This is a genomic window from Runella defluvii (assembly GCF_014195535.1).
Taxonomy (GTDB): domain Bacteria; phylum Bacteroidota; class Bacteroidia; order Cytophagales; family Spirosomataceae; genus Runella; species Runella defluvii.
The window spans coordinates 115,343-173,013 of sequence record NZ_JACIBY010000011.1 but is presented as its reverse complement, the minus strand read 5'-3'; the positions used below and the strand labels follow the sequence as shown (position 1 = coordinate 173,013).

Here is a 57,671-nt window from a genome sequence, read left to right as displayed (position 1 = left end):
ATCGCACCTACAAACAAGAGCGCCGTGATGGTTACAATCACTGTATCGTTGATGCCAAAACCGCCGTTGGCTGCTTTATTGAATACTTCGAGGTACTCAACTGAGCCGAAGTGTTGGATAATCATAAAAATCCCCAACAAAAAGCCCAAGTCCCCGATGCGGTTCATAATGAAGGCTTTGCGGGCGGCATTGTTGTAGTTGGTTACTTTGTTCCAAAAACCGATGAGCAAATAAGAACAAAGTCCTACGCCTTCCCATCCGATAAACATGATGACGTAATTAGAACCCATCACCAACAGCAACATGAAGAACAAGAAGAGATTAAGGAAGGCAAAAAACTTCCCGAAGCCTTCGTCGTGGTGCATGTAGCCAATCGAATAAATATGAATCAACGAACCTACGCCCGTCACGACCATCAGCATCAACAACGATAACTGGTCAATTTGGAACGAGAAAGGAATCGTAAGTTGCCCAATTGAAATCCAATCAAAAAGTTTTACCACTTGAGGCTGACCGTCGAAGCTGTTCCATGCCAAGATGGAAATGATAAAAGCTCCCAACGTAGCGGCCGAACCAATGACCCCCACTAGGCTCTTGGGAACGTGCCGAAAACCTATGCCATTGATGGTAAAACCAATCAGTGGCAACAAGGGTATAAGAATAAGTAAGGATGGAGACATATATTTTTGAAACGTTAGTGGTCAATTGTTAACTGTTTAGAAGCGGTGGCTGTTCAACGATTAACAATTAACGGATAACAAACAACAACTTTTAATTACCATTTCAATTTATTCAAGAAACCAATGTCGATGGTTCGGGTATTGCGATAGATCATCACAATAATCGCCAACCCTACTGCCACTTCAGCGGCAGCAACCGCCATGATAAAAAACACAAAAACCTGGCCAACGGGGTCAGATTTGTAGGTTGAAAAGGCGATAAGTAAGAGGTTAACGGCGTTGAGCATCAGTTCGACGCTCATAAAAATGATCAGCGCGTTGCGACGGGTCAATACCCCCAGAATGCCTATCACGAACAGTGTTGTCGCCAACAACACGTAGTTTTGGAGAGGGATAGACTGTATTACGCCAGGAATCGACGGTGTAGCTTGTGGAAACATATAGTAGTTAGGTCGAAAAGATGTCTGTTGGTGAAATAAGTCCCAAAAACGGGGGCAAATTTACTGAATAATCGTAGTTGCCCAAATTAGAAGTCTAAAAACTGTACTTATTAGAAAAAGTACCTCGGTAATTTTTGCGTTACCCTCCTGCTACGCAGGGCATTGGTGGGGAGAAGGAGCATAAAAAACGCCACCTCCGTAGAAGTGGCGTGGAGAAAGCATTTTTATGATACTTACTTTACTGCCTATTATAATTTGGTTACGCTCACAGAAAAATTGGCACTTCTGGCGGTGTTAGTACTATTTGTCTGGGTTAGTTCAAGATAGATACGATCTCCCCCAGTAAGTTTTGCTGTTCCTGTGAATCGCTGATAATTAGGGTCGTCAGCAGTGCGTCTTGCATAAAAAGATTCCACAAAAAGACCGCTTGAGAGCACTTTTATCATTATTTCACCAGCAAAAGTAGTTGGCCAGAAGGTATTTACGTCAATAAGGTAGGTTCCTGTTTCTTCTATTAGGATAGTATCGTCGGTTGCGTTTATGTTAGAAGTTGTATTATTTTTTTTCTCATGATAAACAAGATCAAGGTCCATTTTCGTAGGAATTCTCGAAAGGAAACTTTGCGGCCCACCTGGCGCAAAATAATTGTGTAAAACTATTACTTCTTGCTTGGTTTTGAAATTGGCTACTCCGTTGGCATTGGAGGTCAATCGGTCATTAAGGTCAGCCCCTTGCCCCTTGAAAGTCATTTGTCCAGGCTTGATTTCAATGCTTTGTTGCGCCGCAGCCATAAACGCGCAAAGGCAGAAAAGTAAAAGAAGGGATAGAAGTCTCATAGCGATAGAAAATAGTAAGGTGATTGATAATTGATTAAACAAAGGACGAGGGGAGTGATTTGAGGAGTTTTATTTTTCTTCGTGCCAATGGAATGACGCTGCCATCGCTAAGCAATAATTGACGACCTTGCCGACGACTCAAGTAATACAAATTGAGAAAGCATCCTTTATTGACGCGTACAAACGATTCGGGTAGTTCTGTTTGGTACGAGCCCAGATTTCGTGAAGTCATCAAGCGGCGACCGTCGTTGAGGATGATGTACGTGTAGTTTTTATCGGCTTCGAGACGCACAATACTAGATAGCGGTACCAGTATTTTATTGCGTAGAATGCTCAGCGTAGAAGGAGGACTGGGAAATGTATTCATACGTTTAAGGGGATAGTGTTCTCACGTTTTGTGCGAGGTAAAATTGGCAAATGTTTGGGTAGCTTAGCCCCCCCAATTTTGGTGGTTTTTCGAAGGCCGAGAAACCAAAAAGCCACTTCGGGAGAAGTGGCTTTGAACCATTATTGAGGTATAGGTCTTACCTTAAAATGTAGATAATAACGTGCACCACCTACACTAAGGGGAATCATTGTTGCCTGGGTCGTTCGTAAATTAATATCAGAATCATTGCTAAGAATATCATCAGGGTCCGTGTCTTTTTCTTTAAGTCTTGTCTCAATGCTAACAGATGGATTAGGGCTATTTAATGGCACTTTATAGGTTCTTGACCCATTAGTAGTAATACTACTACCTGAATTAAAGCTGACTGGATTATTTCTACTTTGCTTCCAGAATTTGTGCCAATTAGAAGGTGTTATGCGACTTCCACCCGAACGTCTTACCCTGATTGTCCCAAAAATGTCATCATTCCCAAAAAAATCTTCTTGTTCTTCACACTCTATACTCGTCAGTTTTAGTTCATAATTTTCAGCAATACGAGTACAATTTTGCACATTGAAAGAAGTATTGATAGCAAGAGTAGCAAATGTGTCATCTGTTAGAAAGCGGAGCGTATATGCCAATGGTGTACCAAGCCCTGTATTAATTGACCATTCTGGAAGGTTCGTTATGTAGTTTGCCAGCGCATTGCCCGTTCCAATATTAACGGTATTGGCGGGCCCGCCGATTACTGTGCCAGTAATTGTTGTTTCATTGGTATTGTAAACAGCGTTTAGCTCTGCGGTAAAACTCGTTCTTACGTTAGAGTCTTCAAAATTAGCTCCAGCATATCTGGAAAAAAGAGCCTCAATTCTTGCATCAGTTCTGGTGGTTTTGACCAAAATATACGCCATACTGCCATAAGTTACTGAGGCAACATACATAGCGTTGCAATCAATATTATTAGGATTATTGAAAAAATTCCTTGGATCGTCATTACGCGGATCTGCACTGATATCAAAATAAGTACGCAGCACTTTGATAAGCATGTAGCTGGTTTGACGATTATTTTGTGCATCAAGTCGAGTCTCTTGTTCTACATCTACTGCCAAAGGTACACCCGCAAGCAAACTCATTAGTTCGGGACCCAAATGAGCTGTAGTTCGTGAACCCAACTTTGCAGTAAACTCTTCTCTGTTTGATCCTTTAATAAATTCAAGAGAAAAAGTTTGAGGAACTATTGCATTCCGAACTAAATTATTAACTTTTCTGATTACTTCCGCTCTGTTGTACAAAGTATCAACGGTTTGTAGAGTAGAGTGACTGCCAGACGCTATTAATGCTGAGATTTGATAAGGCATCCTTCTTACGTTAGGGGGTAAACTGTAAACGCTAAGGCTTCCGTTAGGAACACTTGTACCATTGATTATTGCACCAGGATAAATCAAGTCGTTGTCAGGTAAAAATAACGCTTGTTCGTTAAACTGGGCATCAACGGTTACACGTCGGCTCGTACAAGCAAAATTGCCGTTTACAACGGTACCTACTACTTGTTCAGAGTTCTCATAAAATGACTGTCCTGCTCTGATAACCCTAATAGTGGTACTGCCCGAATTAGAACTGGGAAAGGACTGGTTGCAAGGAGTTACTCCCCCAAGGGTTGGCTGGTAACGGTGCGCTAACTCTATCTTCTTTTTAAAGGGAAGATTTTTTAGTGCTGGATTTCCCATAATGCTATCGCGTAGGGCAAACTTACTTTTTTGCAAAAACTGCTCAGGGTTACTAATCTTACCTCGTAAGTAGTTAAAGGTTTTTCGATATTTTACCTGAGAAATCAATTCATTCGGCAGTAATAAAAAATAAAAAAGAACTATCAGTACTACCCTTGATACATTAGATAATGCTTCCATTTTTTTTATTGATTTTAGGTGAAGAATTATTTGAACAACACAAAATTGGCGTATAATCCCCTCTAAAGCACCCGCCAATTTGGGTGGATATTGAAATTAGGATAAAATAAAAAAAGGCCGCTTATCGGCGGCCTTTGAAAAATATATTAGGAAAAATTTTCGACTGTATTAGTACATTTTAGGCAAGAAACGTAGGTATTTGACTTGCCAAACGCCTACTATGAGTAATGTAAAACCAATCATTTGGCTAGAATTGCGCACCAAGTATAGCTTGTAGAAACTTATCAAATCCGTTTGATAAAGCTTAGTAAAAACAAACTCCAAAAACAACTCGGCCAAAGCAGGCAGAATAAGCCCCAAACATATCCAAAAATAAGAGTTTTTTTGGAGGCTCAGGCTAACATTCGGTGCTCTATACAACTGATACAACAACAGGCCTGCGCCACCCAAAACAAAGAAGTTTTTGATAGTGGAAGAAAGAGAATCATATCCTTGATAACTCTTGAATACAAACACCTGAACGAACTCAAATATCACCAACACCCAAATAGCGTACTGAAAAACTTTTTTTGAAGTAGGGTTTTGGAGAGAATCTCTAAAAAATAGCCCTAAGAAAATGAAGCGAATCAGGTAATGAATAGGGTTAAAAAAAGAAAGTGTTACAATACCAAGAGTTTCCATGAGTGGCTTTAAATGAGAGGCGTAATAAGGGAATGATTTACTCAAAACAAATCTGCCTAAAACCCACTCGACTAAAGATATAAAAGCCAAAAAAACTATAAATTTAAGTATCCATTTATAGCTACTTAAATTCAATATTTTTCTATTGGCAATGGCTACGCCAACCATCACACCTTTGAGTGCAATAATCAATATCGCAGTATATTCAAGATAAGTTTCAAGTTCTGTTATCATACACTATTCGATTAATCTTCTCTTGGAACACGTACAGGCCAATCAGATTCATGATGAAAATTATCATCGGTCATTGGATGAATAAATACAATGTATTTCCCCTTTGAGCTTTTACCAATACTGAATCCTATCTTTGAGAAATTGTGTGTAGACCATTGATTTTCCCATATACGAATAGCTTGTTCCATACTTTCTTGAGTTATTATTAGTTTTTCGGCATCCGAATTTACCTCTAAATCTTGCTCTAAATCTTTTATGGAATAAGAATGGAGAGTAATTGATACTTTGTCTTTATCATCAACATCAATTAGTTCTAACCAAATGCCAATATTAGAGTTGTTGAGAATATCCTTAACCTCTTTAGATTCATATTTTATTTTCGAAATTCTATCATCTTTTCTCACTTTTGAAATGCTCCCCCAATATTCATCTCTTAAAGGTCTGTATTCTTCATTGAAAACCTTATCACTATCATAGGGAGCGAACATTTTAAGAAGTTTTCCGCTATCAATTGTTAAGGTGATTTTTGACAATTCATCTGACATCGTCGTAAATGTTTAAAAGGTTTATAAATCAGTTAAGTATCTATCACACCATCTTCCCCTCTATTGCCTTAGCCACGGCTTCGGGGGCGGAGTTGACGTGGAGTTTTTCGTAAATATTTTTCATGTGCCAATGCACCGTATGAAAACTCAGTGAACAGGCATCGGCAATCATCTTATAACTCATGCCTTTGACCATGCAGCCCAAAATCTCCCGCTCGCGGTCGGTAAGGGCTACGTAGGTGGGCTGGGTTTTGATGAACTGACTTTGAAACATTCGCAATACCTTGGCCGCAATACTGGGCGTCATCCATGCGCCGCCGTTGTGGACGTCAATGATGGCCTGAAGCATCACTTCGGGGTCGGGGTTTTTGAGGACGTAGCCGTTGGCGCCTGCACAAATGGCCGAAAACACGCGGTGGTCGTCGTCAAAGACGGTCTGCATCAGCACTTTCGTGTCGGGAAGCGTCGCTTTGATGGCCTGCAACGCCTCAATTCCCGACATGCCTGGCATCTGAATATCCATCAAAACAACGTCAGGTTTGTACCGTTGGATTTTGCTGACACAACCTTCTGCATCACCAAACGAAGCACACATAAAAATCTCGTCCGAACTGGCCAAGTACAGGGCCAAATTTTGGCGAAAACTTTTGTTGTCTTCAAACAAAACTACACGAATCATGCAGTAGAGTGTTTAGGGGCGGCATTAGGTTTTGGTACCGCCAAATTGATTATTTTATCTCAAAACTTCGATACAAAACAATCGAAATTTATCCTGCGGTCATCCCCCCAAATCGGGTAGGCGCAAAACCACCCTTAAACGGGCACTACGATGACTTCCAAACGAGTTCCTTCGCCAATCTTTGAGGTAAGTGTGGTCTCCATGAAGCTGTCCAACGCCCTCTTTTTGAAGTTTTTGAGGCCGTTTCCCTCGTAGCCTTGCGTTGCGTCAAAGCCACGGCCATTGTCCCCAATAAGCATTCTAAGTTCCCCTTCGTTGGTCATGCTTAAGTTTACTGATACTTTACTGGCTTCGGCGTGTTTGAGGATATTGTTGAGGGCTTCTTTAAAAATGAGATAGACATTTTGCCGCTGCTCCATGCTTATTTTGAGCTGATTGATTTGTTCTGGGGTGAGCTGAATAGCAAAATCTAGGGCAATTTCTTGGGGAGTAAGCAGTTGAAATGCCACGGAACGCATTTTTTCAAAAAGCTGATGGACAGAGTCGTTGTTGGGGTTGAGGGTCCAAACTGTATCACGAATACTCTGAATACTTTCTTCGGAGTCGGTTTTGATTTGTTGTAAAATGGGTAGCACGTCAGGGGTTTGCGCTCCCACCTTCTTTTCTACCAAGCGAGTAGCGATGGCGATGCTGCTCAAAGTCGCGCCTACTTCGTCGTGCAAATCGGCCGCGATGCGATTGCGAAGGCTGTGGAGTTTGAGTTTTTGGCGAAAGTTGTAGAGTAAAAAGAAATAAATGGCAGCACCAAGCAACAACAAAATATAGACCGCAACGGCAGGCCAAAACCACCATTCTTCGGTGATGCTTTTTTCTACTTGCAGGAGGAGGCGAGTGGGCTTCGACCAGACGTTGTTTTGCTGTGTTTGTACCCAAAAGGTGTAATCGCCTCCTTGGAGGTTGGTAAACATAGCGATGGGATAGGTCAACGAAACGGTATCGGCATTTAAGCCTTCCAAACGGTATCGGTACCGACAATCGCAGGGTTGCCATTCGATCATGAGCTCATCGTCGAGGGCGTTTAATTGTAAACTATTGGAAGGTGAAAGCGTCTTTTTTTCTCCATTCGCAGAAATGGAAGTAATGCAAGGGCCGACTTGTGCCACAGAAGCTTGCACCACAAGTAACAATACCCCCCAAGCCCACCTGCTCATTATCGTTTTACTCATAATTGTAGAAAGCGTAGTTTGGATAATAGCAACTCTCACGCAAAATAGAGGTTTTGGTGCTATTTCGTATGAGTGGCATCAATGTTTGAGGGGCATTGCTAGCACAAGCGTCCCCGCTCGTGCTAGCAAAAAATCGTTTATGAATATTTACGGGCAGGGCCGATGATCCATCGCTTCAAGGTTTTTTGCCAAGTACTGCCGAGCCAAGCATCAAATAATTTGTCGCGAAGGCCAAGCGGGGGGATTTGAGGGGCGTGTTGGGGCGCTGCCGATAATACCAAATGAAAGCTGCCGCTAGCCGCGCCGCTGTATTTGGTGCCGCCACGAACAAATTGGGTATTAAAAAAATCCACGAAAGCGGCTTGGTGGAACAACCCGAGCCCTTCAAATTTTTTAATCCACCACTCTTTGGGTTGGACGGTTTGGTGAAGATTGACGCCGTTGACAATATCGTCCACCGTGGCAACGCTCATAATCCACAAGCCGTGGGGGGCGAGGTGCTTCTTGATGTTGGAGGCCACGACCTCAATTTTTTCTTCGGCAATGTGCTCCATCAACTCCCACGAAGTCACTAATTCAAACTGAACGGGCGTTTGTTTGGTTTGGGTTTGGATTGAAATATCAAAATTTTCGGTGACATCGCAGGTAAACAAATTGTCGGGGATGGTAGCCCACTCTGCGCGTTTAAATTTTTTGGAATAATCACTTCCCTCCAGTCCGACGGCAAAACAACCATCGTTTAGACAATCGCGGACGAACCCACCGCCCGCACAACCCATGTCTAAAATTTTCCAAGGCCGAGGAAAAGAGGCAAATACTTGGTAAACTTTCTCATTGAAACGGTAATTGCGGCTATTGTCGTTGGCTGTGCCCCAAGGTATCAAGTGGTCAGGCGAATCAAAAGCGACGGGTTTGAGGGTATCAACAACAATGCGGGACGCGTCCGTAAATTCAAAAGAAGGAGGGGAGAAAAGCATAAAATCAATGTTGAAACAAATGAACGGCCAAAAATACAGTAAATTTTGATAGCGCGAGCGTCTTACGATTGCGCGAGCGTCCCCGCTCGTGCTGACTATTCCTAGGCTTCTAGCCTTGGTAGGGAAAACAGAAGGCTAGAAGCCTACTAATAAATGACACGAGCGGGGATGCTCGCGCCATCGGGGTATTTATTTTCTATACTTGTTTTTGTGTAATTAGTATTGAACTAATATATCCAAAGTAGTGTGGCAATAACAATACTTTTACAGATAACTATAAATTAGCTAAGTAATAAAAAAACTATCATTAAAATAGTATATAATTGCTAGTATGAAACAACTATTTTTATTTTTTGTGGCTTTGCTAATGAGCCAACAGTTGACAGCTCAAAACCGCCCTTTCATCACTCGCTGGAATTTGGCTACAGCGGGTTCGGGAACTACGCAGTTGAGTTTTGGAGTAGCGACCTCAGGCACAGTTAATTATACTTGGGAAACCGTTCCCTCAGGAACGAGCGGGTCGGGTACGTTTACGGGTGCTACGGCCACCATCACAGGTTTACCCGCTAATGCTACCATTGAATTACGCATTTTACCGACCAACTTCCAACGATTTATAATGAACAGAGGCTCTGATAAAAGCCGCCTGACCTCGATTGAGCAATGGGGCGATGTGGCTTGGACAAGCATGGGGAATGCTTTTTATGGTTGTAACAACATGGTACTCAATGCTACGGATGTACCCAATACTGCTTCTGTAATGGATATGAGTTGGATGTTTGCTGATTGTGCCTCCTTTAACCAGCCTTTACCCAACGGCTTTAACACATCAGCTGTAACGAATATGAGTTATATGTTTTTAAGTTGTAGTGTGTATAACCAACCCTTACCCAGTAGTTTTAATACGGAAAAGGTAACGAATATGAGCGGGATGTTTTCTACTTGTAGGGTCTATAATCATCCTTTACCCAACGGTTTTAATACGTCATCAGTAACGAATATGTTTGGGATGTTTTTGGGCTGTATTTTCTATAACCAACCCTTGCCCAGTAGCTTTAATACATCGTCCGTAATGAATATGAATTCTATGTTTTTGGGATGCATAGCCTTCAACCAACCCTTACCTAGTGGCTTTAATACATCTTCGGTAACAGATATGACCTGGATGTTTAGGGATTGTGAGTCCTATAACCAAATCTTACCCACTAGCTTTAATACTTCGTCAGTAACGAGTATGTTTGGAATGTTTTCTGGTTGTAGCGTCTATAACCAAGCTTTGTCCAGTAATTTTAACACAGAAAAAGTGACGAATATGTTTGGAATGTTTGCTGGATGTAGCTTCTATAACCAATCCTTACCGAGCAGTTTTAATACGGAAAAGGTAACAAATATGAGTAGGATGTTTGAAGGATGTCGTTCCTATAATAAAGCCTTGCCGACTAATTTCAATACGTCATTGGTAACGAATATGTTTGCAATGTTTGCTAGTTGTAGCTTCTTTAATCAATCCTTGCCTAGTGGCTTTAACACGTCATTGGTAACGAATATGCAAGCCATGTTTTATGGTTGTATTTCTTATAACCAATCCTTACCAAGTAGTTTTAATACGGAAAAGGTAACAGATATGAGTAGCATGTTTGAAGGATGCCTTTCCTATAATAAAGTCTTGCCGACTAATTTCAATACGTCATCGGTAGAGAATATGCAAGATATGTTTTATGGTTGTATTTCTTATAATCAACCCTTCCCGAGTCGCTTTACTACGGAAAAGGCAACAAATATGAGTTGGATGTTTCGAGGTGCCACAGCCTTCAATCAAAATATAGGAGATTGGAATGTTGGGGCTGTAACGAATATGAATATGATGTTTTCAGGGGCCACTGCCTTTAATCAAAGTTTGGCAGCTTGGGGTTCAAAACTTCATCCTAATGTAAACTTGACGAACTTTCTTGATAACTGCGGCATGAGTGTAGCCAACTACGATGCCACGCTAACGGGTTTTAACGCGGGTACTGTAACAGGAAGAAGTTTGGGGGCAGTGGGGCGTCAATATTGTGCCTCCTACGCCGACAGGGCCAATTTGGTAAAACCCATAGCCAATGGCGGTAAAGGTTGGACCATAACAGGCGATGTGCTTGTATGTTTATCCACCTCTGAAATAAACGTCAAAGGGAACAACGTATCCATTGCAGATGGTGACATAACCCCTTCTTCCAATGACCATACCGATTTTGGCACTCAATCGGTAGGAATAGGGGCGGTTATCCGAACATTTACCATTGAAAATACGGGCGCAGGAGTGTTGAACTTAACGGGTTCGCCCAACAAAGTGGTTATTTCGGGGACACATGCCGCAGATTTTACGGTGAATGTTCAACCTTCTTCGCCCGTAGCAGCTAGCAGTGGCAGCACTACTTTTCAGATTACCTTCACACCATCAGCAGGAGGATTACGGAGGGCTACTATCAGCATCGCCAATGATGATGCCGATGAAAATCCTTACAATTTCGATATTCAGGGAATCGGGTGCGGTGTGGCATCGCTTTCGATTGCCAACAACATCAGTTCAGGGACGGGTCTTTACGGAGCTACGGCCATTATGGCGACTAATCAAATCGTCTATGCCAACGTAGAGTACAGAGGAGAAAGCTCGGTGACATTACTGCCTGGATTTAAAGCCGAGCAAACGGTCTTTAAAGCACAAATTGGGGTCGGTTGTAACTAATTTCCGATAGCGCGAGCGTTCCCGCTCGTGCTGACTATTCCAAGGCTTCTAGCCTAGTTTGATAAAATAAGAGGCTACTAAAGTTTCGGGTCAAGCGTTGTGGATTTCTCCTGTCGTCGAAATGACAGAAAAAGGGTATTACTTGGAAATACGCTTGCCTATTTTTTCTCTAATAATCTGTAAGTCAGTTACTTTTAGTAAAAGGCAGATGCCGATGAAAACAAGGGTGGCTACGCCTGCAAGGCTGACCCCAATAAAAAAGCTGACTAGTTTGTTGTAGTGACTAATGGCTTGCCAATAGCCTTTGGCCACCCAACCTACCCCAACGCTGACTAGGAAAGCAAACGTGATTTTGAACACTTCGCCCCGTTCATAAAAACCAAAATAGGCTTTTTTCTTGGTCCACACCGTAAGAAGGGGAACAAGCGCCATGAATGTACTGTGGGTAAACAAATGAATCAAAACGCCCGTAAAACCGAAGGTCTGGATGATGAAGTAGCTAAACAAAGCCGAAAGTACGTGAACCACACTCCAGAAATAATACTGCAACTCAGGATTGGTGACCGAAACGGCCAATTTGCGGTAAATCATGTATGGCCCTGTGCAAATCATGGCGGCAAAAAATACGCACAAAAGCTGATAAACGCTTTCGACGTCTTGGGCGTTGAATTTTACGCCACCCCAAAGCGTCCAAATCAGATATTGTCCTCCCGCTACGAAAGGAATAAGCACCAAAAAGCCAATGAAATACGAAAAATTGAGGTTTTTGGCGACAAAAGCTTTGATCAACTGTCCGTTGTTTTGGTGAAGCAGGCGATTGATTTCGTTGAAAAAAACGGTGCTAACGGGGATTAAAAAGACGTTGGCTACTTTCCCATAAATGAGTTCGGCGTACCGAAACAGCGCATACGTACCCGCAGGCAAAAGCGAAAGTGCGGCGTTGAAAATAAACGTATAGACCTGTACGCCACCCATGTAGGTGGACGTCGCCATCAGCGTACTGGATAGTTCACGAAGGGGAAAGTGAGGGTTGCGGAAAAGCCACGTATGGCGATAATGAATGTGCCGTAAATAGTAGGCGACGGTGCCAAACTGAGCCAAAACACTGATAAAAAGGGCCGCAACCAAGCTCCATATATTGCCGTCTCTTCCCCAAATGCACAAAATTAGCACATGCACGAGCTGCGAAATGGTGCTGGTAAACTCGGTTTTTCCGTAAATATTTTCCGCGTTCAACATACCTTGAAACACGTTGGTGGCAATCTGAATGGGGAGTAAAAAACCCGTAAAACAGAAAATTTGCCACACTTGCTCTTTGGTCGTTAGTTTAAAGCCAGGAACAAGCAGGTTGACGACGTCGGTACCGCTGGCAATGAACAACAGCACCAAAACAAACGCGATGCCAACGATGTAATTGGCCAACGTTGCTACAATCGACATCGCGGCGGCGGTATTTACTTCAGATTTGATGCGGTGATAACGTGCTACAACTACTTCGACAAGCTGGCCTGCGTTGACAAAACGGGAGACGGTCGTCCCTAAAACGGAGGCTGCGAAAAATGCTTCTACTTCGGCAGAGGTACCAAAAAAATAGACCATGAGCGTTGAGTTGACAACATTCAGGATGACATTGATGGTGTTGAGACTGAGTAAAGTAGCTATGTTACGATAATCTAAATTCATTTAAAGCGTTGTAAAATCGTTTTGGCCAATTGCTTGACGAAAAAGCGAAATTTGTGGGAAAAAGTATATAAATGAGGATAATCTTCCTGGCGGTTTGATAAATATTTTTTTTCGATGACGTTGGTGCGGAGTCGTTCAAGGTGCTGGCGTACGTACCGAGGTGAGTTGGTGGAGGTCAATTCCACTTTTTCCATCCAAAGGTCTTTGTGCAAATCAATGGTTTTGTTTCTAAAAGCCGACATCGGAATGTGGTTACAGCGGATTGTTTGTAAAATTTCGGCATCCGAGTAGCCGCCGTGGGGAAACGTTCGGTATTTGCGCAAAATATGTTCTTTTTCATAACAATACGAATACTCAAAGACCAGCGTACGCTCCCATTCGGGCACGGCTCCGATGTAATCAGAACGAAGAAGCCCCATGCCCATGTCGCCCGTGGCTTGGGCGAGGCGTTGTACCGTCACGATAGGCGTAGCCCGAACGGCATTCCAAAGGTTGTCGTAGTCGTACCAAAATCGGCGACGCGGAATCTGAACCAAACCGTCGTTGGCAGCGGTGAGTTTGGTGGTTAAAAACGTAAAATTATCGGGAAAAGAATCAAAATCAATCACTTCATCGGCATCCGAAAGAAGTACCCAAACGTCGGGTTCGTGGCCGTATTTTTCAACGATGTACTTTTGGGCCAACGAACGCTGTCGGCGCTCCGAATCCATCCCTTGGGTATCAATGTCTTTGCGCGTATAATCAATAGGAGGGTGCTGCAACGAGGCCGAAATGAGGTGAATACGGTCGCAAAACGGGGCAAATCGCTCGTCGGAGTCAAGTACTTGTTGGGCAAAAACGCCCTTGTGCTCTCCTTGAAAGGTATATTCGTTTTCAACAATGACCCACTCCGTAATGGCTTCTCCGCCCAGAATAAATTTAATCAGTAGCGCTTCCTTTTCGTGGGGTTCACTGAATAGAAAAGTATCAATAATTTTTGTCATAAGCCAGATGAAACTAAGGCGAGCCTGTTTACGAAAGCGTAAAAGATAGTTGTAAAAACAACGTGTTTACTGCTTGAAACGTATGTGAAATTGAGAAATCGTGCGGTGAGTTGTGTATAACACAGGTTTTTGTCCAACTTTTAACCAATTAATTTCGTACGCATCAAACGACTGCAGACAGTCATATACTTCGGCTTCAAGCCCTTTTCGGAAATAACTTCGCTGCTTCAGCATGGCCGAAAGACCATTCCGTTTGGAAGCAGTTGGGAATATAATGTGCTGATTATCTTTGGAAAGTACCAAATAAATTGCTTCGTTGTCTCGGCTAGGAAATTGGAGCTGAGGTTCTTCAATGAGCCAATAATTCCCGCAAGTAACCCCGTCGAGTTTTTTCTCTTCAAAACGTTCGGCTACGGCCTGACTTGCCAAATCGGTGCGGGTCGCGCTGTTGAGTTGGGTCAACAAATCGTATGGAGCTGTCACGGTATATAAGCCAGTTTGTTTGGCTTCAACAACATCCGCGCCGTACCGAGGGTTGGGGGTGGTAGCAAGCAAATCGAGTCGATTGTGAAGTCGATTGTGGTAGTCCACAATGGTGCGCCATTCGGTGGTTTTACGCAAGCCAATGTCACGGTAAAAACTCAGCACCGTTACCAATCCCACCACTCCCCAAACCGACACGCGTCCCCAGCGAGGCAGGTGAAAAGGAAGGTGGCGGAAAGCCATTAAGAGGCTCACTGCCACGGCCAACGAGCTATATTGCCGATAACGCCCTCCAATGATGATGCTCATGCCTTTCTCGGCCCGAAACAAGCCAACAGCCAAGGCTGTCAGTGCAACAAAAGCAACCAACGCCAAAAGAACAAGGTCGGTACGTTGGCGGGTTTTGAGGTAGTTTTTGGTCGTAATCAATGTCATGGTGGCAACGCCAGTTCCCACAATCACCGCGATGATTTGCCCTGCTTTTCCGCCTAACAACGCCCCGTAAGAGCCCAAAAACGCGAGCACGTTGAAAGGTAAAAGCGGTAAATTAGTTAACAAAAATAAACCTTCAGAAGGCTGTTGACGCATCAAATAGAAATAACTTCCGCAGGTAAAAATTCCCGCGCCAGCCCAAATAGCCCATTGCAAAAAAGGACGGCGCTCAAAGAAGAGCAGTAGAAAGCCAATGGGCCAAATCATCAGTCCGTTGCCGTTGGCAAAGGTCGCAACAACGGCGAAGGGTATTGACCAGTACCATTGTTTTGGGCGAGTGACCAGTAAAATGCTGAGTGTAACAGGTACAAATACCCAAATATTAGACCACAAGGCCATTGCCCACAAGGCCGTAACGGAATATTGAGGATTAAGAAAGACAAGAATCACCAACAAAAAATAAGGCGCAGGATAACGTTCTGTGGGGACGAAGGTGGCGTAAAGCACCGCCAGTGGAACCAACAGCAGGGCATTTCCCCAAAGAAGCAACGCAAAGATGTTGAGATGCCCCGTTAGGCCGTAATTAATCCAGCTTACCATTCGAGTCATCGAAATAATGTGCTCATTGTGAGGAAGTAAGATAGAGCGGAGTTTCTCCCAAGGCGTATCTTCTCGAAAAGCAAGAAGGTACTCTAAAATGGCGTCGTAATCGTCGAGGTAGGGGATGTCCACGGCATAGTGGGCAACGTAATAGAAATACCACGCTACGTAGAGAGCTGCACCGATAAGAAGTCCTGTTAATCCAGCAGTTGTTTTAGGCATTGTTGTTCAAAATGAGCTCCACAAACTCGCGCACGGCACCATCGCCGCCTTTTTTTTCTAGTAAAATAATGTTCGGAATTTCCTTGATGGCCTTGACGGCATTGGAAGGACAAGCCGCAATGCCGACTGCACTCAGAAGTTCGAAGCAATTGATGTCGTCGCCTACGTAAGCCACTTCTTCAAGACCGATGTTAAGTTCTTGGCAAATTTGTTGGGCGGCGGCCAATTTTCCCCCATCACGTTTGCCCTGATAAAGGTAATCGGCTTTGATTTTAGCTGCTCGTCGTGCCACGATTTGGGTATCTTCCGACGTTACAATTCCCGTTTTAATCCCTGCTTTGCGGAGCAGTTCAAACGCCATTCCGTCGTGCGTATGAAACCGCTTGAGCTCGTCGCCACTTTCGGTGTAATACATGCTGCCGTCGGTCATAACGCCATCCACATCGGTCAAAAAGAGCTTTATCGCCATTGGGTCGTTCAATTTAAAATGTTATCCACCTAAGGCCGTATCGTTTGTTTTGTTGCATAAAACTCCGCTTCCTTATTTTCGGCAATGTGCACTAAAAACAGGGTGTATTCTCCCTCAGGAAGCTGACAAGTGGCCAATTCTCCCACGAAACCAGGCTGGAAGTACGTTTGTTGCCGCACAAATTGCGCAGGCTTTGTTTTGAGCGAAGTGGTCGGATACAAGAACGTACGTTGGTCACTCTTCAGCGCCCAAAACCACAGGGCGTTTGGCGTAAGCTCAAACTGTGGCGTTGTTGATTTGACGGTATATACTTCCACGCAACGAGTCGTATCGGCCGATTTATCAATATGAATAGTGATGGGTGCCAAAGGTAGGTTATCCGAAGAACTAGGCCATTTAAAGTCTTCAAAGCTAGTGAGGTCGGCTTTCAATAGGTTTTTGGCCAACGTTTCTTGAAAAATACTGGCAAACTCCTGAGGAGCGGGCATTTCAAGATAAAGAGCGTTGTTGTGCTGCATGTTGTAGGCGTCGGTAAAAAAACGCTGATTGTCCATGTAGCGATAGCCCCAGTCGCGGTAGTACGAGAAAATACCCACCACAAGGCTCGCAGCCATCGTTCCTGCCAAAAGCCAGTTGGCTTGGCGTTTGGGGTATAAATAGACGACACTGCTCAGATACCCCAGCGCAACTGCCAAGGCGGAGTAATGCCGATAACGTCCTAGATACATGGCGTCTAGCCCAACGGGCTCGGTGCGCAAAATGGCAACGCCGCCCGCCGTTGCGAGAATGAACAAAAAGAAGACAAGCATCCGAAAATGGAAAGAAGTGCCGTAGGAAGGCTTTTTCCATTGACCCAAATTTATCACCACAAGTGCGGCCGTAACCACAAACCCAAGCCCTAATGCTACTTTTTTGAGGCTTCCCGAAATAAAATCGCCGTAGTTTCCTACGAAAATCATGCTTCCTAGCAGCCATTTCAACGGATTTTTTTGAACTCCGTAAAAAGTGTCAGGAACTCCGAGCGATTTGGCCCATTGGTAAGCCAAAACCACCAGAACGCTGGCGGCTCCCCACACAACAAGGCGTTTGGGGGCGGTTTTTTGAAATAATAATACCCCAAAACCAATCAATAAGACCAAAAGGCCGTTGCCGTTGGAAAAGGTGGCGGTGAGTCCGAGGAAAAAGGCCAAGCCAAAGCGCCAAAATTCTTTTTTCTCCGAAATCAATAAGTTGAAGGATTCAACCGCCAGCCAAACCACAATGAGGTTGGACCAAAGTGCCATCGGCCAGAGGGCTGTTTCGGAAAATTGAACCTGAAAAAGAATGAAAGGAACGGGCAAGAAAAGCAAGGCTGGAAGCTTGGCTTCTTGGGACAAACGATACAAAATCCATGTAACCCGCACCCAAAAAAGATTGCCCAACAAAATCATCATTTTCAAATCCATCTGCCCCATTACGGCCACTTGGAGGTAAGCAATGAGTTTGGCAGGGAGAATCACGTGTTCCCGAAAGGGCACAAAAAGCAATCGTCCTGCTTCGGGAGCAAACGGGAAAGCCCGATTAATAAAAGCCAAAATGGCAGGAATATCGTCCTCGTTGGGAAAAGGAGTGCTAAAATGATAGGCGTACCAAAAGAAAAATAAAACAGGGAGGCTACCTGCGGCTAAAATGGCGAGTTTTTTGAGCATGAGGGATAACGTTTTTGGAAACTAGGTGTTACTCAAATCGCACACACTCGACCTGATTCATGGTTTCTTCGGCTTTGCGAAAACCAGCAAGGTCGTCGATGTCGATGGCATACTCAAAAGGCAGGACATAAGGCAGAATAGGGTAGCCTGACATAGATTTTTTGTCCAAAATAACGTGCGGACGAATGACGTCGAGGTTCCCGATGTGCCAATGTACGGGCGGGAGCTTTTGACGGGGTTCGTTGTAAAACTCAGGAAGGGTAGGGTGACTCAAAAGCGGCTGCATGGTGGCCGTTTCGGGGTCATATACCCACATTTTGTAAGGAGTAATGGGCGACGGCGTGATGGTACGGATGCTATCGGCCTCGGGGGTATTCCAAAGGGTTTGAATGGCTTCGTCGATGTGCCGAACCGACCGAACGGGCGACGTGGGGCGCAACTGCACCACGAGGTCGGGGCGGTAGCCTTCGTTTTCCCAAAACCAGTTGAGGGCGTGCGTAAATACGTCAAAATCGGTACTCAGGTCTTGGGCAAATTCTGCGGGTCGGAGAAAAGGTACTTCCGCGCCGTACTGCTGGGCAGCGTCGGCAATGGCCTGTGAGTCGGTTGAAATAATGGTTCGCGTAATGGATGGGGTTTCAAGAGCGGCTTTGACACTGTAAGCGACCAACGGATGTCCCGCCAGCGGCAATAAGTTTTTATTGGGAAGCCCTTTGCTACCGCCTCGGGCTTGAATAATAGCTAAAACGTTTGGTTGCGCCATAAAAATTAGGAGACAAAAGGAGTTGTGTTTTTGCGATATTTGAGCTTATCGCGTTGTTCGGCTTCGATGTCCAAAATTTCCTTGTTTTTAAACGTAAGGGCTTGTTGGATTTGGGTCAAATCCCGTACCAGTTTTTGAAGACCTGGGACTTCAAGCGAGGCAGCGTGGTCAGTTCCTTTCCACGTACGGTCTTTGGTGAAATGGCGTTCAATCCAACGCGCTCCCAAGGTGTAAGCGGCAACGTCAGCGGCAATGCCTAAGTGGTGGCCCGAAAACCCAATTTCTTTGACTCGGTGGTCGTAATGTTCGTACAAGCGATTGATTTCCAACAAACAAATGTCTTTGAAAGGCACAGGATAGCCCGATGTACAGTTGTATAATACCAATCGACTTTTTGCTTGGTCGGTTACTTCAAAAAACTTGACCAATTCTTCAATTTCATCGAGTGTCGTCATTCCCGAAGAAATATGGATATCACCAGCGTACTCGTCGCGAAGCAATTGAAGCATTTCGTAGTGGTTGTTGCAAGCCGACGGCACCTTGATAAAATCGGGCTTGAGGGCGGCGATTTCTTGGGCCGAAGTAATATCCCAGACCGAAGTAGCGTAGCCAATGCCAAGCGACTCGGCGTACTCTTTGAGGTCGGCGTGTTGTTCCCACGTAAATTCTAAAAATTCGCGGTGCGCGCCGTACGTATTTCCATACGCGTTGTAGGGTACGGGGTGAGGGGTGTTGTATTGTTCGTCGGTGAGCAATTCGCGGGCATTTCGCTTCTGAAATTTGGCGTAATCAGCACCGCAGTCTTTCGACAACTTGATAAGTTCTTTAGCGATTTCAAAGTCTCCCATGTGGTTACAGCCAATTTCGGAAATGACCAAGGGTTTACGATAATCAAATTTGAAAGCCATAGTACGTGCAATTTGGATTTGTTTTTAGAAGCAAAAAGGTCACAAAGGTAACGGTTGATTTTGAGTTTTGGCTATTGTGTTCCAATCCACCGTGCTAGTTACCTCGTATATTTGCATAAAAATTCGTAGGAACTTTTTTCCTCGAATTCAGTTACAATGATAGGTATTTTAATGAATATGAATCAATCTGTGTCGCAACCTAGTTCGAGTACTTCCAAAAATATTGGTAAAACGGGGGTTTTTATTGTAAACCTCGGTACGCCTGATAGCCCCAATACCCCTGATGTTCGCAAATATTTACGTGAATTTTTGATGGATGGGCGAGTGATAGACATTCCGTTTATCCCTCGTTTTTTGTTGGTTAATGGCATCATTGCGCCTTTTCGTTCGCCAAAATCAGCCAAAACGTACAAAGAAGTATGGCTTCCCGAAGGGTCGCCGTTGAAAGTGTATGGATTGGCGGTAGAAAAAATGCTGCAAGAAGCGTTGGGCGACGATTATGTGGTCAAACTAGGGATGCGTTATCAAAACCCAAGTATTGAATCACGATTGATGGAGTTTCAAAAAATGGGCTTGACCGAAATCATCGTCATTCCGTTTTTTCCCCAATATGCTTCCGCCACGACGGGTTCGGTGTATGAAGAAGTGATGCGGGTGCTTTCTAAGTGGCAAGTGATGCCTTCGGTAAAGTTTGTGAACCAGTTTTTGGCACACCCTAAATTTTTGCAAGGATTTGTCCAAAATGCTCAAAAATACCTGCAAGCGCACCAGTACGACCATTTTATCTTCAGTTATCACGGTTTGCCTGAACGTCAAATTCGCAAAGGAGATTGTACCAAAGAAGTCTGCAAATTGGGCAGCTGCTGCGATACCCTGCACGCCATGAATCAGCACTGCTACCGCGCACAGTGTTTTGAAACGACTCGACTGCTAGTAAAAGCCCTCAACATTCCTGAAGGGAAATACACGACCTGTTTTCAGTCACGGTTGGGCAACGACCCGTGGATTAAGCCCTACACTGAAGACGTTATCAAAGAGCTTCCCAAAAAAGGACTCAAAAGCGTTTTAGCTTTTTCTCCTGCTTTTGTAGCCGATTGTCTCGAAACCACCCTCGAAGTAGGCGAGGAATATAAAGAAGTATTTGAAAAAGAAGGTGGTGAACATTGGGATTTGGTCGAAAGCCTCAACGACAGCCCAATTTGGGTAGAAACGTTAGTAGATTTGGTCAAAACGTGTTAGCGGTTGCTCACAACCGCGCTCTTTCGCAAAAGTAGTTGCTTCAAATATGATGAGTTTGGCAGAGGTGTTGGCTTTTGTCCCTAATGTTCTATTGGGATAATTGCTAAACGCTTTAATTCATGCAACACCAACGACGTTTGTTCCTCACATTTCTACTCTTTACCGTATTTCATTATTCCCGAGCCCAAGCTCCGCCCCAGTGGCAGGAGGTGCAGCCTGGCATCTGGAAAGCCACGGCGGGCAAGCCTGAGAAAATCAGCTTACTGGGCGCGGCGGGTGCCAAACCCAACCTGACAGCACTGGTGACCTTGCCCAAAGCGCCGTTTCCGCTGGCAAAAACCGACATCAGTGTGCGGGTTATCGACGGCAAAACCTACCTGCGCTTTCCGCTGGAAGAAGGCGAGCAACTGTTTGGGCTGGGCCTGAATTTCCAGACGGTCAATCAGCGCGGACGAATCATGGAGCTGCACGTTGACCACTACGGCAGTAAAGACAATGGCCGCACTCACGCCCCCGTGCCGTTTTATGTCTCGTCCAAAGGCTACGGCGTGCTGGTGGATGCCGCCCGTTACATCACAGTTTATGCGGGTACGGCCGTGCGTACCGATGCCAAACACCCGCCCGTCCTGCGCGACCGTAACACCGATAAAAAATGGGAAGCTCAGCCCTATTCTGACGCTGTCGAAATGCTGGTGCCTGCCGAAGGCGCGACCTTGTACGTTTTTGCGGGGCCAACGCCGATGAACGTGGTGCAGCGCTACAACCTCATGAACGGCGGTGGGTATTTGCCCCCAAAATGGGGTTTGGGCTTTACCCAGCGCGTCCCGACGCTGTATTCGCAGGACGATATTCTGAAAGAAGTACAGAGCTTTGAAGAGCACAACTTCCCGCTGGACTTCATCGGCGTTGAGCCGGGTTGGCACAGCATGGCCTATCCGTGTACGTTTGAATGGGAAAAAACGCGTTTCCCAGACCCCAAAGGTTTCTTAAAAAAACTGGCCGACAAAGGCATCAGCGCCAACCTTTGGATGAACCCTTATGTGTCGCCCGTCGGGACGTTATACCCCAAAATCAAACCGTTTACGGGTTCGCATACGGTTTGGAACGGGATTGTGCCTGATTTTACCTTACCGCAAGCCCGTCAACTCTTCAAGGAACATTTTATGAGTCAGCACTTGAACATCGGGGTAGGCGGCTATAAAATCGACGAGGTGGACGGGTACGACAACTGGATTTGGCCTGATGTGGCCACCTTTCCGTCGGGAACGAGTGCCGAGCAAATGCGGCAAACCTACGGCCTGATGGTGCAGCAGATGACGGGTAGCTGGTTCAGGGAAATCAACAAGCGGACCTACGGGCTGGTGCGGGCATCCAACGCGGGCGCAAGCAGTTTTCCGTACGTGATTTACAATGATTATTACAGCCACAAGGACTTTATAACGGCACTGGTCAACAGCAGTTTTATCGGTGTGCTCTGGACGCCCGAGGTTCGCGCGTCCAAAACGGCCGAAGAATGGGTGCGGCGGATGCAGTCGGTTTGTTTTTCGCCCATGGCCATGCTCAATGCGTGGGCCGATGGCACCAAGCCGTGGTCGTTTCCTGAAGTAGAGCAGGCCGTGAGCGATGTCGCCAACCTACGGATGCAACTGCTGCCGTACTTGTATTCGACCTTTGCGCAATATCGGTTTGAGGGAAAACCACCGTTTCGGGCCATGAATTTGGTCGAAGGTTTTGGTTTTAAGTCGGTGACGGTGGCAGGAACGTTTGACGCGACGGCCAATCCGTACGCCATGAGCATCAAAAAAGACATCAAAGACCAATACATGATGGGGGATTATCTGTTGGTAGCGCCGATGTTTGCGGGAGAAAAAAGCCGCGAAGTCTATCTGCCGCAGGGTAAATGGTACGATTTCTACACGGGGAAAGAAGTCGGCGAAAATCAGGTGATTACCGTTACGCCTGCGCTGGACAAAATTCCGTTATTTGTAAAAGACGGCGCTCTTATTCCGATGGTGCCACCGCACCGACAGGCTCCGAAAGCGGGCGAAACGCTTCCCCTGACTGTTCGGCATTACGGCACAGCATCGGGCAGTTTTCAGCTGTATGATGATGATGGAACGACCTTTGACTTTGAAAAAGGAAGCTACTCGTTTACCCAATTAACCGTTTCCAAAACTGCCGATGGTAAACTCAAAGGCGACATGGCCGCTCCTGCCAACGGCAAACCTTTTGGCTATTCTAAAGAAATTAAATGGGAGTTTATGACTCCTTAAAATCTAACATCCCGAAAAGAAACATCCCGAAAGTTAAAAACTTTCGGGATGTTGAAAAACCTCCTCTAATGAAACACATTTCTGTACTAAGCCGCAACATGTTACGGCTTTACGTGATTTTCGCTGCCCTGTCAGCCCACGCTCAAACCCAAACCCGCTACAACCAACCCGCCACCGTTGACTGGTTGGTAACGCCCGTGACCCAAAAAGCCGAAGTCATTGCCGAAGGCAAAAATATCATTTTGTACAACGGGCTGGTCAAACGCGCTTTTCGCATCGAACCCAACGTGGTTTGCATTGATTACAAAAACCTGTCGAACGGCCAACAACTTTTACGGGCGGTTAAGCCCGAAGCCAGAATCGTGGTCAACGGCAAGACGTACAACATTGGCGGGCTAATGGGGCAAAAAGAAAATGCCTATCTGTTGCCCGAATGGGTCGATAAATTGACCGTCGGGAAAGACGATTTTGTGGCAACGGGTCATTCGGTATCGGACATAAAACCGTTTGTGAACTGGAAAGCCAATTCGTGGGCGGCAACCCAAAAAGGCCCTTCGGGCAAGGTGCTGACCTTCCGTTACAAAGCGCAGGCCGAAGCCGTGAAAGGGCTGGAAGTAACGGTAAACTATGAGATTTATGACGGTATTCCGTTGATTGTCAAATGGGTGTCTGTTGAAAATAAACAAAATGCCGAACTGAAACTGAACCGTGTGGTCAATGAAGTATTGGCGTTGGTAGAAGAAGAAAGCGCCGTAGTGGGTAAGCCCACCGAAATGAAAAAACAGCATGGGATTTACGTAGAAACTAACTACGCCTTCAACAACGCCATGCGCTACGACATCAGCGACCAGACCACGCACTGGAAAATTGATTCGACTTATACCTCGCAGGTCAATTACAATTTTGAAACGCCCTGTTTGCTGGAAGTGTATCCCGAAAAAGCGCCGGGCATCGACCTCCAGCCCAATGAGGTGTTCAAATCGGTGCGGACGCACGAGTTGCTGATGGACAGCTATGACCGTCAGCGGCGAGGGTTGATGATTCGGAAAATGTACCGAGCCGTGGCCCCGTGGACGACCCAAAACCCGATTTTCATGCACCTTGTCAGTAAAAATGATCAGGAGGTAAAAAGCTGCATCGACCAATGCGCAGCAACGGGCTACGAAGCCGTGATTCTGAGTTTTGGCAGCCACCTGAACATGGAAGACAGCACCGCTAAAAACATTGGCCGCTGGAAAGAACTCGCCGATTATGCGCATAGTAAAAAAATTCTGCTGGGGGGGTACTCGCTGTTCAGTAGCCGACGTATCAGCGATGAAGATGATGTAGTGGATCCGAAAACGGGCAAACCGGGCGGCGCGTTTTTTGGTCATGCGCCTTGTTTCGGCAGTAAATGGGGACTGGCTTACCGCAACAAAATCAAGTACTTTTTTGCAAAAACAGGGTTTGACATCTGGGAAAACGACGGCCCTTATCCGGGCGATGTGTGCGGGTCAACCGTACATCCGGGGCACAAAGGACTGGACGATTCGCAGTGGCGGCAAATGGAAATTCAGAAGGAACTGTATCGCTGGCTGAACGAACGCGGGGTGTATATCAACGCGCCCGACTGGTATTTTCTGGATGGTACGCACAAAATCGCTATCGGGTATCGGGAGGTGAATTTCTCGTTGTCGCGCGAGCAGCAGCGTATTCTGAACCGTCAAAACATTCACGACGGAACGATGGAAAAAACGGCGGCTATGAGTTGGGGCTTTGTCCCGCTGACCCGCTACCAGGGCGGTGGACCTGAGGCGGTTTTGGAGCCACTCAGCGAACACCTTACGGATTACGAACAACTGATGGTGCAGTACTACGGAGCGGGTGTGCAGGCCTGTTACCGTGGCCCGCGCCTGTACGATACCGAAACTACCCGTCAGCTGGTGTCGAAAACAGTGGCGTGGTACAAGCAGTACCGCGACATTCTGAACGCCGACATGATTCACCTGCGCCGCGCCGATGGCCGCGACTGGGACGGGTTTATTCACGTGGACCCGCAGCAGAAGCAGAAGGGCTTTTTGATGCTATACAACCCGACTAAAGAGCGTATCACGCGGACAATCAACGTCCCGCTGTATTACACTGGCTTGACGTCGGCCGCTACGTTTAAAGAAAAAGGGGCAACGGCAAAAAAATACACCCTCAACCGCAACTACGAAGTAGCGTTGACCGTCACGATTGCGCCTGAAAGCTATACGTGGTTTACGGTGGAGTGAGCCAGTTAGGTTTGACTTCTCCGAAGTCTTTGATGTAAACCTAAAATCTACAAAGGTTATGCTTCTCCGAAGCTTTTTGCCTTGTAGAGGCGCAAGGTTTGCTACTAAAATCTACAAAGGTTGTGCTTCTCCGAAGCTGCTGTTTTCGCCTCGGAGAGGCACAACCTTTGTAGATTTTTTTTTCGTACCAATATATTTGTATTTGCCTCGGAGAGGCATAACGTTTGTTGGTATTTAACGTCAGCTGCTACATTTGTAGCTGTTTTTTTGGTACCAATATAGTTATACGTGGTTTACTGTTTAATAAATTTACCCGTAGCGACTCTGTCGGCATTTATTCGAACCAAATAAGTGCCCGCAGAGAGCTGTGTTGTGTCAAAACTGTGTTCGTGTATCGGAGAATAAGCGAAAGAACGATATTCAGAAAGTACACTTCCTGTCATGTCAATAAGTTGAAAAACGGCTGTTGAAGACACTAAACCCCGCCAAACGACATTGATGCGTTGGTGAGCTATGGAAGGAATGACAAGAAGTTGACTCGTTGGCACACGGTCAATGCCCGTAATGGGGCCATTGGAAGTCTCAGGGAATTCAAAAGGGGGAATGCTAACGGGCGTACCCCCAAAATCACCGACAGGTAGCGTAGTTTCGAACTGAGATTCGCTGATACGTAGGCCATTTCTCCATTCTTCAATCCTTACCACAAAGGTATATTGCCCAATTTGGGTAGGCGCATTCCATGTCAACATACCCGTTCTGGATTGGATGCTAAATGTACCTTCTCGGGTTACTTCATTTGGGTAAAGATACGCATCGATGGGTTGAGACGAACACGTACCTGAGCGGGTGGTTTTACTTTTGTCTATCCGATAGACAAGGCTATCGCCCTCTGTATCAATAGCTTGGAAGTTGCCCGTAAATATTTGTCGAGTAGCGGCAAAATACGTTCCTATGGCTTCGTTGAAGGTAGGAGTCGAATTAACTAAGTTGGTTGAAAAAGTCGTTTGAATGTAAAACGGGCTATTGATGGCGTTGAAATTAGAAATATTGTCACCGCGATTTTCGAGAGCTACCGATACCGTAAATGTGTTGGGAGTGGCATAGGTGTATTGGGCTTGGTACGTATTCAGTGAAACCGCCCCTTGCGATAAAAGCCGTCGAGCTTGGCGAAAAGCCGTTATTGTTTGGCCATTTTCTCCCGTGCAAATGCTGACGCTGCTTTGCCCTTCAGCGGCAGCAGAACCACTACGTTCATCTATCAATAAGTAAACTGTCATGGAATAAGTTAAGCCCGTGGAAGTAGCTCGGGCGACTCGAATGGTCCCGCCTTTGACATGAGTGGCATAAGAAGTAGAAACGATACCCCAAAAAAGGAAGAAGATAGACAATTTTTTCATGGCGTTATGTAGATAGAGTTTCTATTTAAACGCCTGAATCTTAGAAGTTAGTGTTTTTTAGTTGGTAAAGTTTTAGCCAAAGAAAAAAAAGCCGCAATTGTTGCATAGCTTCTAACTAGGCAACAATTGCGACAGAGACTAAGCGAGCTTTTGTCCCAACAACTGATTGACAACTTTCGGGTCGGCGCTGCCTTTTGATTTTTTCATGACTTCGCCTACAAATAAGCCCATTAAGCCTTTTTTGCCTTTTTTGAATTCTTTTACTTTATCAGGCATGGCGGCCAAAACCTCATCCACAATTGCTTCCAACGCGCCTGCATCGCTGTTTTGTAGCCAGTTGTTTTGCTGGGCTACATCAAGTGGTGATAGCGACGGATTTTCGAGCAACACGGGAAGTAGTTTTTGCGAAGCGGTGGTATGGCTTACTTGATTGCTCTCTACCAACTTAATCACCTCCGCCAATTGAGCTGGCGAAAGCGGGAACTGCTCGGCAGTAGCGTCGTTGTTTTCGTTAAGAAAAGTCTTTACGGGGCCTAATACCCAGTTGGCCGCCGCTTGGTAATTGCCACAAGCGGCTCCTAGTGCTTCAAAGTAAAACGCCACGTCTTTGGTATCAACGAGGGTAGTGGCATGGCCTGCCGAAAGCCCGTAGTGAGTGGTGAATTTTTCGAACAAAACGCGCGGCAACGGAGGCATTTCGGCTTGGATTTGGTTCATCCATTCGTCCGAAATAAACACGGGAGCCAAATCAGGTTCGGGGAAATAACGATAATCGTTCATCGTTTCTTTTAGTCTCATTCCCGAAGTTTCGCCCGTTTCGGGGTCAAACATCCGCGTTTCTTGCAAAATCGTCTCACCGTTTTCGACCATTTGTACTTGACGAGGAAACTCGGTCTCCACGGCTTTCATGACGTTTCGGATGGAGTTCATATTTTTGACTTCCACCTTTGTACCAAATTCAGTTGCCCCTTTCAAACGTACCGAAATGTTCAAATCGCAGCGGAGCGAACCTTCTTCCATGTTGCCGTCGCAAATGTCAATAAAACGAACAAGTTGACGAACGGCCGTTAAAAACGCACCTGCTTCTTCGGCCGAACCGATGCAAGGATCAGTAACCATTTCGATGAGCGGCGTTCCTGCGCGATTGTAGTCAAGCAAGGTATCGGTAGCGGCGCCGTCGTGTACCGATTTTCCCGCGTCTTCTTCCAAGTGAATGTGGTGGATTTTCACCGTTCGTTCGACGGTTTTGCCTGATTTGTCTTTGAACGAAACAGGAATCCCACCGCCTACGCAGATAGGTGCTTTGTCTTGCGACAACTGATAGCCCTTTGGTAGGTCGGGATAGAAGTAGTTTTTGCGGTCAAAAATCGTGTGGCGAGTGATTTCGCACCCGCACGCAATCCCCATTCGAACAGCGTATTCAACGGCTTTTTTGTTCAATTTGGGAAGTGTACCTGGATGGGCCAACGTAATGACACTAATATTGGTATTAGGCTCGCTTCCAAATTGGTTAGCGTCGGCCGCAAAAATCTTGGTTTGGGTCTGTAACTGACAGTGTACTTCTAGGCCAATCACGATTTCGTATTTGGCAAGTACTTCGGGCGATAGTGTAAGCGTTTCGGTCATTTATCTTCAGAATAGCCTCCCGTCACTTTTCGGAAGGCGTCGATGATTTCTACAAAATAAGGGTTCTCGCGGTGTAAAATTAAGGCATTCATATAAATGACCCCCATTTCGTCAGTAATAGAGGCATCAACTTTCATAAATTGAGTTGTTTTAAACTTTTCAAACCATAGCCCAAATTTCCGAGCGCGGGCAAGATGTCTAGCATCGGCAGTGTCACAGATATAAACGATAATTCGTTCGCGATTTTTAAAAAAGTCGGTTACAATTTCCGCTATCGTAAACATAATAAGTCCATCAGGAGGGATTTTGTCGTCTAAGTTTTTACTTTCTGTAACGGCAATTACCATTTCAAAAACTTGACTAGAAAACTGATAGCGTTCATCAAATAAATAACTTGAGGGCTTGAATTTTACTTCGTATGTAATGTCATAATTGGTTTCAAATACATACGAATTGTTCTTCCCCCCTTTAAATTCAAAATCATACTTTGACGACTTTTGACCCTCTTTCTGCATTTCTTTCTCGAAGTTTTCGTATTGCCTCTTGGTATTCAGGCGTTTTTACATCTTCTTGTGCTTCTTTCTCCAATTCACGTTTGCTTGCCAACAATCTTTTCGCCCAGGCTACTGCCCGCTCTTGGCGCAACTGCTCCTCTGTTTTTGCGATAGTTTCCATGTTCGTTGGATTTTTTTACAAAGATAGTGATTCGGGATGTAAAAATTTTTAATAGTATGCTTGCATACTATTTTTGTTTGTTCTAATTTTGTATGCAAGCATAACACTATTTAAAAATTCCTGAAAAACCATGACAACCGTAGAAAATCGCGCTAGTATCAAAGGTGGAGAATTCTTGATTAAAGATACGGAGGCATCTCAAGTGTTTATTCCCGAAGAGTTTACCGAAGAACAGTTGATGATTGCGCAATCGTGCCGTGACTTTTTGGCGACCGAAATTTGGCCACGCGTCGAAGAAATCGACAAGGCAAAGTCTCCTGAGCTGATGTCGTCGCTGCTCGATAAAGCGGGAGAGCTTGGCTTGCTAGGAACGGCAGTTCCTGAAGAGTACGGCGGATTTGGAATGAACTTCAATACATCGATGCTCGTAGCCGAAGCGACGGGAGCGGGGAACTCGTTCTCGGTGGCGTTGTCGGCGCATACGGGGATTGGCACATTGCCCATCGTGTATTACGGAAACGAAGCACAAAAATCGAACTACTTACCAAAGTTAGCTTCTGGCGAATGGAAAGCGGCGTATTGCTTGACCGAACCCGATTCGGGCTCGGATGCCAATTCGGGTAAAACCAAGGCGGTATTGAGCGAAGACGGAAAGAGCTACGTGCTCAATGGCCAGAAAATGTGGATAACCAACGGTGGATTTGCCGACGTATTTATTGTATTTGCCAAAATAGACGAAGGCGGAAAAACCGATAAAAACCTAACGGCTTTTATTGTAGAAAAGACATTTGGCGGAATTACAATGAATGAGCCTGAGCACAAAATGGGTATCAAAGGTTCAGACACGCGCCAAGTTTTCTTCAATGACTGCCATGTGCCTGTTGAAAATATGCTTTCTGACCGCGGAAACGGGTTTAAGATTGCGGTAAATATTCTCAATATTGGTCGTATCAAATTGGCGGCGGCTACCATGGGCGGAGCGAAACAAGTAGCGGCCCACGCGGTACAATATGCCAACGAACGTAAACAGTTTGGAACGGCGATTAGCAATTTTGGCGCTATTAAGCACAAATTGGGTGAAATGGCCGTGAAATTGTACGCTACTGAGTCGGCCTCGTACCGCGCAGGTCAAAACATCGACGATGCCATTGAAGACCTCAAAGCAAAGGGTGTAAACGACGCCGAAGCCAAGTTGAAAGCCTTGGAGCAATTTGCCATTGAGTGCGCCATGATGAAAGTACACGGCTCGGAAGTGCTTGATTATGTGGTGGATGAAGGTGTGCAAGTATATGGAGGTATGGGCTTTTCGGCCGATGCGCCTATGGATCGTGCGTACCGCGACAGCCGTATCAACCGTATTTTTGAAGGAACTAACGAAATCAACCGCATGTTGACGGTCGATATGATGCTCAAGCGTGCCATGAAAGGTGAACTCGATTTGATGGGGCCTGCGATGGCGGTAGCCAAAGAAATCATGTCGATTCCTGATTTTAGCAGCACCGACGATGAAGTACCATTTGCTGCTGAGAAAAAAGTGATTAAAAACTTGAAAAAAGCGGCCTTGATGGTAGCGGGTGCGGCGGTGCAGAAGTTTATGATGAAGCTTTCGGAAGAGCAAGAAGTCTTGATGAACGTAGCCGATATGGCCATTGAGATTTACGCGGCAGAATCAGCCGTTTTGCGTACCGAAAAGCTAATAGGAATCAAAGGCGAGGCGGCTTGTGCGTTGCAGAAAGATTTGGCAATGTGCTATTTGCACGAAGCTGTTGAAAAAGTAAACAGCGCAGGAAAATCGGCGATTATGTCGTTTGCAGAAGGTGATGAGCTTCGCGTGATGCTCATGGGCTTGAAACGTTTCACGAAAATTGAGCCGTTCAATACCAAAAATGCGCGTCGTCGCATTGCCGATGCGATGATTGCGGAGAACAAATACGTTTTTTAATCAATAAACATAGTTACACTTTAAGCTAAGAACCAAGTATTTGACCAAGCCGTGCTTCGATTGAAGCACGGCTTTTTTTATGAGTTCAACAACTGCCCCACTACTTCGGGGAAATGTTTGTGTTCCAGTACTTGCACTTTTTTAGCAACGTCCTCGGGCGTATCGGTGGCTACTACGGGACAAGAGGCTTGAAAAATAATGGCTCCTTCGTCGTAGCGCTCGTTGACATAATGAATCGTAATGCCCGACTCCGTCTCTTGGGCGGCTACCACGGCTTCGTGGACAAAATGACCGTACATGCCTTTTCCGCCGTATTTGGGAAGAAGAGCGGGGTGAATATTGACAATTTTGTTGGGAAATGCCTGCACCATGCTTTCGGGAATCAGCATCATAAAACCTGCCAAAACAACGAGGTCAATGGCCTGTCCTTGGAGAAGTTCAACGATGCGGGCCGACTCGTAAAAAGTGGTACGGTCGAACACCACCACAGGAACATGCAAACGCCGTGCGCGAGCAATGACGCCCGCTTGGGGGTTGTTGGTAAGAATCAACGAGATATCGACCTGGCTATCGGAAGCAAAGTGTTCAGCGATTTTTTCGGCATTAGAACCCGAGCCCGAAGCAAAAATGGCAATACGTTTTTTGGTCATGGGAGGTGAGTTTTGAGGTACTTGCGGGGGCAAAGTTAGCTTTTTGTGGGGCTTGATGTGCTATTATCGCATAGAATCGCCTAATTTCGCTCTCAGTTGTTAGTTTTGATTGATTTTTAAATACTATGCAAATTCTTGAAGTAGGCACCGATGCTGCCCATCAGCGCGAGTTTTTGATGTTACCCGTGCGGCTTTATAAAAATAATCCCTACTGGATTCGCCCGCTTGATAAAGACGTGGAGGATACGTTTAACCCCGATAAAAATAAATATTTTAAGGGAGGTGCTTGCGTTCGGTGGATTGCCGTGGACGACCAAGGGCAGACCATCGGAAGGGTGGCGGCTTTTGTCAATCAAGGAACAGTGTTGAAAGGAAACGACCAACCGACGGGTGGAATGGGCTTTTTTGAGTGCATCGAAGACCAAGCAGCGGCGTTTGCCCTTTTTGATACTTGTAAAAAATGGTTGCAAGAACAAGGCATGGAGGCCATGGACGGCCCGATTAACTTTGGCGAACGCGATCGTTTTTGGGGACTCTTGACCGAAGGTTTTGACAAAGAACCTCTCTACGGAATGGGGTATCATTTTCCATATTATCAAACATTCTTTGAAGCCTACGGATTTCAGACCTACTTCAATCAGCTTACGTTCTTTTTGCACATGTTCAAAGAGAAGTTTATGGAGCGGGTAAACATGTTGTTTTTTGAACGCGCGGAGCGGATTTTAAACAATCCAGAATTTTCGTTTAAACACATCGATAAAAAGCAGTTGGGGCAGTTTGCGGAAGATTTTCGGACGGTTTATAACAAAGCTTGGGCAAAACACCTCGGTACCGACGACATGACTCCCGAAAAGGCAAAAGCCATTATGCAGCGGATGAAGCCCATCATGGACGAGGAAATGATGTGGTTTGGCTACCGAGACGGCGAACCCGTGGCGTTTTTTATTATGCTTCCCGAACTGAATCAAATCTTCAAGCACGTCAATGGGAAACTAGATTTGATAGGGAAAATCAAGTTTTTGTACCACAAGCTTCGGAAGAAAAATTACAAAGCCTTCGGGGTAATTTTTGGCGTTATTCCTGAATATCAAGGTCGAGGAGTGGAGTCGGCCATGGCTCTGGCTTCGACGCGCGTGGCTTGGCGTCCCAATTACCAATATACCGAACTTGAATTTAACTGGATTGGCGATTTTAATCCTAAAATGGTTCGTTTTGCCGAACTTTTGGGCGGCGTACCTCACAAAATTCATACGACCTATCGTTATCTTTTTGACCGTACCAAAGAGTTCAAACGCCATCCGATGATTTAAAAGCAGTGGGGAGGGTTGCTCACAACCCTCTTTTTTTGTCGCTACGTTTGACAGCTTTTAACCAATCTTCTACTCCTTTGCGAATTTGCTTCGCCATTTTTTTGCGAAAATCATCGCCGGTCAACAGCGCTTCGTCGTCGGGATGACTCATAAACGCACCTTCTACGAGTATATTCGGATATTCGATGGGGCTATTTAGGGCAAAATTGAACCGCCCGATGTTGCCATATTCCACCAGCCCCATTTCGAGTAACCGCTCCAATACCGCTTGACTTAGTGGTCGGTAGCCAATGTGTTTGTAGTACGTACTTGTTCCACGCGTTTTGGTGGTATCTCCTGCGGCATTGTTATGAATACTAATCAACAAATCGGGTTGAAGCGCGCGGAAATGTACAATGCGGTCAGTGTTGTTAAAAAGCGTATCGTTGGTTCGGGTCATGAGCACGCGTGCCCCTTTGCCTTCCAGTTCTTTTTTGAGGTGTAAAGCGATGCTCAAATTCAGGTCTTTTTCCCATTGCTTTGAGCGCAAACCACGCGCGCCCAAATTACTGCCTCCGTGGCCTGCGTCAATGGCCACGGTAAGCTCCCCGAGTTTGAGTTTTTCGGGTTGGTGTTTGACGCGAATCACAAGGCGGCGCCCTTCGTACCCAATCCGATATCCCCAGTGTTGGCCGTGGGCTAGTTGGATGGTTATGCGCAAATGCTCATCGGCAAGTTGTTCATAATCAACGTTCTTGATTTCGGTGGCGGACTTGAACTGCGTAATCCAGTTGGTATTGGTGGTTGCGCCAAAAATATCAACGACAATCCGCGAAGGATTCATTTCTTGCCAACTCCGATACGGAAGGCGCTCCGTGAGTGGAATAGAAATATAGTCAAAGCGGTCATCGCCCCACGTTCTCCACGAAGTTGTTAAATACTGAATTGGTGGTTTGACGATGGTATCGCGACGGGTAAGGTTTTGTGGAATCCAAGCGGATAGCGTAGAAGTCAGTCGAACGCGGTATTGGTCTTTGTAACGTCCTGTTACTTTCAGCAAAACCAGTGAATCCAAATACCCCATTTTGGCTCCTCCTAGACGGTCTTCGCCCAGGCCATAATTGAGGTAGGCCAACGGGCCTTTGGTACGAACAAAAACGGCCGAGTCGGGGCGAAATTGGTAAAGTGTATCGCGAAGCTGGGCGGAACCAGTGTAGTAAAAAAAGACAAGAAAGAGGCTATAAAACAGACGGGGCATGGGAGTAAGATTTGGCTAAAAGTACGCAAAATCTTACTCCAAATAAAAAGGAAGATACCATTAGGCAGGTTTTAGCGACGATTCCCGAATGACCAATTTAGTTTCCAAACGCTTGGTTTCGAAACGGATGGTACTCTTGGGACGTTCGATTAAATCAATCAAAAATTCGGTGGCTAATTGTCCCATCTCGTAGGCAGGTTGCGTAACGGCACTGAGTGCAGGACTAAGCAAATGCGCGGAAATGAGGTTGGTAAACCCAACGATGGCAATGTCTTCGGGAATGCGTAAGCCTTCGCGTTTGATGAGCGACATCGACGAAGTAGTAAGGCGGTCGCCTGCGGAAAAAATCGCGTCGGGGCGTTCGGGATGATGAATGAGTTCGAGGACGGCTTTTTCCACTTCTTCGGGAATCATCCCACCGTGGCTACAGTACTTGATGTACGATTCTTCAATCGGTATTCCGTGGTTTTGTAGTGCCTTTTTGTAGCCCTCAAGTCGCTCGTAAGTAATTGATAACCAAGAGGGACTGGTCAGGTGGGCGATTTTTCTAAAACCTTGTTGAATCAAGTGAGCCGTGGCTTCGTAGGCACCCACAAAGTTGTCGGCGCTCACTTTATGGGTGATGTAATCTTGCGGAACGCGGTCAAAAAAAACAATCGGAAGCCCTTTGGACTGCAATTCTTTAAAGTGCTCCAAGTCGTTGCTTTCACCCGATAGTGACACGATGAGGCCATCTACGCGACGTTGGGCAAGGTACTGCGTATTGACGAGTTCGCGTTCGTACGATTCGTGATTTTGGGAAATAACAACGTGGTAGCCGCGGTTATACGCAATTGACTCCATCCCATTGATGGCTTGAGAAAAGAAGTTGTTGGCGATTTCGGGAATAATGATTCCAATCGAACGGCTTCGGTTTTCTTTTAGGCTAAGCGCGATGGGGTTGGGGCGATAGTTCATGCGTTCGGCATATTCCATCACGAGGCGTTTGGTCTCAGGGTTAATTTCATAACTCCCCCGCAATGCCCTCGAAACAGTTGAGGTCGAAAGGTTGAGTGCTTTCGCTATGTCTTTTATAGTAATCACTTCCACAGTCCTAGATGTTGGTTTTGTACAATTTATCCCCTCGATAATGACGGAAATAATTTGGAGAGGTGAAGATACACTTTTTTGTAAAGTAACTAAAAAAAAATACCTGAAAGTAAAAACTCCCCTTTTTGGCAACGTTACCGACAACGATTGCATAAAAAAAGTCAACAATTTATTTGTAATGTACTATAAAGGCGTACTAAACTTGACTACTGCTTTCTGAGTAGCTGTTGTATTAACCCAAGTTCAATTTCTAAAAAAAATTAAAATTTATTCTTAATGAACAACTTTGACTTGACGGGTAAAGTGGCGTTGGTATCGGGTTGCGATAGTGGTATCGGCATGGCTATGGCCGTTGGGCTGGCTGAAGCGGGGGCTGATATTGTGGGCGTATCGCGTTCAATGCCTTTGGAAGGAAGCGGAATTGAGCAGGCCGTCAGGGCATTGGGACGGAAATTTAGCCCGTATCAAGCAGATGTAGGAAACCGAGATTCGCTGTACCGTTTTATCAAACAAGTCAAAGAAGATTTTGCTCACATTGATATTCTATTCAACAACGCGGGCATTATTTTGAGAAACCCAGCGGCGGAGCATTCTGATGAATATTGGGATCAGGTTCTTTCGGTGAACTTGGACGCTCAATTCATTTTGGCGAGAGAATTTGGAAAAGAAATGATAACGCGCGGTTACGGAAAAATCGTTTTTACGGCTTCAATGCTCACTTTTCAGGGAGGAATCAATGTGCCAAGTTATGCCGCGAGTAAAGGTGCTATCGGAAGCTTGGTGAAAGCACTCGCCAACGAGTGGGCTTCTAAAGGAATCAACGTCAACGCCATTGCACCAGGCTACATTGCTACGGCCAACACGGCGGCACTCCGTGCCGACGAAGACCGAAGTGCGGCAATTTTGGGTCGTATTCCTGCGGCTCGTTGGGGGCAGCCCGAAGACTTCAAAGGGCCTGCGGTGTTTTTAGCCTCGTCGGCTTCGGACTATGTCCACGGAACCATTCTGACCGTTGACGGTGGTTGGATGGGCCGCTAATATTTTTATGAAACGAACAAATCGACTGAAAATAAAGAACCAAATGCAAATCAGACACGAAAGTAGCCGTAAGGAAGTAGCCCAAATGAACACCGAGGAGTTGCGGGAAAACTTTTTGATTGAAACCTTGTTTGTCCCCGACCAAATCTCGTGGGTTTATTCGCACTATGACCGCGTATTGGCGGGAGGAGTGATGCCTGTTGCCACCCACGTAACGCTCGAAACCCACGATGCGCTCAAAGCGAACTTCTTTCTGGAACGTCGCGAGTTGGGTATCATCAACGTAGCAGGAAAAGGGTCTGTAGTGGCTGATGGACAAACGTTTGCGTTGGATAAGCTAGGCTGTTTGTATCTTGGAAAAGGTACGCAGCAAGTGAGTTTTCAAAGCGAAGATAGTACAAATCCTGCGCGCTTTTTCTTGCTTTCGTCGCCAGCGCACCATACATACCCTAATCACGCTTTTACCAAAGAGGAAGCATCGCCCGTGACCTTGGGAGCACTAGAAACTTCTAATCATCGTACCATCTACAAATACATCCACGAAGGTGGGATTCAGAGTTGCCAGTTGGTCATGGGGCTCACGGTGCTTCAGCCAGGAAGTGTGTGGAATACCATGCCGTCGCACACCCACGACCGCCGTATGGAAGCGTACTGCTATTTTGATATTCCTGAAAACCATGCCGTGTTGCATTTGATGGGTGAGCCTACCCAAACGCGTCACCTGTGGGTAGCCAACCACCAAGCCATTATTTCGCCACCGTGGTCGGTACATTCTGGCTGTGGTACGTCGAGTTACTCATTCATTTGGGGCATGGCGGGTGAAAACAAAGACTTTACCGATATGGACGGAGTGCCTATTCTTTCATTACGATAACGATTGCTCACTTACTTAATTTAACTAACACTTGATATGAAAAAACAATTATTCACACTGCTGTTACTGCTGGGTTGCATGTCGGTGGGATGGTCGCAAAACCGTCGGGTGACGGGGGCCGTAACCGACAGCAATACAGGCGAAACCCTGCCAGGGGTAAGTATCTTGGTTAAAGGCTCGTCGGTAGGAACGACGACCAATACGGACGGGAAGTTTACGATTAACGTTCCCGACAAAAAAGAAACGGCGATTATTTTCAGTTTCGTAGGGTATTTGCCCGAAACGGTCGTCTTAGGCGCTCGTTCGGACGTGTCTGTTGCGTTAAAAACCGACCAAAAAATGCTCGAAGAAGTGGTGGTTATTGGTTATGGAGAAGCCATTAATCGCCGCGACCTGACGGGTTCGGTATCGTCAGTTGGCGCAAAACAATTGAAAGATATTCCGTTGACCAATGCGGCCGAAGCCCTTACAGGACGTTTAGCTGGGGTTCGCGTAACGACTTCAGAAGGAGCACCAGGCGCTGATATTCAGATTCGTATTCGTGGGGGTGGTTCGATTACCCAAGACAACTCACCGATTTATATTGTGGACGGGATTCAGGTAGAAAACGCACTTAGTTTTTTATCTCCCCAAGACATCGAAACCATTGACGTATTGAAAGATGCGTCCACCACTGCTATCTATGGAGCACGTGGTGCCAACGGGGTAGTTATTATCACCACCAAATCGGGTAAAAACGGTAAAACGACCGTTAGCTATAACGGGTCGGTCGGTTTCCGCGAAATCTTTAAAAAAATGGATGTGATGAGCCCGTACGATTTTGTGCGTTGGCAATACGAACGTAGTCGCAACGATGCCACTGCCGAAAAAAGCTTTTCGGACATGTACGGAACGTGGGAAAACATCAATCAGTACAAAACCGTTACGCCCATTGATTGGCAAGAAGAAGTGTTTGGTCGGAGAGCTCAGTACCAAAATCATAACTTGAACGTAAACGGAGGCAATGCCAATACCAACTACAACCTAAGCTTAACCGCCAACCGTGAAGACGGCGTGTTGTTAGAGTCAGGGTTTGACCGTTATTTAGCTACGTTCAAGATGGATCACAAAGCCAATGATAAGTTACGTTTAGGCTTTAACGTTCGTTATTTGAACCAGACGGTGAGCGGGGCAGGTACAACGGCAAGCGGTACCAAATCAACCAACCGCCTACGTCACTCGGTGCAATACCGTCCTTTGTTGGTAGCTGCTCAGCCAGAGGTAGATGACTTTGACGAAAACCTGTATATCTCGTCAGGAAACTTGGTGAATCCTATTTTGATGACCCAAGCCGAATACCGTAAAGCCTATACCAAAGCCATCAACTTGAGCGGCTATGCGAGCTATTCTATCTTGAAGAATTTGACCTTTAAAACAACCGTTGGTATTGATAACAACGATGCGCAAACGAACTCTTTTTGGAGCAAAATCACGGGAACGGCTCGCAACTACGCGTCGCAGCCCGTAGCGTCGATTTTACAACAAGGAACGGTGACCATCAATAACTCAAATACCTTGCAGTACGCCAAGAAGTTTGACAATAAACACGACTTGAACGTGATTGTAGGGCAAGAAATTTATCATAATGCCTCAAAGAGCACCTTGATGGAGACGCGTTATTTCCCGACGGATATTTCGGCGGAACAAGCGTTGGCCAATATGGGGTTAGGTTCTGCACCTACGGGAGCTACTCAGCCACGTCCAAGCTCTAATGAAACGCCACCTAACCGCTTATTTTCGTTGTTTGGACGCGTAAGTTATGGCTACAATGATAAATACTTAGCCACCGTCTCGTTACGTTCCGACCGCTCGACAAAATTTAAGTACGAAAATGGAGCGTTGGTATTCCCTTCGGGTACGTTGGCATGGCGCTTTACGAAAGAAGATTTCTTGAAAAATAACCAAATCCTAACCGATGGTAAACTTCGTTTGGGCTACGGGGTAGCGGGGAACAACCGTATTGGTGATTTGTTGTACCAACAATTGTACGGCGTAACGGGCGAATACGCCCTTAACCACACCGTGGTGCCAGGCTATGCGCCCGTAGCGTTGGCCAACGAAGATTTGAAGTGGGAGTCAAACGTGTCGCAAAACGTCGGTCTTGACCTTTCGTTTTTGAACAATCGCTTCCAAGTGTCGATTGATGCCTACAAAAACTCAGGAAATAACCTTCTTTTGGCCGTAGCCATTCCGCCAACGTCGGGGTATTCGTCACAAATCAAGAACTTAGGTTCGACGACCAACAAAGGGGTAGAGTTGCAGCTGAATGCGTACATTATTCAGAAAAAAGACATTACGTGGAACTCAAGCTTTAACATTTCTACCAACAAAAACACCGTAACAAGCCTTGGAACAGTAACCCAACTAACGCGTAACTCAGGATGGCAAGGCTCTGATGGTACCGACGATTACTTGGTAAAAGTGGGTGAGCCAGTAGGGTTAATGTATGGTTTTGTAACGGACGGTTACTATAAAATCGACGATTTTACGTACAACGAAACCACCAAAGCCTATACCATCAAACCAGGGATTCCTGTTAACTCAGTATATGGAGCTCCGCAGCCAGGAATGTTGAAATGGAAAGACATCGACGGCGATGGCTTGATTACGGCCGACAAAGACCGTACGGTGATTGGGAATGCAAACCCTAAATTTATCGGAGGATGGAACAACCAAGTCGTTTATAAAAATTTTGATTTGAGCTTGTTCTTGAACTGGGTTGTGGGCAATGATATTTACAACGCCAACAAAATCGAAATGACGGACGGTGCATTTCCGAGCTTGAACATGTTGTCGTTCATGAAAGACCGTTGGACCAACATCAACGACCAAGGCGCAGTAGTGACTGATCCTGCCGAATTGGCCAAAATCAATGCCAATGCGACGATTTGGTCGCCTGTGCGGGTTCAGCGTTATTGGTTGCACTCGTGGGCGGTCGAAGATGGCTCTTTCTTGCGGGTCAACAACCTAACGGTAGGCTATTCATTGCCGAATGACTGGTTGAAAAAAATCAAGATTTCGCGTTTTAGAGCGTATGCAACGGTCAACAACCTAGCCACTTTTACGAAGTACACAGGCTATGACCCAGAAGTGAATACGCGCCGTGCAGACCCATTGACGCAAGGGGTTGATTTTGCAGGCTATCCTCGGGCAAAAACGTGGGTAGTTGGGGTAAATGTAACCTTCTAACACGCACTAAAACTGATTTTAAGACATTCTAACTTTGATAGAAATGAATAAATTACTCAAAAAAATAGCCACCTTGGGAATTCCGTTTGCCATAACAATGACGATGGTGACGGGTTGCAAGGAGTTCTTGGAAGTACAACCAAAGTCTCAAATTAGCATTTCGGACGCGTTTTCTAACCTTGCCAATGCCACCAACGCTGTGATTGGTGTTTATGACGAACTCATGGGCGACAATGGCTACGGAATCCGTATCAACATGTATTATCCGTACGATTCGGACGAAATGATTGTGTCGGGAAATATCGACAACGGTCGCCGTGGTATTGGCCGTTATCAGTTGTTGTTGACCAATACCGAAATTCGTAACCCTTTTTTGCAATTGTACCGTGGGATTGAAAAAGCCAATTTGTGCATCGAACAAATTCCACAAATGGCGCTTTACAACAACGGTAGTGAAGCAGATAAAAAAGAACTACGTCGTTTGCACGGAGAAGTGCTGACGCTCAGAGCACAATTTATGTTTGAATTGCTTCGTAACTGGGGCGATGTGCCTGCACCGTTTACGCCAGCTTACAAACAAACTGATTTGTTTATACCGCAGTCTGACCGTGATGAGACGTATAAAAAACTCATTGATGACCTCAAAGTGGCTACCGACCTTGTGCCTTGGAGAACCGAAATTCCTGTGCGCAACGAACGCGTGACAAAAGGGGCGGTAAAAGCGCTTCGAGCGAAGTTAGCCATGTTTCGCGGCGGGTATTCGTTGCGTAGTAATGGTAAAATTGAGCGTAATGCCGATTACCAAACGTACATCAAAATTGCGCGTGATGAGTGCGCCGATTTGTTGGCAAAACGTACTGAACACACGCTTAACCCTAGTTTCGAGGATGTTTGGCGTAAGTTGACTTCGTTTACCTACGACCCTTACGGCGAAATTATTTTTGAAGTAGGGGCTGGAGGGTCAAATTCAACCTCGGATAGCCGCATGGGGAATTACAACGGCCCATCGGTCAATGCTTCGTCGCGTTATGGTACAGGAGGCGGTGGTCTATTAGTGTTGCCTAACTATTTTTATGCCTTTGACTCTACCGATACGCGTCGTGATGTAACGACAACATTGTATGCTGTGGCTGCAACGAACGTCAAGTCTCCGCGCCGTTTGGGTGAAATTACGGATGGTAAATTCCGTAAAGATTGGCGGAATCCATTGTTGCCAGGAACAGCCCTAAACGTAGGATACAACTGGCCGTTGATTCGTTTTGCCGATGTTTTGTTGATGTTTGCCGAAGCAGAAAATGAATTGAACGGAGGACCAACAGCGGCAGCCATTTCGGCTTTTGAAGAGGTTCGCAAGAGAGCTTACAAAGGAAATGAAACCAAAATAGGAAAAACTCCTACGGACAAAGCGGGCTTTTTTGACGCCATCGTCAATGAGCGTTATCTTGAGTTTGGGAGCGAAGGGATTCGTAAATTTGACCTGATTCGTTGGAATTTATTAGCGCAAAAAATTGCTGAAACGCGCCAAAAAATCCAAGACATTCGGGATGCCAAAGGGGCGTACGCCAACGTGCCACAGTACATTTTTTGGAGAAATAACGGGGAAGAAATTCAGTGGCAAAACTCTTTCTATAAGCCGAGTACCACCACCACAGCCCCAACGGGTTGGACGCGTTTGGATTGGCGTCAGCACCTAACGACTAACCTTATTGATGGGGTGCAATTGCACGCGGGCATTGCTCGTTTCTTTGTGACGGGTAAAAGCGAATTGTTCCCGTACGATCAAGCAACGGTGGATGCTTATCAAGGTAAGTTGAAGCAAAATCCTGGGTATTAATAATGAGAATAATATCTTTTGTTTTCTTACTATTTTGTAGCTTCATTCTGGGGTGCAAAGCAGGAACTAACTTCCCGAAAGCTCAAAGCTTTCGGGAAGTTGAAGTTCCTAAAGACAAAGCTCAAAGCTTTCGGCAAGTTGAAGTTGTGAAAGATTCAGTCGCTGAGCGGATGTTGTTGTACCAACGAAACAACGGTGGTTGGCCGCAGCCAGGAGGAGACCCCATCAATTATAACAACATTCTTTCGGAGTCGTTGAAAATCAGCTTATTGGCTGATAAAAATAAGCTGGATGCGACCATCGACGATAAAGCAACCACGCGCGAAATCAACGCGCTGGTGTCGGCTTACAAAAAGACCCAAAATGCAGTGTATTTGAAAGCCGCTGAAAATGGAATAAAGTACTTGCTGACGGCGCAAAATACCGCAGGAGGCTGGGGACAGTTCTTCCCAGATACCAGTGGATACCATAAACACATCACGTACAACGACCAAGCGATGATGGATGTGATGTGGATTTTTAAAAACATTACCGAGGGAAAAAACGATTTTGATGCAGTAAAAACCTTGATTCCCCAAGCCAAAGCCGCAATGACAAAGGGAATCGACTGCATCCTGAAAACCCAGTATGTCCAGAATGGAAAACTCATGGCTTGGTGTGCCCAGCACGACCGTAAAACCTTACTCCCAGCCAAGGCACGGGCGTTTGAGCTAGCCTCACTAAGCGGCAATGAAAGCGTAGGTATCGTCCAGTTTTTGATGGCCATCGACAACCCTTCGCCCGAAATCAAAAGAGCTATTACGTCGGCGGTGGCGTGGTTGGAATCCGTCAAAATCGTTGGAATTCGGGTGGATAACATCGTGGATGCGTCGCAGCCAAAGGGAAAAGACCGTATCGTGGTCGCCGACCCTAACTCGACCTTGTGGGCACGTTTTTACAACCTCGATACCAATAAACCCTTTTTTACGGGGCGGGATAGTGTCCCAAGGGCGACTTTGGCCGAAATCGAAAACGAACGCCGCGTGGGCTATGCCTACTATGGAAATTGGCCTGCTAAGCTTTTATCAACGGAGTACCCAAATTGGGTTCAAAAATGGGGAAATAAATAAAAACATGAGAAACGTCCTTTTGTTATGTCTTCTGTTGGCGGGGTCGGTGTTGGCTCAAACAACCCCTAAGAACCTCCTAATTGTTGCCCAAGACGGGTCGGGGGACTTTACAACCGTGCAGGCAGCATTTAATGCTATCCCGCTCAATAATACGAAAGACGTGCTCATTCGTATCAAAAAAGGGGTTTACAAAGAAAAACTGACGCTTGATTCGACCAAAAACCACGTGACTATCATGGGAGAAGACCCCGAAGGTACGATTTTGACGTACGATGATTTTTCGGGAAAAATAAACCCACAAGGCGTAAAACTCGGAACCACTACCTCCACTTCGACGCGCATCGTTGCCAACGATTTTACGGCCATCAATATCACCTTTGCCAACTCCGCAGGCCCCGTCGGGCAGGCTGTGGCTATGTTGGTCGATGGTGACCGTGCTCGTTTTATCAATTGTCGGTTTTTAGGATGCCAAGATACGCTCTATCCCAAGCGAGAAGGAACGCGGCAGTATTACCAAAACTGTTACATTGAAGGAACGGTCGATTTTATTTTTGGCTGGGCAACGGCCTATTTTCAACAATGCCACATACGCTCAAAGTTGCAAGGTGGCTACTACACGGCAGCCTCTACGCCGCAAGGACAAGCCCACGGTTTTGTGTTTAACGAATGCACGCTCGATGGCGAATCGCCCGAGGCAAGTGTGTATTTGGGACGGCCGTGGCGAGATTATGCCCAAACGGTGTTTTTGAACTGTACGATGTCGAACGTGGTGAAGCCCGAAGGCTGGCATAATTGGGATAAGGTTCATGCCGAAAAAACCGCTTTTTATGCCGAATATGGTTCAAAAGGTGCGGGTGCTATTGCCTCAAAACGAGTGGCATGGTCAAAACAGTTGACCGAAATCGAAGCCCAAAAATATACGATTTGGAAGGTGCTTGCAGGGAAAGATAATTGGAATCCGCAAGGGCCGTTGTTGACCTTTGGCTTGACCAACGTCCCTGATACTTCGTTTAACGTACCCAAAGCTTTTTCTCAACTTCAAAAACAGTACCCAAGTGCCTCTAAAGTATCCTTTCCGCTGCCAATTTCAGTAGCAGAAGAACGGAATGTGACCTATTGTTCGGTAGGTACTCGCAATTTGCAGTTAGATGTGTTTTATCCCAAAAGCAAGTCCAAGAAACCTCGCCCAGCGGTGTTGGTGATTCATGGCGGTGGCTGGCGTTCGGGCGACCGTACGCACCACGTGCCTTTGGCGCAAAAACTGGCGGAACAAGGTTTTGTAGCCGTAACAGTTGAGTACCGCCTTTCGACCGAAGTCTTGTACCCCGCTGCCGTTCATGACTTGAAAGCGGCGGTACGTTGGATGCGTGCCAATGCCAAAAAATACCAGATTGACCCCAATAAAATTGCCTCTTTGGGCTTTTCGGCGGGAGGGCAATTGGCGGCTTTGCTGGGGACAACCAACGATAATCCCGCTTTTGAGGGAAGCCAAGGCGAGTACATGGCTTTCTCAAGCCGAGTCAACGCCATTGTTGATTTGGATGGAACCTTGGCCTTTATTCATCCCGAATCGGGAGAGGGCGACGACAGTAAAGGAATTTCGGCCGCTACGTATTGGTTTGGCTACAACAAAACCCAAAAGCCTGAGCTTTGGCACGAAGCAGGCGCCCTCAATCACGTGGACAAAAACACGCCTCCTATTTTGTTTGTGAATAGTTCCGTAGATCGTATGCACGCTGGTCGTGACGACATGCGACGAAAACTGGATGCACTTCATATCTATTCCGAAGTCCATTCTTTTCCCGACGCGCCGCATACATTTGTACTGTTTCATCCGTGGTTTGAACCCGTCTTGAACCACAGCGTTCGGTTCTTAAACAAGGTTTTTGAAACGAAAATTAAATAGCCTTTTTTAACCAAACCATAGTTTCGTATTTTTTCGAGAAAGGGAGCGCTCTGCTCCCTTTTTTATTGCTACTAAATAGGGTTAAAGTTCTATTCAAGCAGACAGTTCAGGAGGGTTAGTTTTTTTAAAAAAAGTATAATTGTCATCAGGTTTCGGAGGGTAATTCTTGAAAAATTGCAAAAACCCCTTAAAATGGCTCAAAAAGCCCTTTTTCAAGAACCCACCTCAACACAATGAAGCTCTGATGAGTCCATTGGCGGAGAAAAACGATAAATGACCTCAAAAGAAAAAAGGAAATCCTTTCATTTGTTTTTGTTTTTATTGCTTTTTTCTTCGTTTGTCGGGAGTAGTTAACCAAAAAAAATAACACAATTAGCTTTTGTTTTCATGGTAATCCAACGTTTTTTTATTCCTTTTTTCTTCTGCTTAGTCGTTACTCAAGCTGCTTTTTCGCAATTGGCCAAATGGCAGTCGGGAGTAGTGGTAGATGAATTTGTTTTTGAAACAGCACCTTTCCCTGAAAGCCACGCTTCAACCATCGCCGAAACGCCCAAAGGGTTGGTCGCGGCTTGGTTTGGGGGGACCAAAGAACGTAATCCCGACGTATGTATTTGGGTGAGTCGTCAAGTAAATGGTAAGTGGACCGCTCCCCAGAACGTAGCCGATGGCGTGGTCAACGACAAACTTCGCTATGCGTGTTGGAATCCCGTTTTGTACCAAATTCCGAAGGGCGACTTGATGTTGTTCTACAAAATTGGCCCAAGCCCGTCGGAATGGAAAGGCTGGTTGAAGACCTCTTCGGACGGTGGCCTTACGTGGTCAGACGCTAAAGCCCTGCCCGAAGGATTTTTAGGCCCGATTAAAAACAAGCCCGTGTTGCTTTCCAACGGAAATTTGATGAGCCCAACCAGCACCGAAGGCAAAGGCGGTTGGCAAATTCATTTTGAGGTAACGCCCGATTTTGGCAAAACGTGGCGAAAAATAGGCCCCATCAACGACGGCAAAACCCTCAACGCCATTCAACCGAGCATTTTAGACCACGGCAAAGGCAAATTGCAGATATTGGCGCGCAGCCGAAACCGCGCATTAGTGGAAGCATGGTCAAATGACAATGGCGAGACTTGGTCGGAATTGACTAAATCAAGTTTACCCAATAACAACTCTGGTACTGATGCTGTAACGCTCAAAGACGGCCGTCATGCGCTGGTTTACAATCACGTATTGCCTCCAGGGGATTTGGCCAAAGGCCCTCGTACGCCCTTGCATCTTTCTGTTTCAAAAGATGGGAAAAAATGGGCCGCAGCGGTGATTTTGGAAGATTCGCCCATTAGTCAGTATTCGTATCCGTCGGTGATTCAGACGTCCGATGGGATGATTCACGTGATTTATACGTGGCGTCGCCAACGCATCAAACACGCGGTGGTCAACCCCAAGAAGCTAAAATTAGTGCCTATCAAAGACGGCCAATGGCCCGCTTTGGAGGGCTATAAAGCGCCCCAACCAATTGAAGCCGCGAAAGAGTAATAATTTGAAAATGTGATAATTCGGCAATTTGAAAATGATTTTAGTTACACCATTTTCAAATTACCCAATTAACCGAATCCTCTAATAACCATAAATAAGTACCCATGCTCACCCATCGTCGTCAATTCCTGAAACAAAGTAGTGTGCTAATTGCAAGTATGCTATTGGGAGGGACGCGTGGGTGGGCGGGTTCAAGTCTCCGTTACAAAGTAGCGGTGGTGGATTTGATGATTTTGAAACGCCAAAAATTAAGTGCTTTCCAGCTAACCAAAGAGATTGGCGCCGACGGTGTAGAAATCGACATGGGAGGTTTGGGTAATCGGGAAACCTTTGATAGCCAATTAGCTAGGCCAGAAGTGCGCCAGCAGTTTTTGGACAAAGCCAAAGAGCTTCAACTGGAGATTTGTTCGCTGGCAATGACGGGTTTTTATGCCCAATCGTTTGCGACGCGCCCCACTTACCAGCGCATGGTGCAAGACTGCATCGATACCATGAAGGCCATGAATGTGAAAGTGGGCTTTTTGCCATTGGGTGTTCAGGGAGATTTGGTACAAAACCCCGAATTACGCCCTGCCATCGTAGAACGACTCAAAGTAGTAGGGCAAATGGCCAAAAAAGCAGGAGTGGTGATTGGCATCGAAACGTCGTTGGATGCTCAAGGCGAAGTAGAACTTTTGAAAGAAATAGGTTCAAAACACATCCAAATCTATTTCAATTTTTCCAATCCGCTCAAGGCAGGACGTGATTTGATGAAAGAGCTTAAACTACTGGGTCGCAAGCGCATTTGCCAGATTCATTGTACGGATGAGGATGGCGTTTGGCTTGAGCATAATACCCGCCTCGACCTTAAAAAAGTAAAACAAACCCTCGATGAGATGAAATGGGAAGGCTGGCTGGTTATTGAGCGTTCCCGCGATGCCAAAGAGCCGCACAACGTCAAGAAAAATTTTGGAGCAAATACCCAATACATCAAGTCTGTTTTCCAAACCTCTTAAACGGATGAAAAAACTCCTTTTTCATATCCTTCTACTTCCTTTTTGGGGGTACGCACAGGACTACCAACTGTGGTACAATACTCCTGCCGAAAAATGGACGGAAGCGTTGCCCATTGGCAACGGCAGAGTGGGGGCAATGGTGTTTGGAGGGGTAAAAAAAGACCGTATTCAGTTCAACGAAGAAACCCTCTGGACGGGCGAGCCACGTAACCCAAACCGACAAGATGCGGCGAAGTACCTAGCCGAAATCCGTCAGTTGTTGGCCGAAGGAAAGCAAAAAGCCGCCGAACAACTGGCCGAAATACATTTTATGGGGCTAAAAACCCAAGAAGGCAAAAAAGAACAATGGACGGCTGACATGCTGGCCTTGAAGGGCTTGGTGGGCAATCCTGCGTTGATGGACTTTGATGATGCCCGCTGGGAAACCATGCCTGTGCCTTCCTACGAAGGCTGGGAAGCCATTGGTTTTGAAGGGTTGGATGGAGCCGTTTGGTTTCGTACGACCGTTGACGTTCCTGCCAACTGGCAAGGGAAAAGCATAGTGCTGGACCTAAACCGCGTTCGTGATTATGACCTGACGTACGTCAATGGGCAATTGATTGGAACTACCAACAGCCTTGACCCTAGAAAATACCGCATCCCTGCCAATTTATTGAAACCAGGCAGCAATGTGATTGCCATTCAGGTGATTAACTTTTTTGACAAAGGTGGAATTGCAGGTTATAAAGATACTTCGCGGCCCATCGGGTTGTATCCTGAAGACGAACCGACTGCGTTGATTTCGTTGGTAAAACCGTGGAAATACAAAATTCAGGACGAAAATCCCCCTGCGACACCCAAATACCAGGCCGATTATCAGCCGTTTGGGGATTTGACGTTGACGCTTTCAGATTTGGGCGAAATCAGCGATTACCGTCGCGAGCTTCGTCTGTCGGACGCACTTTGTAAAACCAGCTTTCGCACCAACGGAACGCATTTTACCCGAACGTATTTTGTGAGTGAACCTCAGCAAGTCATGGTTGTTCGCTTAGAAGCTGACCGCAAAGCCAGCTTATCCCTCACGGCTGCGTTGAGCAGTCCGCACAAAGGCTACTTACTTCGCCGCCTGGACAAGCATACGTTGGCATTGTCGGTAAAGGTAAAAAATGGCGCGTTGAAAGGAGAAAGCTACCTGACAGTGCAGTTGCAAAATGGCACGCTTAAATGCACCGACCAAGGCATTGAAATTGAAAAAGCCGACAACGTCACGTTTTACCTAACAGCAGCGACGAACTACGTCAATTACCAAGATATTTCGGCCAATCCCGTAGCGTTGTGTCAACAAACGATGACGAAAATTGGCAAAAAAACGTACGAAGAAATACTAACAGCGCACAGTAAAGAATACCAATCGTATTACCAAACGTTCTCGATTGATTTGGGTAAAAGCGCCGCCGAAAACCTACCAACCCAGCAACGACTTGCACAGTTTGGCCAAACCCCAGACCCTGCCTTGATGGCGTTATACGTACAATATGGTCGTTATTTGCTGATTTCGAGTTCACGCCCCAAGACCCGCCCCGCCAACTTGCAGGGGATTTGGAACGACTTATTAGCGCCGCCCTGGGGAAGTAAATATACCACGAACATCAACGCCGAGATGAACTATTGGGGAGCCGAAGTGCTGAACCTTTCGCCGTTGCACGAGCCGTTGTTGGAAATGATCAAAGAATTGTCGGTAGCAGGGCAAGAAACGGCTCGCACCTACTACAACGCGCGCGGCTGGGTGGTGCACCACAATACCGATATTTGGCGCAATACCACCCCCATCAACGCCTCCAATCACGGTATTTGGGTCACGGGGGCGGCGTGGCTTTGCCAGCACCTGTGGGAACACTACTTGTTTACCCAAGACCGTGAATTTTTGCAAAAAACCGCCTACCCGATGATGAAAGAAGCGTCGGCGTTTTTTGTGGATTTTTTGGTCAAAGACCCCAAAACAGGTTGGCTGATTAGTACACCTTCCAATTCGCCCGAAAACGGCGGGCTGGTGGCAGGGCCAACGATGGATCACCAAATCATTCGCGGATTGCTTAAAAGCTGCATCGCGGCGTCGGAAGTACTAAAAACTGACGATGCATGGCGCAAAACCTTGCAAACTACCTACGCTCAAATTGCCCCTAACCAAATTGGGAAATATGGGCAGTTGCAAGAATGGCTCGAAGACAAAGACGATACCACCAACAAACACCGCCACGTATCGCACTTGTGGGGGCTACACCCAGGTAACGAAATCAATTGGGATGAAACACCTGAGGTGACCAAAGCCGCCCGCCAATCGCTGCTGTACCGTGGCGACGAAGGGACAGGCTGGAGTTTGGCGTGGAAAATCAACTTTTGGGCACGTTTTAAAGACGGTGAACACGCCCAAAAAATGGTCAAAATGCTGTTGCGCCCTGCTTCGGGAGCAGGCGGGTCGTACGCCAACTTGTTTGACGCCCACCCACCGTTTCAGATTGACGGCAATTTTGGTGGCTCGGCAGGCATCGTCGAGATGTTGCTACAAAGCCACACCAAGTACATTGACCTCCTCCCTGCATTGCCCCAAGACTTACCCAAAGGAAATATCCGAGGCATTAAAGCGCGTGGTGGTTTTGAACTAGATGTGAGTTGGAAACAAGGCAAACTCACCTACGTAAAAATCACGTCTGTGGCGGGAAACCCTTGCACCCTTCGCTACGCTGGGAAAGTACGAGAGTTGGTTATCCAAAAAGGGCAAACGATTGAATTGAAAGAGTTTTAAATAAATATAACTAATTGAAAATGAAAAGACTGTTGTTTGTTTTCTGGGTTGTAGCCACGACTGCATTGGGGCAAGCCAACGACAAAGAAATCGCGTATGAACAAGTAGTAATGCAGCGTGCCCAAAAGATAGTGGCGGCGTTGCAACTGCCTGATTCTGCTCAGTTCAAACGGGTAAGCCACCGCGTAGCCAAGCAATACCTCGATTTGAATACCCTTCACGAAGGCGTAAAGGCGGCTAAAAAAACGTTGACCGACCCGTCGGAAGAAAAAACAAAACAGTTGGAGGCAGAAACGAACGCTCAACTGGGGCAATTGCACAAAAATTACTTGGCCGACCTTGCCAAAGAACTTACGCCCGCCCAAGTGGACCAAGTGAAAGACGGAATGACGTACGGGGTATTGCCCAAAACGTACCGTGGCTACCAAGAAATGCTGCCCGATTTGACCGAAACCCAAAAAGTCCAAATCCTAACGTGGCTCACCGAAGCCCGCGAGTTGGCCATGGATGCCGATACGTCGGAGAAAAAACATGCGTGGTTTGGCAAGTACAAAGGAAAAATCAACAACTACTTATCGGCCCAAGGAATTGACATGAAAAAGGCGGGTCAAGACTGGGAAAAACGAATCAAAGAAGCAAAAAACAAATCCTAATGCCCGTGTAAGCGGTTGCTCACAACCGCGCCTCTATGCACGTGATTGCTCACAACCACGCCTCTGTGTAAGCGGTTGCTCACAACCGCGATTGAAAAATACCAATTACTAAACCTCAATTTAAGTTCACAACTAATCCAATTACTCTTCAATGAATCCTTTTTTACAAACCAAACTAACATGGGACAAAAGCCTCGCCAAGGCATGTCTCACGGCGGTAGTAGCTGTTTGTTTTATGGGAGTTTCCTACGCTGAAAAACACGGAGGAACTGCCCCAAAAACAACCGTGAAAACGGCCGCCATTACCGTAACAGGAAATGTAAAGGACGCTGCTGGGCAACCCATTCCAGGGGCCAACGTGATTATCAAAGGTTCAAAAGTAGGAACATTTACCAACGGCGAAGGGAATTTTAAAATTGATGTACCCAAAGGGAACGAAATCTTGGTGATTAGCTCAGTAGGGTATAAAGTGCGCGAAGTGGCCGTCAATGGCCAAACCAATATTAACTTAACCCTCGACGATGACGTGGCTTCCATCAGCGAGGTAGTCGTAGTCGGTTATGGGTCGCAGAAAAAAGTGAGCCTTACGGGAGCCGTTGCTGTTGTTGACATGAAAGCCATTCAAGAACTGCCCGTCGGGAGTTTGTCGGCGGCGTTGCAGGGGCAAATGCCAGGGGTAGGCGTTTCGGGAGGAATGGGCCGCCCAGGGGACAATGCCCAGCTGACGGTTCGGAATCCAATTATTTTATCTAAAGACGGTGGTACGCTACGCCCTTTGTTTGTGATTGACAACGTGGTACGAACCGAGGATGATTTTAACCTTTTGGACGTATCAGAAGTGGAAGCCATTTCGGTCTTGAAAGATGCCGCAGCGGCTATTTACGGAGCGCGTTCTAACCAAGGGGTAGTGGTAGTAAGTACCAAACGCGGAAAAGCAGGTGCCCCGAAGTTTAGCTACAGTGGTTCGGTAGGGGTATCGGATGCAGCTATGTTGCCCAAAATGATGAATGGGTATGAACATGCTACCTACATGAACGACCTTAATTTTGCTGGAGGAAAGACCGCTACCGACCCATTGATTTATACCCAAGACGAACTCGACCATTTTAAACAAAACAACTACGATTGGTTAAAAATGGCGTGGAAACCGTCGTCAGTGATGCGTCATGCGCTTAATGTGAGCGGAGGAAGTGAGCGGGCTACGTACTTTGCGGGTATTACGTACAATGCCCAAAATGCCAATTTCGACAAGATTAACGCCAACAAATGGACCTTCCGAGCAAGTGCAGATATTACCGTGGCAAAGGGCTTGAAGACGGGTTTGTCGTTGAGTGGTGATTTGTACGACAAACAAATGTATTACCTCAAACAAGGCGGCGAAAACCCCGAAAACGACATGAAGTCGTTGCTATATACACCGCAGTTTAATCCGCCGTATATCAATGGCCTGCCTGTGTTGTTATCAAATGCCAGCAACGTAAACACGGTTGACGCGTTTCACTTTTTTGAAGTACAAAATTCTGACAATTTTACTCGTACGCGCAACACGGGCTTGAACGTAACGGCTAATATTAACTACGAAATTCCGTTTATCAAAGGCTTGAAAGCCCGCGTATTGTTTGCCAAAACCCTTGATAATAGCTTCGGAAAGCAATACGGGACGAAGTACAATGTCTATGCGTTCAGTATGTTAGGCCAGAATAAGCACATTTACGGAGGCGATATTTTACGGACGGTTTCTATGAACAACGGCGACCGTGTACGCATCAACCCAAGTTACAATGACACGTACCAATTTAACGGCTATTTGAACTACGACCGCCAATTTGGGAAACATCATGTTTCGGGAATTGCCTTTTTTGAACAATCAGAAACCAACTACGACAACGTAGCCGCCATGGCCGAAGGTGTCATCATCGGCGGGCTGCCCAATATGCGTTATGCCACAGGTACTCAAACGGCTTCTGAAAGCCAATCAGAGTCAGGAAACTTGTCGTATGCAGGTCGTATCAATTACAATTATGGCAATAAATATTTGTTAGAAGTTGCGGCACGCTACGATGCTTCTACCAACTTTGCTCCCGAGTATCGTTGGGGCTTTTTCCCGTCGGTATCGGCAGGTTGGGTGATTTCGGACGAAAATTTCTTCAAAAACAACGTGTCTTTTGTGGACTTCCTGAAATTCCGTGGGTCGCTTGGGTTCATGGGGGGAGATGCCACCAAAGCCTACAACTGGTTGACGAGTTATTCTATCCAAACGGGCAAAGGAGCCGTATTTGGCGGAAACAGCGACCGTCCGTTGATTATTTCTCCTAACAACGCCATGGCCAACCGTCAGGCACGTTGGGATAACAACACCAAGTACAACTTCGGGATTGATGCTCAATTCATGAAAAATCGCTTGTCGCTGGGGTTAGATGCCTTTTATGACCATCGTTACAACATGCTTACGGCTCTTACGTCGTCGGTGCCGTTGCTCGTTGGGGCTACTCTTCCGTCGGAAAACTATGCGTCGGTCGATGGTTTTGGTTACGAAATTTCGTTGGGCTGGGCTGATAAAATTACCAACGACTGGACGTATAAAGTCAATGCGTTTTTGTCATGGAGCGATAACAAACAGTTGATTGTGGATGTGGACAAAGGTAAAATTGGCACTTACGAAGACCCCATCGGAAAATCTACTGACATGGGCGTGCAAGGCTACCAGTATGCGGGGATGTTTCGTACGCAGCAAGACGTGGACAGCTGGTTGGAGAAAAATCCAGGTTATACCATTTTCGGGGCTGCTCCCAAGCCAGGAATGCTTTATTATCAAGACGTGAGAGGCCCCAAAGATGCAACAGGACAATACACTGCTCCCGACGGGAAAATTACGACGGATGACCAGTTGTTCTTAACCAAAAAAGCAAATAATCATTACGGATTAGGTTTCAACGTAAGCACTACCTACAAAAACCTGTCGGTCTCGGTCGTAATGGGAGCGTCGTTTGGTGGACAAGGGGTAGTTGAATCAACGGCACGTGCGCAAGCGACCTTGACGGCCAATCGTCCGCAGTTTTGGACTGACCACTGGACGCCCGAAAACACCACAGCAACTTACCCAAGCCCTTACTATAAAGATACCTATCAGGTTCAATCCGATTTTTGGTTTGTCAATGCTTTTACCGCGGGTATGCGCAACTTCAACGTATCGTATGGATTACCTGCGAAGGCCGCAAAAAAATTGGGTATGAGCAACTTGAAGGTATATCTGGTGGCGGTAAATCCGTTCAATTTCTACAATCCATACAGCTACAAAGTGTACTCAGGAAGCTACGATGCGTATCCAACGTTGCGCTCGTTCTCGCTGGGTGTTAACCTTGGTTTGTAGTGAAAGTGCAGTGGTTGCGGCTGCTTACAACCGCGCCATAACCTGTTAGTAATGAACAAAAAAGGTGGTTCGCCACAAAACAAATGACAACAATGAAACGGAACTATTTTTCTATACTCAGCCTTTTGGGACTGCTTGGACTGGCAAGTTGCGAAAAGGTACTCGATAAAACCGATTTAGGTTCGGTCAACGGAAGCCTTATTTTTAAAGACTCGGTGCTGGCTCGGATGAACTTAGACTACATTTACGACCAGAACTTACCTGCTTCGTGGGGAGGCACGTGGGGAACGCGCCCCGATCTTTCGGATGAGTCGTCGGGTGAAAGCAAGTTTTTTGAAGGAACGCTGTTAGTCAATGACGTAGCTGATTTTGGAACGGCGCTCAATGCAACAAACAACTACGGGAAAATTCGAGTAATCAATACCTTTATCAATGATGTAAACGGTGGAACCATTGCGCAGGCGACCAAAAATCGCCTCAATGCACAGGCGCAGTTCTTTCGGGCTTGGCGTTATTTTGACTTGGTTCGTTTGTACGGAGGCGTGCCTTTGGTGACGAAACCCCTTCAGGCTGTGGGAGTTGAAGCGCGTGATGCCGCGTTTTTGTCAAGAAATACGACGACCGAAACGTATAAGCAAATTGTCAGTGACTTAGACTCAGCGATGTTGTTTCTGCCAGGAAAGTGGGGCTCATCAGATTGGGGACGCATCACCAAAGGAGGTGCGGCCGCGCTCAAAGGACGCGCACTTTTGTATGCTGCCAGTCCACAATTTAACCCAACCGACGATGCGGCTAAATGGCAGGCTTCGTACGCGGCCAACAAACAAGCGTATGATTTGCTGGTGGCCAACGGATACGGTTTACATGCCTCGTTTGACCAGTTGTGGTTTCAGGAAGCGAACAACCCAGAGGCGGTTTTCTTGACGGGGTTTAATACCTCAACGGGCGACCAAACCAAGAAAAACAACGGCTACGACAATTCGACGCGCCCATCGTACGCAGGAACAGCAGGAGGCTCTAACCAGCCTTCGTGGGAAATGGTCAAAGCGTTTCCGATGAAAGACGGGAAAAAAGTGGGTGAATCGACCAAATACACCTATTCTGACCAATTGTTCTACAAAAACCGTGATCCTCGTTTTGACAAAACCATCGCGTACAATGGTGCCAATTGGCCTTTAAATGGGAATACTTCTTATAAACTTTGGACGTATTTTGCTGGTGGTAAAACGGTAGAAACGAAAGCTTCAAACACTGGTTTTTACACGCGTAAAGCCATCAACCCAACCGTGGGCGTGAGCGATGTGCAGTACTCGGGTACGGATTGGATTGAGATTCGTTTTGCGGAAGTATTGCTTAATTTGGCCGAAAGTGCCTGTGGAATTAATAGTCTCGAAGAGGCTTATACCCACCTCAAAGCCATCCGCAAAAGAGCGGGAATTGAAGCAGGAACCGACGGCTTGTACGGCCTAAAAGCCAACATGACGCGTGCCGAGATGTTTGAGGCGATTTTGTTTGAGCGCCAGATTGAGTTTGCCTTTGAAGGAAAGCGTTTTTGGGACTTGCGTCGTTGGAAACTCATTGAGAAAACCCTCAACGGTAAAAGAAGAACAGGCGTGACCATTAACCTTAAAACAACGGGCGTACCTGCCGATTTTGCTACCACGCGCGACAACGTTGATTTGGATGTGGCCTATACCAATTATTTCACCATTGTGACAAAACAATTGGATACTAAGTACGCAATCAATTGGAAACCAGAATATTATTTCTTTGCCATCCCGCAGTCAGCCATTGATAATAATCCTAAGATTATTCAAAACAATACCTGGGGCGGCGGCTTTGATCCTTTAAAATAACCTCACCCCCTGCCCCCTCTCCTTTTAGGAGAAGGGGTATAAGCTCTCTCGTCTGAAAGACTGAGATGGCGTACTGTAAGGGAGAGTTAAAACAAACCAAATCTATGACAGAGACAGTAATCACACCAGACTTAGAATTATACAATACTGGTTTTTTGAAAAATCTGCGGCTATCAGCGCTTGAAAATCTGCGTTATCTGCGGGCTAAATTTTCATCACTTTTGGTGATAGCGGTGTTACTGGTAACAAAACAACTCGTTTTGGCCCAGTATCCGCAAGTCCCCCAAGACATCCAAAAAGCCAGCGACGATATGCTCAAAGAAGCGATGCATCAGTCGAATATTGCTTGGCAAAAGGCGTTGCCCATCATTCAAAAAGAATCCCGCGAAGGCAAACCCTACATCCCGTGGGCGGCGCGGCCCGTCGATTTGCCCCAAGCGTCGATTCCAGCCTTTCCAGGGGCAGAGGGTGGCGGCGCATTTTCGTTTGGTGGACGTGGTGGTAAAGTATATGTGGTGACGAGCCTCGAAGACAGTGGCCCAGGAACCCTTCGCGATGCTTGCGAACAGGGAGGTGCGCGTACGGTGGTCTTTAACGTAGCAGGTATTATCCGACTCAAATCACCGCTTATTATTCGGGCACCTTACATTACGATTGCAGGGCAGACAGCCCCAGGTGATGGGGTGTGCGTGGCGGGAGAGTCGGTTTGGATCAATACCCACGATGTCGTGATTCGCTACATGCGTTTTCGTCGGGGAGAGACCAACGTCGGTCGTCGCGACGATTCGATTGGTGGCAATCCGATTGGAAATATCATCATCGACCACGTGTCATCGAGCTGGGGCTTAGACGAAAACATGTCGATGTATCGCCACATGTACAACGACAGCACGGGGACAACTGAGCAAAAGTTACCTACGGTCAATATTACCATTCAAAATTCCATTTTTTCCGAAGCATTAGATACGTGGAATCACGCCTTTGGAAGCACGTTGGGGGGCGAAAACTGTACGTTTATGCGCAACCTTTGGGCCGACAACGCTGGTCGTAACCCGTCGATTGGCTGGTTTGGTGTTTTTAATTTTGTCAACAACGTAGTGTTCAACTGGGTACACCGCTCGGTGGACGGTGGCGATTACCGCGCCATGTACAACATTGTCAATAATTATTTCAAACCTGGCCCACTAACACCAAAAGATTCACCTATTGGGTATCGTATTTTGAAACCTGAATCAGGGAGAAGTAAGCTGGGGTACTTGACCTTTGGACGTGCTTATGTGG

General features: G+C 46.3%; 43 protein-coding genes (2 of these 43 running past the window's edge). 19 read left to right on the top strand and 24 right to left on the bottom strand.

Features of this window, described 5'->3' with window-relative positions:
• The 10 genes from nuoL to FHS57_RS22445 form a co-directional block, all read right to left on the bottom strand.
• On the bottom strand, window positions 1-680 hold the 5' end (the start) of the coding sequence (nuoL, locus tag FHS57_RS22490) for an NADH-quinone oxidoreductase subunit L (protein WP_183977594.1). It extends 1,231 nt beyond the left edge of the window; only the first 680 of its 1,911 coding nucleotides appear in the window; it begins with the start codon at window positions 678-680; its stop codon lies off the left edge, out of view.
• 95 nt (window positions 681-775) lie between these two features.
• On the bottom strand, window positions 776-1,120 hold the full coding sequence (gene nuoK, locus FHS57_RS22485) for an NADH-quinone oxidoreductase subunit NuoK (RefSeq protein ID WP_028523691.1): 345 nt from the start codon (window positions 1,118-1,120) through the stop codon (window positions 776-778).
• Between the two features lie 248 nt (window positions 1,121-1,368).
• A complete protein-coding gene (locus FHS57_RS22480) occupies window positions 1,369-1,998 on the bottom strand; it encodes a hypothetical protein (protein ID WP_221225699.1) in 630 nt (209 codons plus the stop codon).
• A complete protein-coding gene (locus FHS57_RS22475) occupies window positions 1,991-2,323 on the bottom strand; it encodes a LytR/AlgR family response regulator transcription factor (protein ID WP_183977591.1) in 333 nt (110 codons plus the stop codon). Before FHS57_RS22475 ends, FHS57_RS22480 begins: the two co-directional genes overlap by 8 nt.
• Before the next feature lie 140 nt (window positions 2,324-2,463).
• A complete protein-coding gene (locus tag FHS57_RS22470) occupies window positions 2,464-4,230 on the bottom strand; it encodes a thiol-activated cytolysin family protein (protein ID WP_183977589.1) in 1,767 nt (588 codons plus the stop codon).
• A gap of 168 nt (window positions 4,231-4,398) precedes the next feature.
• Window positions 4,399-5,145 carry a hypothetical protein gene (locus FHS57_RS22465; RefSeq protein ID WP_183977587.1) on the bottom strand — a complete coding sequence of 249 codons (747 nt, stop codon included), beginning with the start codon at window positions 5,143-5,145 and terminating at the stop codon, window positions 4,399-4,401.
• Window positions 5,146-5,156: 11 nt separating this feature from the next.
• Window positions 5,157-5,690, bottom strand: a complete 534-nt coding sequence (locus tag FHS57_RS22460; RefSeq protein WP_183977585.1) for a hypothetical protein — start codon at window positions 5,688-5,690, stop codon at window positions 5,157-5,159.
• Window positions 5,691-5,733: 43 nt separating this feature from the next.
• Window positions 5,734-6,369 carry a response regulator transcription factor gene (locus FHS57_RS22455; protein WP_183977583.1) on the bottom strand — a complete coding sequence of 212 codons (636 nt, stop codon included), beginning with the start codon at window positions 6,367-6,369 and terminating at the stop codon, window positions 5,734-5,736.
• Window positions 6,370-6,503: 134 nt separating this feature from the next.
• On the bottom strand, window positions 6,504-7,595 hold the full coding sequence (locus FHS57_RS22450) for an ATP-binding protein (protein WP_183977581.1): 1,092 nt from the start codon (window positions 7,593-7,595) through the stop codon (window positions 6,504-6,506).
• A gap of 137 nt (window positions 7,596-7,732) precedes the next feature.
• Window positions 7,733-8,572 (bottom strand): class I SAM-dependent methyltransferase, encoded by an 840-nt coding sequence (locus FHS57_RS22445; protein ID WP_183977580.1) that lies wholly within the window; start codon window positions 8,570-8,572, stop codon window positions 7,733-7,735.
• A gap of 331 nt (window positions 8,573-8,903) precedes the next feature.
• Here FHS57_RS22445 and FHS57_RS22440 point away from each other — a divergent pair, with 331 nt between their 5' ends.
• On the top strand, window positions 8,904-11,297 hold the full coding sequence (locus tag FHS57_RS22440; RefSeq protein WP_183977579.1) for a BspA family leucine-rich repeat surface protein: 2,394 nt from the start codon (window positions 8,904-8,906) through the stop codon (window positions 11,295-11,297).
• Window positions 11,298-11,435: 138 nt separating this feature from the next.
• Here FHS57_RS22440 and murJ read toward each other — a convergent pair whose 3' ends face one another.
• The 7 genes from murJ to FHS57_RS22405 form a co-directional block, all read right to left on the bottom strand.
• Window positions 11,436-12,980, bottom strand: coding sequence for a murein biosynthesis integral membrane protein MurJ (murJ, locus tag FHS57_RS22435; protein WP_183977578.1), 1,545 nt, complete (start codon window positions 12,978-12,980; stop codon window positions 11,436-11,438).
• Window positions 12,977-13,963, bottom strand: a complete 987-nt coding sequence (locus FHS57_RS22430; RefSeq protein WP_183977577.1) for a hypothetical protein — start codon at window positions 13,961-13,963, stop codon at window positions 12,977-12,979. Before FHS57_RS22430 ends, murJ begins: the two co-directional genes overlap by 4 nt.
• Window positions 13,964-14,029: 66 nt before the next feature.
• The gene (locus FHS57_RS22425) at window positions 14,030-15,700 is read right to left on the bottom strand and encodes a hypothetical protein (protein WP_183977576.1); all 1,671 of its coding nucleotides are present in this window, start codon (window positions 15,698-15,700) and stop codon (window positions 14,030-14,032) included.
• The gene (locus FHS57_RS22420; protein WP_183977574.1) at window positions 15,693-16,169 is read right to left on the bottom strand and encodes a 3-deoxy-D-glycero-D-galacto-nonulopyranosonate 9-phosphatase; all 477 of its coding nucleotides are present in this window, start codon (window positions 16,167-16,169) and stop codon (window positions 15,693-15,695) included. Before FHS57_RS22420 ends, FHS57_RS22425 begins: the two co-directional genes overlap by 8 nt.
• Before the next feature lie 29 nt (window positions 16,170-16,198).
• Window positions 16,199-17,857, bottom strand: coding sequence for a hypothetical protein (locus FHS57_RS22415; RefSeq protein ID WP_183977573.1), 1,659 nt, complete (start codon window positions 17,855-17,857; stop codon window positions 16,199-16,201).
• Window positions 17,858-17,885: 28 nt separating this feature from the next.
• The gene (locus tag FHS57_RS22410) at window positions 17,886-18,620 is read right to left on the bottom strand and encodes an acylneuraminate cytidylyltransferase family protein (protein ID WP_183977572.1); all 735 of its coding nucleotides are present in this window, start codon (window positions 18,618-18,620) and stop codon (window positions 17,886-17,888) included.
• Between the two features lie 5 nt (window positions 18,621-18,625).
• A complete protein-coding gene (locus tag FHS57_RS22405; RefSeq protein WP_183977571.1) occupies window positions 18,626-19,528 on the bottom strand; it encodes an N-acetylneuraminate synthase family protein in 903 nt (300 codons plus the stop codon).
• A 177-nt stretch (window positions 19,529-19,705) separates the two neighbouring features.
• On the opposite strand from FHS57_RS22405, the gene hemH reads away from it, so the two are divergent.
• The 3 genes from hemH (at window position 19,706) to FHS57_RS22390 (ending at window position 25,295) form a co-directional block, all read left to right on the top strand.
• On the top strand, window positions 19,706-20,767 hold the full coding sequence (gene hemH, locus FHS57_RS22400; RefSeq protein ID WP_183977758.1) for a ferrochelatase: 1,062 nt from the start codon (window positions 19,706-19,708) through the stop codon (window positions 20,765-20,767).
• A 119-nt stretch (window positions 20,768-20,886) separates the two neighbouring features.
• Window positions 20,887-23,040 carry a TIM-barrel domain-containing protein gene (locus FHS57_RS22395; RefSeq protein WP_183977570.1) on the top strand — a complete coding sequence of 718 codons (2,154 nt, stop codon included), beginning with the start codon at window positions 20,887-20,889 and terminating at the stop codon, window positions 23,038-23,040.
• A gap of 68 nt (window positions 23,041-23,108) precedes the next feature.
• Window positions 23,109-25,295, top strand: a complete 2,187-nt coding sequence (locus tag FHS57_RS22390) for an alpha-galactosidase (protein ID WP_229601423.1) — start codon at window positions 23,109-23,111, stop codon at window positions 25,293-25,295.
• A 293-nt stretch (window positions 25,296-25,588) separates the two neighbouring features.
• Here the strand turns inward: FHS57_RS22390 and FHS57_RS22385 are convergent, their stop codons facing one another.
• From FHS57_RS22385 to FHS57_RS22370, 4 genes are all read right to left on the bottom strand, one after another.
• On the bottom strand, window positions 25,589-26,692 hold the full coding sequence (locus FHS57_RS22385) for a T9SS type A sorting domain-containing protein (RefSeq protein WP_183977569.1): 1,104 nt from the start codon (window positions 26,690-26,692) through the stop codon (window positions 25,589-25,591).
• A gap of 138 nt (window positions 26,693-26,830) precedes the next feature.
• Window positions 26,831-28,318, bottom strand: coding sequence for an Asp-tRNA(Asn)/Glu-tRNA(Gln) amidotransferase subunit GatB (gene gatB / locus FHS57_RS22380; RefSeq protein WP_183977568.1), 1,488 nt, complete (start codon window positions 28,316-28,318; stop codon window positions 26,831-26,833).
• Window positions 28,315-28,833 carry a DUF6169 family protein gene (locus tag FHS57_RS22375; RefSeq protein WP_183977567.1) on the bottom strand — a complete coding sequence of 173 codons (519 nt, stop codon included), beginning with the start codon at window positions 28,831-28,833 and terminating at the stop codon, window positions 28,315-28,317. Before FHS57_RS22375 ends, gatB begins: the two co-directional genes overlap by 4 nt.
• Window positions 28,799-28,993 carry a hypothetical protein gene (locus FHS57_RS22370; RefSeq protein ID WP_183977565.1) on the bottom strand — a complete coding sequence of 65 codons (195 nt, stop codon included), beginning with the start codon at window positions 28,991-28,993 and terminating at the stop codon, window positions 28,799-28,801. Before FHS57_RS22370 ends, FHS57_RS22375 begins: the two co-directional genes overlap by 35 nt.
• A gap of 130 nt (window positions 28,994-29,123) precedes the next feature.
• Here FHS57_RS22370 and FHS57_RS22365 point away from each other — a divergent pair, with 130 nt between their 5' ends.
• Complete coding sequence (locus FHS57_RS22365; protein WP_183977564.1) at window positions 29,124-30,935, top strand: acyl-CoA dehydrogenase FadE; 1,812 nt, start codon at window positions 29,124-29,126, stop codon at window positions 30,933-30,935.
• A 77-nt stretch (window positions 30,936-31,012) separates the two neighbouring features.
• Here FHS57_RS22365 and purN read toward each other — a convergent pair whose 3' ends face one another.
• Window positions 31,013-31,585 carry a phosphoribosylglycinamide formyltransferase gene (gene purN, locus FHS57_RS22360; protein WP_183977563.1) on the bottom strand — a complete coding sequence of 191 codons (573 nt, stop codon included), beginning with the start codon at window positions 31,583-31,585 and terminating at the stop codon, window positions 31,013-31,015.
• Between the two features lie 125 nt (window positions 31,586-31,710).
• Here purN and FHS57_RS22355 point away from each other — a divergent pair, with 125 nt between their 5' ends.
• Window positions 31,711-32,895 (top strand): hypothetical protein, encoded by a 1,185-nt coding sequence (locus FHS57_RS22355; protein ID WP_183977562.1) that lies wholly within the window; start codon window positions 31,711-31,713, stop codon window positions 32,893-32,895.
• A gap of 19 nt (window positions 32,896-32,914) precedes the next feature.
• Here the strand turns inward: FHS57_RS22355 and FHS57_RS22350 are convergent, their stop codons facing one another.
• Together FHS57_RS22350 and FHS57_RS22345 are read right to left on the bottom strand one after the other, a co-directional pair.
• Window positions 32,915-34,132, bottom strand: a complete 1,218-nt coding sequence (locus FHS57_RS22350; RefSeq protein WP_183977561.1) for an N-acetylmuramoyl-L-alanine amidase — start codon at window positions 34,130-34,132, stop codon at window positions 32,915-32,917.
• Between the two features lie 60 nt (window positions 34,133-34,192).
• Complete coding sequence (locus FHS57_RS22345) at window positions 34,193-35,221, bottom strand: LacI family DNA-binding transcriptional regulator (RefSeq protein ID WP_183977559.1); 1,029 nt, start codon at window positions 35,219-35,221, stop codon at window positions 34,193-34,195.
• Window positions 35,222-35,497: 276 nt separating this feature from the next.
• Between FHS57_RS22345 and kduD the strand changes: the two genes are divergently transcribed.
• The 13 genes from kduD to FHS57_RS22280 form a co-directional block, all read left to right on the top strand.
• The gene (gene kduD / locus FHS57_RS22340; RefSeq protein ID WP_183977557.1) at window positions 35,498-36,259 is read left to right on the top strand and encodes a 2-dehydro-3-deoxy-D-gluconate 5-dehydrogenase KduD; all 762 of its coding nucleotides are present in this window, start codon (window positions 35,498-35,500) and stop codon (window positions 36,257-36,259) included.
• Between the two features lie 43 nt (window positions 36,260-36,302).
• Window positions 36,303-37,133 carry a 5-dehydro-4-deoxy-D-glucuronate isomerase gene (kduI, locus tag FHS57_RS22335; RefSeq protein ID WP_183977555.1) on the top strand — a complete coding sequence of 277 codons (831 nt, stop codon included), beginning with the start codon at window positions 36,303-36,305 and terminating at the stop codon, window positions 37,131-37,133.
• A gap of 36 nt (window positions 37,134-37,169) precedes the next feature.
• Entirely contained in the window at window positions 37,170-40,361 is a 3,192-nt protein-coding gene (locus FHS57_RS22330) for a SusC/RagA family TonB-linked outer membrane protein (RefSeq protein WP_183977553.1), read from the top strand.
• 43 nt (window positions 40,362-40,404) lie between these two features.
• The gene (locus FHS57_RS22325) at window positions 40,405-42,195 is read left to right on the top strand and encodes a RagB/SusD family nutrient uptake outer membrane protein (RefSeq protein WP_183977551.1); all 1,791 of its coding nucleotides are present in this window, start codon (window positions 40,405-40,407) and stop codon (window positions 42,193-42,195) included.
• 2 nt (window positions 42,196-42,197) lie between these two features.
• Window positions 42,198-43,304, top strand: coding sequence for a pectate lyase (gene pelA, locus FHS57_RS22320; protein WP_183977549.1), 1,107 nt, complete (start codon window positions 42,198-42,200; stop codon window positions 43,302-43,304).
• 4 nt (window positions 43,305-43,308) lie between these two features.
• Window positions 43,309-45,210 carry a pectinesterase family protein gene (locus FHS57_RS22315; RefSeq protein WP_183977547.1) on the top strand — a complete coding sequence of 634 codons (1,902 nt, stop codon included), beginning with the start codon at window positions 43,309-43,311 and terminating at the stop codon, window positions 45,208-45,210.
• A 387-nt stretch (window positions 45,211-45,597) separates the two neighbouring features.
• Complete coding sequence (locus tag FHS57_RS22310; RefSeq protein ID WP_183977544.1) at window positions 45,598-46,734, top strand: sialidase family protein; 1,137 nt, start codon at window positions 45,598-45,600, stop codon at window positions 46,732-46,734.
• 104 nt (window positions 46,735-46,838) lie between these two features.
• Window positions 46,839-47,729 carry a sugar phosphate isomerase/epimerase family protein gene (locus FHS57_RS22305; protein WP_183977542.1) on the top strand — a complete coding sequence of 297 codons (891 nt, stop codon included), beginning with the start codon at window positions 46,839-46,841 and terminating at the stop codon, window positions 47,727-47,729.
• 4 nt (window positions 47,730-47,733) lie between these two features.
• Window positions 47,734-50,511, top strand: coding sequence for a glycoside hydrolase family 95 protein (locus FHS57_RS22300; RefSeq protein ID WP_183977540.1), 2,778 nt, complete (start codon window positions 47,734-47,736; stop codon window positions 50,509-50,511).
• A 20-nt stretch (window positions 50,512-50,531) separates the two neighbouring features.
• Window positions 50,532-51,164 (top strand): DUF3826 domain-containing protein, encoded by a 633-nt coding sequence (locus FHS57_RS22295; RefSeq protein WP_183977538.1) that lies wholly within the window; start codon window positions 50,532-50,534, stop codon window positions 51,162-51,164.
• 151 nt (window positions 51,165-51,315) lie between these two features.
• Window positions 51,316-54,534 carry a SusC/RagA family TonB-linked outer membrane protein gene (locus tag FHS57_RS22290; RefSeq protein ID WP_183977536.1) on the top strand — a complete coding sequence of 1,073 codons (3,219 nt, stop codon included), beginning with the start codon at window positions 51,316-51,318 and terminating at the stop codon, window positions 54,532-54,534.
• Window positions 54,535-54,626: 92 nt separating this feature from the next.
• Complete coding sequence (locus FHS57_RS22285) at window positions 54,627-56,390, top strand: RagB/SusD family nutrient uptake outer membrane protein (RefSeq protein WP_183977534.1); 1,764 nt, start codon at window positions 54,627-54,629, stop codon at window positions 56,388-56,390.
• A 104-nt stretch (window positions 56,391-56,494) separates the two neighbouring features.
• Window positions 56,495-57,671: the 5' portion of a pectate lyase family protein gene (locus FHS57_RS22280; protein ID WP_229601422.1), read on the top strand. It continues 551 nt past the right edge of the window; 1,177 of the gene's 1,728 nt are visible here — the first part of the coding sequence; the start codon lies at window positions 56,495-56,497; its stop codon lies off the right edge, out of view.

What these genes read in the sequence shown, in the direction of transcription:
- FHS57_RS22455 (WP_183977583.1), bottom strand. Translation starts at nt 6,369, where the DNA reads ATGATTCGTGTAGTTTTGTTTGAAGACAACAAAAGTTTTCGCCAAAAT.
- FHS57_RS22290 (WP_183977536.1), top strand. Translation starts at nt 51,316, where the DNA reads ATGAATCCTTTTTTACAAACCAAACTAACATGGGACAAAAGCCTCGCC.
- kduD (WP_183977557.1), top strand. Translation starts at nt 35,498, where the DNA reads ATGAACAACTTTGACTTGACGGGTAAAGTGGCGTTGGTATCGGGTTGC.
- FHS57_RS22365 (WP_183977564.1), top strand. Translation starts at nt 29,124, where the DNA reads ATGACAACCGTAGAAAATCGCGCTAGTATCAAAGGTGGAGAATTCTTG.
- hemH (WP_183977758.1), top strand. Translation starts at nt 19,706, where the DNA reads ATGAATCAATCTGTGTCGCAACCTAGTTCGAGTACTTCCAAAAATATT.
- pelA (WP_183977549.1), top strand. Translation starts at nt 42,198, where the DNA reads ATGAGAATAATATCTTTTGTTTTCTTACTATTTTGTAGCTTCATTCTG.
- FHS57_RS22300 (WP_183977540.1), top strand. Translation starts at nt 47,734, where the DNA reads ATGAAAAAACTCCTTTTTCATATCCTTCTACTTCCTTTTTGGGGGTAC.
- FHS57_RS22465 (WP_183977587.1), bottom strand. Translation starts at nt 5,145, where the DNA reads ATGATAACAGAACTTGAAACTTATCTTGAATATACTGCGATATTGATT.
- gatB (WP_183977568.1), bottom strand. Translation starts at nt 28,318, where the DNA reads ATGACCGAAACGCTTACACTATCGCCCGAAGTACTTGCCAAATACGAA.
- FHS57_RS22310 (WP_183977544.1), top strand. Translation starts at nt 45,598, where the DNA reads ATGGTAATCCAACGTTTTTTTATTCCTTTTTTCTTCTGCTTAGTCGTT.
- FHS57_RS22415 (WP_183977573.1), bottom strand. Translation starts at nt 17,857, where the DNA reads ATGCTCAAAAAACTCGCCATTTTAGCCGCAGGTAGCCTCCCTGTTTTA.
- FHS57_RS22305 (WP_183977542.1), top strand. Translation starts at nt 46,839, where the DNA reads ATGCTCACCCATCGTCGTCAATTCCTGAAACAAAGTAGTGTGCTAATT.
- FHS57_RS22315 (WP_183977547.1), top strand. Translation starts at nt 43,309, where the DNA reads ATGAGAAACGTCCTTTTGTTATGTCTTCTGTTGGCGGGGTCGGTGTTG.
- FHS57_RS22460 (WP_183977585.1), bottom strand. Translation starts at nt 5,690, where the DNA reads ATGTCAGATGAATTGTCAAAAATCACCTTAACAATTGATAGCGGAAAA.
- FHS57_RS22450 (WP_183977581.1), bottom strand. Translation starts at nt 7,595, where the DNA reads ATGAGTAAAACGATAATGAGCAGGTGGGCTTGGGGGGTATTGTTACTT.
- kduI (WP_183977555.1), top strand. Translation starts at nt 36,303, where the DNA reads ATGCAAATCAGACACGAAAGTAGCCGTAAGGAAGTAGCCCAAATGAAC.
- FHS57_RS22475 (WP_183977591.1), bottom strand. Translation starts at nt 2,323, where the DNA reads ATGAATACATTTCCCAGTCCTCCTTCTACGCTGAGCATTCTACGCAAT.
- FHS57_RS22385 (WP_183977569.1), bottom strand. Translation starts at nt 26,692, where the DNA reads ATGAAAAAATTGTCTATCTTCTTCCTTTTTTGGGGTATCGTTTCTACT.
- nuoK (WP_028523691.1), bottom strand. Translation starts at nt 1,120, where the DNA reads ATGTTTCCACAAGCTACACCGTCGATTCCTGGCGTAATACAGTCTATC.
- FHS57_RS22370 (WP_183977565.1), bottom strand. Translation starts at nt 28,993, where the DNA reads ATGGAAACTATCGCAAAAACAGAGGAGCAGTTGCGCCAAGAGCGGGCA.
- FHS57_RS22395 (WP_183977570.1), top strand. Translation starts at nt 20,887, where the DNA reads ATGCAACACCAACGACGTTTGTTCCTCACATTTCTACTCTTTACCGTA.
- FHS57_RS22445 (WP_183977580.1), bottom strand. Translation starts at nt 8,572, where the DNA reads ATGCTTTTCTCCCCTCCTTCTTTTGAATTTACGGACGCGTCCCGCATT.
- murJ (WP_183977578.1), bottom strand. Translation starts at nt 12,980, where the DNA reads ATGAATTTAGATTATCGTAACATAGCTACTTTACTCAGTCTCAACACC.
- FHS57_RS22350 (WP_183977561.1), bottom strand. Translation starts at nt 34,132, where the DNA reads ATGCCCCGTCTGTTTTATAGCCTCTTTCTTGTCTTTTTTTACTACACT.
- FHS57_RS22390 (WP_229601423.1), top strand. Translation starts at nt 23,109, where the DNA reads ATGAAACACATTTCTGTACTAAGCCGCAACATGTTACGGCTTTACGTG.
- FHS57_RS22410 (WP_183977572.1), bottom strand. Translation starts at nt 18,620, where the DNA reads ATGGCGCAACCAAACGTTTTAGCTATTATTCAAGCCCGAGGCGGTAGC.
- purN (WP_183977563.1), bottom strand. Translation starts at nt 31,585, where the DNA reads ATGACCAAAAAACGTATTGCCATTTTTGCTTCGGGCTCGGGTTCTAAT.
- FHS57_RS22330 (WP_183977553.1), top strand. Translation starts at nt 37,170, where the DNA reads ATGAAAAAACAATTATTCACACTGCTGTTACTGCTGGGTTGCATGTCG.
- FHS57_RS22405 (WP_183977571.1), bottom strand. Translation starts at nt 19,528, where the DNA reads ATGGCTTTCAAATTTGATTATCGTAAACCCTTGGTCATTTCCGAAATT.
- FHS57_RS22325 (WP_183977551.1), top strand. Translation starts at nt 40,405, where the DNA reads ATGAATAAATTACTCAAAAAAATAGCCACCTTGGGAATTCCGTTTGCC.
- FHS57_RS22470 (WP_183977589.1), bottom strand. Translation starts at nt 4,230, where the DNA reads ATGGAAGCATTATCTAATGTATCAAGGGTAGTACTGATAGTTCTTTTT.
- FHS57_RS22420 (WP_183977574.1), bottom strand. Translation starts at nt 16,169, where the DNA reads ATGGCGATAAAGCTCTTTTTGACCGATGTGGATGGCGTTATGACCGAC.
- FHS57_RS22375 (WP_183977567.1), bottom strand. Translation starts at nt 28,833, where the DNA reads ATGCAGAAAGAGGGTCAAAAGTCGTCAAAGTATGATTTTGAATTTAAA.
- FHS57_RS22285 (WP_183977534.1), top strand. Translation starts at nt 54,627, where the DNA reads ATGAAACGGAACTATTTTTCTATACTCAGCCTTTTGGGACTGCTTGGA.
- FHS57_RS22430 (WP_183977577.1), bottom strand. Translation starts at nt 13,963, where the DNA reads ATGACAAAAATTATTGATACTTTTCTATTCAGTGAACCCCACGAAAAG.
- FHS57_RS22440 (WP_183977579.1), top strand. Translation starts at nt 8,904, where the DNA reads ATGAAACAACTATTTTTATTTTTTGTGGCTTTGCTAATGAGCCAACAG.
- FHS57_RS22295 (WP_183977538.1), top strand. Translation starts at nt 50,532, where the DNA reads ATGAAAAGACTGTTGTTTGTTTTCTGGGTTGTAGCCACGACTGCATTG.
- FHS57_RS22355 (WP_183977562.1), top strand. Translation starts at nt 31,711, where the DNA reads ATGCAAATTCTTGAAGTAGGCACCGATGCTGCCCATCAGCGCGAGTTT.
- FHS57_RS22425 (WP_183977576.1), bottom strand. Translation starts at nt 15,700, where the DNA reads ATGCCTAAAACAACTGCTGGATTAACAGGACTTCTTATCGGTGCAGCT.